The organism is Corallococcus sp. M7 (assembly GCF_054512695.1).
Map to the genome: position 1 here is coordinate 3290001 of NZ_CM137252.1, position 57671 is coordinate 3347671.

General features: G+C 68.8%; 46 protein-coding genes, 2 rRNA genes and 1 pseudogene (2 of these 49 cut by a window edge). 32 read left to right on the forward strand and 17 right to left on the reverse strand.

What is annotated here, in order from left to right; translation table 11 throughout:
* The 5 genes from ACX114_RS13380 to ACX114_RS13400 all read left to right on the forward strand — a co-directional run.
* Window positions 1-2374, forward strand: a 23S ribosomal RNA gene (locus ACX114_RS13380); it begins 593 nt to the left of the window's first position.
* Between the two features lie 181 nt (window positions 2375-2555).
* Window positions 2556-2672 (forward strand): 5S ribosomal RNA (rrf, locus tag ACX114_RS13385).
* Between the two features lie 367 nt (window positions 2673-3039).
* Window positions 3040-5802, forward strand: a complete 2763-nt coding sequence (locus tag ACX114_RS13390) for a protein kinase domain-containing protein (RefSeq protein WP_459298154.1) — start codon at window positions 3040-3042, stop codon at window positions 5800-5802.
* Between the two features lie 116 nt (window positions 5803-5918).
* Entirely contained in the window at window positions 5919-7289 is a 1371-nt protein-coding gene (locus tag ACX114_RS13395; protein ID WP_459298156.1) for a KamA family radical SAM protein, read from the forward strand.
* Window positions 7289-8524 carry a KamA family radical SAM protein gene (locus tag ACX114_RS13400; protein WP_459298158.1) on the forward strand — a complete coding sequence of 412 codons (1236 nt, stop codon included), beginning with the start codon at window positions 7289-7291 and terminating at the stop codon, window positions 8522-8524. The genes ACX114_RS13395 and ACX114_RS13400 overlap by 1 nt, the downstream gene beginning before the upstream one ends.
* A gap of 49 nt (window positions 8525-8573) precedes the next feature.
* Here ACX114_RS13400 and ACX114_RS13405 read toward each other — a convergent pair whose 3' ends face one another.
* From ACX114_RS13405 to ACX114_RS13415, 3 genes are all read right to left on the reverse strand, one after another.
* Window positions 8574-9155, reverse strand: coding sequence for a hypothetical protein (locus ACX114_RS13405; protein WP_459298160.1), 582 nt, complete (start codon window positions 9153-9155; stop codon window positions 8574-8576).
* A gap of 63 nt (window positions 9156-9218) precedes the next feature.
* Window positions 9219-9554 (reverse strand): hypothetical protein, encoded by a 336-nt coding sequence (locus tag ACX114_RS13410; RefSeq protein WP_459298162.1) that lies wholly within the window; start codon window positions 9552-9554, stop codon window positions 9219-9221.
* Window positions 9555-9592: 38 nt separating this feature from the next.
* The gene (locus ACX114_RS13415) at window positions 9593-10141 is read right to left on the reverse strand and encodes a hypothetical protein (protein ID WP_459298164.1); all 549 of its coding nucleotides are present in this window, start codon (window positions 10139-10141) and stop codon (window positions 9593-9595) included.
* 114 nt (window positions 10142-10255) lie between these two features.
* Here ACX114_RS13415 and ACX114_RS13420 point away from each other — a divergent pair, with 114 nt between their 5' ends.
* The 6 genes from ACX114_RS13420 (at window position 10256) to secF (ending at window position 17179) form a co-directional block, all read left to right on the forward strand.
* Window positions 10256-11362 carry a SpoIID/LytB domain-containing protein gene (locus ACX114_RS13420; protein ID WP_459298166.1) on the forward strand — a complete coding sequence of 369 codons (1107 nt, stop codon included), beginning with the start codon at window positions 10256-10258 and terminating at the stop codon, window positions 11360-11362.
* 52 nt (window positions 11363-11414) lie between these two features.
* A complete protein-coding gene (queA, locus tag ACX114_RS13425; RefSeq protein ID WP_459298168.1) occupies window positions 11415-12503 on the forward strand; it encodes a tRNA preQ1(34) S-adenosylmethionine ribosyltransferase-isomerase QueA in 1089 nt (362 codons plus the stop codon).
* Between the two features lie 5 nt (window positions 12504-12508).
* Window positions 12509-13705, forward strand: a complete 1197-nt coding sequence (gene tgt / locus ACX114_RS13430) for a tRNA guanosine(34) transglycosylase Tgt (protein WP_459298170.1) — start codon at window positions 12509-12511, stop codon at window positions 13703-13705.
* 148 nt (window positions 13706-13853) lie between these two features.
* Window positions 13854-14207 carry a preprotein translocase subunit YajC gene (yajC, locus tag ACX114_RS13435; RefSeq protein WP_459298172.1) on the forward strand — a complete coding sequence of 118 codons (354 nt, stop codon included), beginning with the start codon at window positions 13854-13856 and terminating at the stop codon, window positions 14205-14207.
* Complete coding sequence (gene secD / locus ACX114_RS13440) at window positions 14207-15979, forward strand: protein translocase subunit SecD (protein WP_459298174.1); 1773 nt, start codon at window positions 14207-14209, stop codon at window positions 15977-15979. Before yajC ends, secD begins: the two co-directional genes overlap by 1 nt.
* Window positions 15980-16009: 30 nt before the next feature.
* Window positions 16010-17179, forward strand: a complete 1170-nt coding sequence (gene secF / locus ACX114_RS13445) for a protein translocase subunit SecF (RefSeq protein ID WP_459298176.1) — start codon at window positions 16010-16012, stop codon at window positions 17177-17179.
* 66 nt (window positions 17180-17245) lie between these two features.
* Here secF and ACX114_RS13450 read toward each other — a convergent pair whose 3' ends face one another.
* Entirely contained in the window at window positions 17246-17830 is a 585-nt protein-coding gene (locus ACX114_RS13450) for an outer membrane beta-barrel protein (RefSeq protein WP_459298178.1), read from the reverse strand.
* 170 nt (window positions 17831-18000) lie between these two features.
* Between ACX114_RS13450 and recJ the strand changes: the two genes are divergently transcribed.
* Window positions 18001-19716: a single-stranded-DNA-specific exonuclease RecJ gene (recJ, locus tag ACX114_RS13455; RefSeq protein ID WP_459298180.1), complete on the forward strand. Its 1716-nt coding sequence runs from the start codon at window positions 18001-18003 to the stop codon at window positions 19714-19716.
* Between the two features lie 27 nt (window positions 19717-19743).
* Here recJ and ACX114_RS13460 read toward each other — a convergent pair whose 3' ends face one another.
* The 4 genes from ACX114_RS13460 to ACX114_RS13475 all read right to left on the reverse strand — a co-directional run bounded on the left by ACX114_RS13460 (window position 19744) and on the right by ACX114_RS13475 (window position 23085).
* Window positions 19744-19983 carry a YHS domain-containing protein gene (locus tag ACX114_RS13460; RefSeq protein ID WP_120597215.1) on the reverse strand — a complete coding sequence of 80 codons (240 nt, stop codon included), beginning with the start codon at window positions 19981-19983 and terminating at the stop codon, window positions 19744-19746.
* Window positions 19984-20185: 202 nt separating this feature from the next.
* A complete protein-coding gene (locus ACX114_RS13465; protein ID WP_459298182.1) occupies window positions 20186-20962 on the reverse strand; it encodes a hypothetical protein in 777 nt (258 codons plus the stop codon).
* 11 nt (window positions 20963-20973) lie between these two features.
* The gene (locus ACX114_RS13470) at window positions 20974-22269 is read right to left on the reverse strand and encodes a hypothetical protein (RefSeq protein ID WP_459298184.1); all 1296 of its coding nucleotides are present in this window, start codon (window positions 22267-22269) and stop codon (window positions 20974-20976) included.
* A 24-nt stretch (window positions 22270-22293) separates the two neighbouring features.
* Window positions 22294-23085, reverse strand: a complete 792-nt coding sequence (locus ACX114_RS13475; protein ID WP_459298186.1) for a hypothetical protein — start codon at window positions 23083-23085, stop codon at window positions 22294-22296.
* A 488-nt stretch (window positions 23086-23573) separates the two neighbouring features.
* Between ACX114_RS13475 and aspS the strand changes: the two genes are divergently transcribed.
* The 5 genes from aspS to ACX114_RS13500 all read left to right on the forward strand — a co-directional run bounded on the left by aspS (window position 23574) and on the right by ACX114_RS13500 (window position 30003).
* Entirely contained in the window at window positions 23574-25391 is a 1818-nt protein-coding gene (gene aspS, locus ACX114_RS13480; protein WP_459298188.1) for an aspartate--tRNA ligase, read from the forward strand.
* Between the two features lie 140 nt (window positions 25392-25531).
* Window positions 25532-26785, forward strand: coding sequence for a carbohydrate porin (locus ACX114_RS13485; protein ID WP_459298190.1), 1254 nt, complete (start codon window positions 25532-25534; stop codon window positions 26783-26785).
* A gap of 59 nt (window positions 26786-26844) precedes the next feature.
* On the forward strand, window positions 26845-27834 hold the full coding sequence (locus ACX114_RS13490) for a cupin-like domain-containing protein (RefSeq protein ID WP_459298192.1): 990 nt from the start codon (window positions 26845-26847) through the stop codon (window positions 27832-27834).
* A gap of 517 nt (window positions 27835-28351) precedes the next feature.
* On the forward strand, window positions 28352-29131 hold the full coding sequence (locus ACX114_RS13495) for a cupin-like domain-containing protein (protein ID WP_459300155.1): 780 nt from the start codon (window positions 28352-28354) through the stop codon (window positions 29129-29131).
* Window positions 29128-30003 (forward strand): hypothetical protein, encoded by an 876-nt coding sequence (locus tag ACX114_RS13500; protein WP_459298194.1) that lies wholly within the window; start codon window positions 29128-29130, stop codon window positions 30001-30003. Before ACX114_RS13495 ends, ACX114_RS13500 begins: the two co-directional genes overlap by 4 nt.
* Before the next feature lie 12 nt (window positions 30004-30015).
* On the opposite strand, the gene ACX114_RS13505 is transcribed toward ACX114_RS13500, so the two are convergent.
* Together ACX114_RS13505 and ACX114_RS13510 are read right to left on the reverse strand one after the other, a co-directional pair.
* On the reverse strand, window positions 30016-32796 hold the full coding sequence (locus tag ACX114_RS13505; RefSeq protein WP_459298196.1) for a CHAT domain-containing protein: 2781 nt from the start codon (window positions 32794-32796) through the stop codon (window positions 30016-30018).
* A gap of 117 nt (window positions 32797-32913) precedes the next feature.
* Window positions 32914-34578, reverse strand: a complete 1665-nt coding sequence (locus ACX114_RS13510; RefSeq protein ID WP_459298198.1) for a M14 family metallopeptidase — start codon at window positions 34576-34578, stop codon at window positions 32914-32916.
* Window positions 34579-34702: 124 nt separating this feature from the next.
* On the opposite strand from ACX114_RS13510, the gene ACX114_RS13515 reads away from it, so the two are divergent.
* Genes ACX114_RS13515 through ACX114_RS13535 form a run of 5 tightly spaced genes read left to right on the forward strand, consistent with a single transcriptional unit; the run spans window position 34703 to window position 39776 of the window.
* Window positions 34703-35731 carry a hypothetical protein gene (locus ACX114_RS13515; protein ID WP_459298200.1) on the forward strand — a complete coding sequence of 343 codons (1029 nt, stop codon included), beginning with the start codon at window positions 34703-34705 and terminating at the stop codon, window positions 35729-35731.
* A complete protein-coding gene (locus ACX114_RS13520) occupies window positions 35728-36765 on the forward strand; it encodes a hypothetical protein (protein ID WP_459298202.1) in 1038 nt (345 codons plus the stop codon). Before ACX114_RS13515 ends, ACX114_RS13520 begins: the two co-directional genes overlap by 4 nt.
* 27 nt (window positions 36766-36792) lie before the next feature.
* Window positions 36793-37728, forward strand: a complete 936-nt coding sequence (locus tag ACX114_RS13525) for a hypothetical protein (protein ID WP_459298204.1) — start codon at window positions 36793-36795, stop codon at window positions 37726-37728.
* Window positions 37715-38818: a hypothetical protein gene (locus ACX114_RS13530; RefSeq protein ID WP_459298206.1), complete on the forward strand. Its 1104-nt coding sequence runs from the start codon at window positions 37715-37717 to the stop codon at window positions 38816-38818. The genes ACX114_RS13525 and ACX114_RS13530 overlap by 14 nt, the downstream gene beginning before the upstream one ends.
* A complete protein-coding gene (locus tag ACX114_RS13535; protein ID WP_459298208.1) occupies window positions 38799-39776 on the forward strand; it encodes a DUF1152 domain-containing protein in 978 nt (325 codons plus the stop codon). The genes ACX114_RS13530 and ACX114_RS13535 overlap by 20 nt, the downstream gene beginning before the upstream one ends.
* Here the strand turns inward: ACX114_RS13535 and ACX114_RS13540 are convergent.
* Window positions 39773-40576: a hypothetical protein gene (locus ACX114_RS13540; RefSeq protein ID WP_459300157.1), complete on the reverse strand. Its 804-nt coding sequence runs from the start codon at window positions 40574-40576 to the stop codon at window positions 39773-39775. The genes ACX114_RS13535 and ACX114_RS13540 overlap by 4 nt on opposite strands.
* A 72-nt stretch (window positions 40577-40648) precedes the next feature.
* Between ACX114_RS13540 and ACX114_RS13545 the strand changes: the two genes are divergently transcribed.
* The 3 genes from ACX114_RS13545 (at window position 40649) to ACX114_RS13555 (ending at window position 43062) form a co-directional block, all read left to right on the forward strand.
* Entirely contained in the window at window positions 40649-41698 is a 1050-nt protein-coding gene (locus tag ACX114_RS13545) for an AraC family transcriptional regulator (protein WP_459298210.1), read from the forward strand.
* Between the two features lie 110 nt (window positions 41699-41808).
* A complete protein-coding gene (locus tag ACX114_RS13550; RefSeq protein WP_459298212.1) occupies window positions 41809-42159 on the forward strand; it encodes a hypothetical protein in 351 nt (116 codons plus the stop codon).
* 54 nt (window positions 42160-42213) lie between these two features.
* Window positions 42214-43062 (forward strand): hypothetical protein, encoded by an 849-nt coding sequence (locus ACX114_RS13555; RefSeq protein ID WP_459298214.1) that lies wholly within the window; start codon window positions 42214-42216, stop codon window positions 43060-43062.
* Between the two features lie 4 nt (window positions 43063-43066).
* Here ACX114_RS13555 and nth read toward each other — a convergent pair whose 3' ends face one another.
* From nth to ACX114_RS13570, 3 genes are read right to left on the reverse strand one after another with little or no spacing between them, the layout of a single operon-like run.
* Window positions 43067-43702: an endonuclease III gene (nth, locus tag ACX114_RS13560; RefSeq protein ID WP_459298216.1), complete on the reverse strand. Its 636-nt coding sequence runs from the start codon at window positions 43700-43702 to the stop codon at window positions 43067-43069.
* Between the two features lie 10 nt (window positions 43703-43712).
* The gene (locus tag ACX114_RS13565; protein WP_459298218.1) at window positions 43713-44879 is read right to left on the reverse strand and encodes an iron-containing alcohol dehydrogenase; all 1167 of its coding nucleotides are present in this window, start codon (window positions 44877-44879) and stop codon (window positions 43713-43715) included.
* Window position 44880: 1 nt separating this feature from the next.
* Window positions 44881-45198, reverse strand: coding sequence for a putative quinol monooxygenase (locus ACX114_RS13570; protein ID WP_459300159.1), 318 nt, complete (start codon window positions 45196-45198; stop codon window positions 44881-44883).
* 87 nt (window positions 45199-45285) lie between these two features.
* Here ACX114_RS13570 and ACX114_RS13575 point away from each other — a divergent pair, with 87 nt between their 5' ends.
* Entirely contained in the window at window positions 45286-46179 is an 894-nt protein-coding gene (locus tag ACX114_RS13575) for a 1,4-dihydroxy-2-naphthoyl-CoA synthase (protein WP_014395551.1), read from the forward strand.
* Between the two features lie 57 nt (window positions 46180-46236).
* Here the strand turns inward: ACX114_RS13575 and ACX114_RS13580 are convergent, their stop codons facing one another.
* Both ACX114_RS13580 and ACX114_RS13585 read right to left on the reverse strand, forming a co-directional pair.
* Entirely contained in the window at window positions 46237-47748 is a 1512-nt protein-coding gene (locus ACX114_RS13580) for an ABC transporter substrate-binding protein (RefSeq protein ID WP_459298220.1), read from the reverse strand.
* A 104-nt stretch (window positions 47749-47852) separates the two neighbouring features.
* Window positions 47853-49862 carry a lipoxygenase family protein gene (locus ACX114_RS13585; RefSeq protein WP_459298222.1) on the reverse strand — a complete coding sequence of 670 codons (2010 nt, stop codon included), beginning with the start codon at window positions 49860-49862 and terminating at the stop codon, window positions 47853-47855.
* A 339-nt stretch (window positions 49863-50201) separates the two neighbouring features.
* On the opposite strand from ACX114_RS13585, the gene ACX114_RS13590 reads away from it, so the two are divergent.
* The 6 genes from ACX114_RS13590 (at window position 50202) to ACX114_RS13615 (ending at window position 56504) form a co-directional block, all read left to right on the forward strand.
* Window positions 50202-52232, forward strand: a complete 2031-nt coding sequence (locus tag ACX114_RS13590; RefSeq protein ID WP_459298224.1) for a lipoxygenase family protein — start codon at window positions 50202-50204, stop codon at window positions 52230-52232.
* 21 nt (window positions 52233-52253) lie between these two features.
* A complete protein-coding gene (locus tag ACX114_RS13595) occupies window positions 52254-53669 on the forward strand; it encodes a cytochrome P450 (RefSeq protein ID WP_459298226.1) in 1416 nt (471 codons plus the stop codon).
* A 30-nt stretch (window positions 53670-53699) separates the two neighbouring features.
* Entirely contained in the window at window positions 53700-54632 is a 933-nt protein-coding gene (locus ACX114_RS13600; protein WP_459298228.1) for a DUF2381 family protein, read from the forward strand.
* A gap of 11 nt (window positions 54633-54643) precedes the next feature.
* Window positions 54644-55135, forward strand: a complete 492-nt coding sequence (locus ACX114_RS13605) for a serine/threonine protein kinase (RefSeq protein ID WP_427297219.1) — start codon at window positions 54644-54646, stop codon at window positions 55133-55135.
* Window positions 55136-55188: 53 nt separating this feature from the next.
* Window positions 55189-55557, forward strand: a complete 369-nt coding sequence (locus tag ACX114_RS13610; RefSeq protein ID WP_459298231.1) for a hypothetical protein — start codon at window positions 55189-55191, stop codon at window positions 55555-55557.
* 188 nt (window positions 55558-55745) lie between these two features.
* A complete protein-coding gene (locus ACX114_RS13615; RefSeq protein ID WP_459300161.1) occupies window positions 55746-56504 on the forward strand; it encodes a DUF5953 family protein in 759 nt (252 codons plus the stop codon).
* Window positions 56505-56738: 234 nt separating this feature from the next.
* Here ACX114_RS13615 and ACX114_RS13620 read toward each other — a convergent pair.
* Window positions 56739-57671 (reverse strand): annotated as a pseudogene (locus ACX114_RS13620) (DUF3103 domain-containing protein) (its annotated part continues 126 nt past the right edge of the window); the annotation flags it as partial.

Below are 57671 nucleotides of genomic sequence, written 5' to 3' on the forward strand. Positions count from 1 at the left end.
CAAGCCAGTGCGAGAGCGTACCTTTTGCATCATGATTCGGCGACTTAATATACGTAGCGAGGCTAAGCCGTTAGGTGGAGCCGGAGCGAAAGCGAGTCCGAATAGGGCGCTAAGTTGCGTGTATTATAACCCGAAGCGGGGTGATCTACACATGGCCAGGTTGAAGTGCGGGTAACACCGCATGGAGGACCGAACTCATGAAAGTTGAAAATTTCTGGGATGAGCTGTGTGTAGGGGTGAAAGGCCAATCAAACTCCGTGATAGCTGGTTCTCCCCGAAAGATATTTAGGTATCGGCTCGGGTAATTCAATGCCGGAGGTAGAGCACTGAAACGGCTAGGGGTCTCACCAGATTACCAAACCGTATCAAACTCCGAATGCCGGCAATTGTTATCCCGGGACGCAGTCAGTGGGTGATAACGTCCATTGGCAAGAGGGGAATAACCCAGACCGACAGCTAAGGCCCCCAAATCTAGTCTAAGTGAACACTAGAAAGGATGTGGCAGGTCATTGACAACCAGGAGGTTGGCTTAGAAGCAGCCATCCTTTAAAGAAAGCGTAATAGCTCACTGGTCAAGACAGGCCGCGCCGAAAATGTAACGGGGCTCAAGACTAGTGCCGAAGCTTCGGGTCATGCATGTTTGGCATGCATGGCGGTAGGGGAGCGTCCCAGTTGCAGCGAAGGTGGACCGAAAGGGCCGCTGGAGCGACTGGGAGTGCTGATGCCGAAATGAGTAGCGATAAAGGGGGTGAGAAACCCCCTCGCCGTAAACCCAAGGTTTCCTGGGTCAAGTTAATCTTCCCAGGGTTAGCCGGGTCCTAAGCCGAGGCCGAAAGGCGTAGGTGATGGCAAGCAGGTTAATATTCCTGCGCCATCTTGCAGACGTTGAACTGAGGGAGGACGGAGAAAGCTAGGCGAGCTGACCGGTGGTTGTGTCAGTCTAAAGGCGTAGGGGTGTCGCGTACGAATAAAGGCGCGGCAGTCATCCCCGAGACCCCATGGCGCCCCGCAAGGGGTAAGTCGCTGATGCTCGGCTTCCAAGAAAAGTCCCGCAGGGAGTCTGCAGGGTGTCCGTACCGCAAACCGACACAGGTGGGTGAGGAGAAAATCCTAAGGCGCTTGAGAGAACTCTCCTCCAAGGAACTAGGCAAATTTCCACCGTAACTTCGGAAGAAGGTGGGCCTCTGGTAGGTGTAGGCGTACAGCCGAAGCCGAGAGAGGTTGCAGAGAAATGGCGGTAGCGACTGTTTACCAAAAACACAGGACTCTGCGAAGGCGACAAGCCGACGTATAGGGTCTGACTCCTGCCCGGTGCTGGAAGGTTAAGGGGATTCGTCAGCCGCAAGGCGAAGCGATGATCCGAAGCCCCAGTAAACGGCGGCCGTAACTATAACGGTCCTAAGGTAGCGAAATTCCTTGTCGGGTAAGTTCCGACCTGCACGAATGGAGTAACGACTTCCGCACTGTCTCGGAGAGGGACTCAGCGAAATTGAAATAGCTGTGCCGATGCAGTTTACCCGCAGCAAGACGGAAAGACCCCGTGAACCTTTACTACAACTTGACAGTGACACTAGGGATTGACTGTGTAGGATAGGTGGGAGCCTTTGAAGCCGGGCCGCTAGGTTCGGTGGAGGCAACGGTGAAATACCACCCTGTTGATTTCTGGTGTCTAACCACGTCTCGTCAGCCGGGACTGGGACACTGTCTGGTGGGTAGTTTGACTGGGGCGGTCGCCTCCCAAAAAGTAACGGAGGCGCGCGATGGTTCCCTCAGCCCGATTGGAAACCGGGCGTCGAGTGCAATGGCATAAGGGAGCTTGACTGCGAGACCGACAGGTCGAGCAGGTGCGAAAGCAGGTCATAGTGATCCGGTGGTCCTGAATGGAAGGGCCATCGCTCAACGGATAAAAGGTACTCCGGGGATAACAGGCTTATCTCCCCCAAGAGTTCACATCGACGGGGAGGTTTGGCACCTCGATGTCGGCTCATCGCATCCTGGGGCTGGAGCAGGTCCCAAGGGTTTGGCTGTTCGCCAATTAAAGCGGTACGCGAGCTGGGTTCAAAACGTCGTGAGACAGTTTGGTCCCTATCTGCTGTGGGCGTAGGATACTTGAGAGGCTCTGACCTTAGTACGAGAGGACCGGGTTGGAGGCACCGCTGGTGTACCAGTTGTCTCGCCAGAGGCATCGCTGGGTAGCCATGTGCCGATTGGATAACCGCTGAAAGCATCTAAGCGGGAAACCGACCTCAAGACCAGGTATCCCGGGCGCAAGCCCCTGAAGACTCGTGGAAGACTACCACGTTGATAGGCTGGGTGTGTAAGCGCGGTAACGCGTTAAGCTAACCAGTACTAATAAGTCGAGCGGCTTACTTCCCCCATTCTCTTGCATGCCCCCTCAAGGGGAGTAAGGGACTCGGGGCCAAGGCCGAGGCCAGGACGTCATGCACGTCCGCCCGGAAGGCAGCTGTTTCAATTGCTTCTTCGACTTCTGTCCAAGAAGCTTCACTCAAGCGGAAGCTTGCAACTTACCCTTCGTATGCACCGTCATTCGTTTTTCCGGTGGCAATGTCGGAGGGGTCACACCCGTTCCCATCCCGAACACGGAAGTTAAGCCCTCCAGAGCCGATGGTACTCCGCGGGAAACCGCGTGGGAGAGTAGGTCGCTGCCGGATTCTTTTTGAAAGCCCCTGGTGCCGCAAGGCGCCAGGGGCTTTGTCTTTGCGGGCTTGTGACAGCCCCTCCGCAACCTGGCTTGAGCGCCGAAATGCGCTCGCCGGGGCTTCGGTGCCCGGAACCGTGGAGTGATTTCGCCCGGCGTACGCGGCGTCCTGCGCTCGCGGTAGGCCGCGCTGGGGCGACGTGGGCAGGCAGGTGGGTCAGTTTTGGGGCGAGGAGGCGCCAAGTTCTCGGATTCGTTGGGGAATCGCGTCGTCGTGGATGTTTGACCGCCGTTCCCACTGGATCTAGAGTCGCTGCTCCCCCCGGTTTGCGCACCGCCTGCCGCGGTCCGTACTCGCCGGCGCCGGGCAGCCCCGCGAGATGAAGAAGCCGACCTTCTTTGGGAAGTACCTGCTCCTCGAGCGCGTCAACGTCGGCGGTATGGCCGAGGTCTTCATCGCGAAGGCTTTTGGCGTCGAAGGCTTCGAGCGCATCCTGGCCATCAAGAAGATCCTTCCGACGATGGCGGAGGATGACGAGTTCATCACGATGTTCATCGATGAGGCGCGGATCAGCGTTCAGCTGAACCACGCCAACATCGTGCACATCCACGAACTCGGGAAGCACGAGGACACGTACTTCATCGCCATGGAGTACGTGGCGGGCCGTGACGTCCGCACGCTCCTGGAACGCTACCGTCGCCGCAAGGAGATCATGCCCACCGCACAGGCGGTGTTCATCGTCTCCAAGATGTGTGAGGGCCTGGACTACGCGCACCGCAAGAAGGACGCGCGCGGCCAGGACCTGCACATCATCCACCGCGACGTCTCTCCGCAGAACATCCTCGTCTCGTACGAAGGCGAGGTGAAGATCATCGACTTTGGCATCGCCAAGGCCGCCAACCGTTCGCAGAAGACGCAGGCCGGCATCCTCAAGGGGAAGTTCGGCTACATGAGCCCGGAGCAGGTCCGGGGCATGCCCATCGACCGGCGCAGCGACATCTTCGCCGTGGGCGTGCTGCTCTACGAAATGCTCACGGGCGAGAAGCTCTTCGTGGGCGAGTCTGACTTCTCCACGCTGGAGAAGGTGCGCAACGCGGACATCCCGCTGCCGCGTGAGTTCAACCCGAACATCTCCGCGGGTCTGGAGAAGGTCGTCCTCAAGGCGCTCGCGCGCGAGCCCGAGGACCGCTACCAGTGGGCGTCGGACCTCCAAGAGGACCTGATGCGCTTCCTCCTCGCGGGGGACGCCATCTACTCGTCGAAGCACCTGTCCGGTTTCATGAAGGAGGTCTTCGCCGAGGACATGCTCCGCGAGGCGGAGAAGATGGAGCGCTACGCCTCCGTCGAGCGCCCGGACCAGATCGAGCATTCGGGTGTGACGCTGCCGCCTCCGGTGGCCGCGCCCCCTCGTGCGACCGCGCAGAAGAAGTCGCCGGCACCGTCTGCCACCGGTTCTCCCGTGGGCCGCGCCTCCACGGCGCCCGCACAGCCCGCGCCTGGCTACATCCCTCCGCCCAGCGCTGAAGAGCTGGCGGAGATGGATGGCGCCGCAGACAAGACGCAGATCGTCGACTCCACGCACACGTTCCGCGCCCCGGAGACGCGCATCGCGGATAGCAGCGTCGTCGTGGACGACAGCATCACCGGCCGCTCGGAGAATCCCATCGACCGGGCCGGACACCACACGAGCGCCTCTCCCTACGCTCAGGACGAGGGACGAGGCGGCAAGGGCAAGAGCGGCCCCAAGTCCCAGGTCATCATCGGGGACGAGGGCGGCGAGGCCTACGCGGGCGCGACCATGATTGGTCCGGCTCCGACGGCGCCGCCTTCGCGCTCCCGCGGTGGCTCGGCGGCTCCCGTGCTGGAGGATCCCGAGGAAGAGGAGACCACGGGCAACATCACCGTCCCGGTGGGCTCCCGCCACAACGGTCTGCGCGCCCAGGCGGCCGAGGAGGACCCGGACGGCGCCTACGACGACCAGGGCGATGGGTACGAGGGCGACGGCCAGGACGACTACGGCGACGAAGGGCAGGACGCCGAGGAGCCGCCCTACGACGACGAGGCCGATGAGCCGGCGACCATCCCCCAGAAGGCTTCCAAGATGGCGAAGCCGGCTCCTGCCGCCAAGGTCGAGAAGGCCAAGGCGCCCGCGGGCCCGAAGAAGCCCCTGCCCAAGCCCGCCATCATCGGCATGGCCGCGGGCGCGGCGCTGCTCCTCCTTGTCGCGGTGATCTTCGTGGTCCGGGGTTCGTCCACGGGCTCCGTGAACTTCGTCGCGCCCGTGGGCGCCACCGTCCTCGTGGACGGTGAGGCCGTGAACGCCAATCAGGTCATCGAGCTGTCCGCGGGCATCCACAACGTGACCGCGTCGGCCCCGGGCTATCAGCCCGTGACGCAGCAGATTGAGGTCACCGCAGGCCAGGCGGCGGCCCCCATCCTGCTTAGCCTGAAGGCGGATGCGAAGCCTTCGGAGCCCAAGCCCCCAGAGCCCAAGGAGCCGCCGCCCACGGCGCCGCCGGTGGTGGAAAACACGCCGCCGCCCACGCCGCCGGAGACGCCTCCGGAGAAGCCCGTCGAGCCTGCCGCTCCGAAGACGTTCACCGCCCTGTTCGAGGGACAAGAGGGCGCGGAGATCTTCGTCGACGGCAAGTCCCTGGGCAAGCTGCCCGGCGCGAAGCACGGCGACCTGGAGATGGGCAAGAAGTACACGTTCACGGCGAAGCGCGCGGGCTTCAAGCCGTTCACCGGCGACTTCACGTCCAACGGGGACACCGAGGTTCGCGTCGCCGTGGACATGGTGGAGGAAGCGCCGCCGCCCGAGCCGAAGCCGAAGCCCCCGCCTCCGGAGCCCAAGCCCAAGCCTGCCGTGGTCGCGACCCCGAAGCCTCCTCCGGAGCCCAAGAGGCCCGCCGCCACGGTGATGGGCAAGTTCGCCTGCAGCACCGCTCCGACGGGCGCTCAAATCTGGGTGGATGGAAAGAACACGGGGCGCGTGACGCCCGTGACGCTGGGCAATCCGTTGTCGCTGCCGGTGGGCAAGCGGAAGGTCGTCTTCAAGCTCAACGGCAAGTCGACCAAGCCCCAGGTGGTCGTCGTCGAGGCAGAGGGCGTGGCCAAGCTCATCGGCGTCAAGGTGGAGTGAACGGACGCACTGCGCCATCGGGCATCTTGTGCCCCTGGCGATTGTTGAGCAGGGATGTCAGGGGGCAGGCTATGACGCCTCGCCCACGACGCTCCTTACGTTGAGGTGATGTGTTCATGAGCACGACGTCCACTCGAGGCAAGCCCGACGCTGGCCCCGCGCAGCAGCCTTTCACCTATCCCCTTCGCAAGGAGTTCGTGGAGCCCGACTGGCGGCGCATCCCGGGCTACAAGGACGTCACCGCGGCGGAGTGGGAGAGCTCGGTGTGGCAGCGCAAGCACACCGTGAAGAACCTGCGCGAGCTGCGGGCGACGCTCGGGGCGCTGCTGCCGGACGACCTGGCCGCGAGCATGGAGTTGGACCAGAAGGAGCGGGCGACGATGTCCATCCTCGTCCCGCCCCAGATGCTCAACACCATGGACCTGGACGACCTGTGGAACGACCCGGTCCGCAAGTACATGCTGCCGGCGCTCGCCGACCGCCGGACGGACTGGCCCAACCACCCGCGCGCCAGCCGTGACAGCCTCCACGAGGCGGACATGTGGGTCGTCGAGGGCCTGACGCACCGCTATCCGACGAAGGTGCTGGCGGAGATGCTGCCCACGTGCCCGCAGTACTGCGGCCACTGCACGCGCATGGACCTGGTGGGCAACGACGTCCCGCAGGTGTCCAAGCACAAGTTCGCGACGGGGCAGAAGGAGCGCTACGAGCAGATGCTGGACTACCTGCGCCGCACGCCGACCGTGCGCGACGTGGTGGTGTCCGGCGGCGACATCGCGAACCTGCCCATCCAGGCGCTGGAGCCGTTCGTCAGCGCGCTGATGGACATCCCGAACATCCGCGACATCCGCCTGGCGTCCAAGGGGCTCATGGCGCTGCCGCAGCACTTCCTCCAGGACAGCGTCCTGGCGGACCTGGACCGGCTGGCGAAGAAGGCCGTGGAGCGCGGCGTGGACCTGGCGCTGCACACGCACGTGAACCACGCGCAGCAGCTCACGCCGCTGGTGGGCAAGGCGGTGCGCAAGCTGCTGGACATGGGCTTCCGCGACGTGCGCAACCAGGGCGTGCTCCTGCGCGGCGTGAACGACAGCCCGAAGGCACTGCTGGACCTGTGCTTCACGCTGCTCGACCACGCGAAGATCCTGCCGTACTACTTCTACATGTGCGACATGATCCCCAACAGCGAGCACTGGCGGCTGTCGGTGGCGCAGGCACAGAAGCTCCAGCACGACATCATGGGCTACATGCCGGGCTTCGCCACGCCGCGCATCGTCTGTGACGTGCCGTTCGTGGGGAAGCGGTGGATCCACCAGGTGGCGGAGTACGACCGCGAGCGCGGCATCTCCTACTGGACCAAGAACTACCGCACGAGCGTGGAAGCGAACGACGCCGGCGCACTTGATCGCAAGTACGAGTACTACGATCCCATCGACACGCTGCCGGAGTCCGGCCAGGCGTGGTGGCGGGATCAGCCCAAGGCGGCGTGATGGATTCCTCCGTGGGCGCGACAGCGCCCCTGTCGTCTCCCCGTCCCTCGCTCAGTGCCGAGGGGCGGGCCCGGTTGTTTCCCTCCGCGACCGACGCGGAGTGGACGGACTGGCGCTGGCAGCAGCGTCATTCCGTGCGCAACCTGGAGCAGCTGGAGCGCTACGTGCGCCTGACCCCGGAGGAGCGTGCCGGGGTGCAGGAGACGTCCTCGCTGTTCCGCATCGGCATCAGCCCGTACTACCTGTCCCTCATCGACCCGGAGCACGCGTCGTGTCCGGTGCGCATGCAGTCCATTCCGGTGCGCGCGGAGGCCCGGGTGCGGCCCGGGGAGCTGGCGGATCCGCTCGGCGAGGACAAGACGCGCCCCGAGGAGTGCATCGTCCACAAGTATCCGGACCGGGTGCTGTTCCTGGCCCTGGATACGTGTTCGGTCTACTGCCGCCACTGCACGCGGCGGCGCATCACCAAGGGCGGTGAGGCGGAGCTCACCAAGGACCAGATGCGCCGGGGCATCGACTACGTGCGCAACCACCCCGAGGTGCGCGACGTGCTCATCTCCGGCGGAGACCCGTTCCTCCTCAGCGAGGAGCGGCTGGAGTCGCTGCTCGCGCCGCTGAGCGAGATTCCGCACGTGGAGATGATCCGCATCGGGACGCGGGTGCCGGTGGTGCTGCCCATGCGCGTCACCGACTCGCTGGCGCGCCTGCTGCGCCGCTACGCGCCCGTCTACGTCATCACCCACTTCAATCATCCGAAGGAAGTGACGCCGGAAGCGCGCGAGGCGTGCGAGCGGCTGGTGGACCATGGCGTGCCGGTGGAGAACCAGGCGGTGCTGATGCGGCAGCTCAACTCGGATGCGCGCATCATCAAGGAGCTGTCGCACATGCTCCTGCGCAGCCGCGTGCGGCCGTACTACCTGCACCAGATGGACGTCGCGGAAGGCTGCGAGCACCTACGCACGCCCATCGCCAAGGGGCTCGAAATCCTGGAGCAGCTTCGCGGGCACACCAGCGGGCTCGCGGTGCCGCACCTCGCGGTGGACCTGCCGGGTGGGGGAGGGAAGGTCACCCTCCAGCCTGACTACGTCATCGAGCGGGGCGAGCGGGAGACCCTGTTCCGCAACTACAAGGGCCAGACCTACGCGTACCCGGAGCCGGAGGAGACCGACTGCTCCTGCCCGTACGACGAGGTGTGGCAGGCGCGTTCGCGCGAGTTGGGCGTCCGAGGCCGCTGAGGGCTCCTGGGGCCGCTGAGGGCTCCGGAGTATGCCGGGCGCCGTGGGGCTACCTGCGGCGCCTGGAGGCCTTCTTGCTCATGCCCTTCGCCGTGCCGGCGGTGTCGCCAATCTCCACGGTCGGCGCACCTGCCGTGCTCGAGCTGTCCAGGCTGCCGTCGACGTCGACGGAGGGCTCCGCGCCGTCCGCGGACTCCAGCTCCACGGGGTCCGCGTCGCTGAAGCCCTGCTGGATGTGGACCTCGCCGTCGCCCTTGCGCTTCTTCGCCTCGGCTTCCTTCTCGGCCTTGGCCTTGTCCTCGAGCCGCTTGGCCTCGTTGGCGGCGCGCTGGTTGTCCTCGGGCGTCATCCGGGCCGTGAAGGTGGCGTAGTCCTTCGCGGAGACGCCGTGCTTCTCCAGGACCTTGGCGGCTTCCTTCTGCTGGGCGCGGATGGACTCGCCGCGCTCGGCGTTGCTCATCTCCGACGGCTTCCGGTTGCCGAACTCCTCGTTCACCTTTGCCTGGGCCGCGGCCTCATCGCGCTGGATGGCCGCCACCTTCTCCGGCGACAGGCCTTCCTCCTCCGCGAGGGCAGGGGTCGCCAGAACAAGCGACGAGGCAGCGAGCATCAACGAGAGACGGGTGGTCATGGGGAGGCTCCTCAATCCGACCCATCATAGGCACGGACTCAGCGCCCACGCATGGCGGGTTCTTCAGGGCGCCTGACACCGCGTGCAGCCGTCATTCGCTCCCGCGCACTGCTCGCGGGCCCTGGCGCAGCGCGGCGGGAGGTCGTCCCGGTCCGCCTGCTGCGCCACGAGGCCGCAGAGCTGCTCCGCCGTGGCGCACGTCCGCGTGGAGACGTCGCACTGTTCCGCGCAGGTCAGGTCGTCCCCCTGCTCGCGGGCGCGGAGCTCGTCGAGGCGCGCTTCGATGCCGTCGATGGCCGCGTCGTCGTCCCCGGCCACCCGGGTGTCCACGTGCTTCGCGCAGCCTGCCAGCGCGATTGCCGCGATGAAGAGGGCCAGCCATGACCGGGTCGCTCGCATGGGCCTACCCATATGCGCCCGCTCGTGGCCGCGTCCAGTCAGCGGCGTTCGGGGGAGCGCATGCGGCGCTCGGGGCGGGGCTCCGGCTCAGGGGGGCGGCTCCAGTAGAGCCAGGCCGTCAGCGCCAGGAGCGCGGCCACGGCCAGCCTCCGCAGCCATTCCTCACGCGCCCGTCCGGGGGAGTCCGCGTCGGCCTGGGCGGCCTTTTCCAGCGCGGCCTCCACTTCGGGCCCCAGCGCGTGCATCCGCCGGCACAGCCAGGCCACGGGCGCGAGCGGCACCGGCACGGGCGCGGTGTCCTTCTCCACGGCCATGGCCAGCATCCGCTCCCAGGCGGTGGCCTCCTCCGGGCTCTCCGGGTGCCTCGCGGGCTGGCCCAGTTGAAGGGCCAGGGCCACCGCGGAACGGAGCAGCAGCACCGAGAAGGCGTCGCTTGAGATCCCGTACCAGGCCGCGCACTCCGCCTGGGTGCGGCGCTCCACGAGCCGGCGCACCAACACGGCGGCCGTGCGGGGCTCCAGCGCGCGGAGGGCCTCGGAGAGGGCCTCGGGGGACAGGCGGGCGACGTCGGGGACGGAGGCGGTCACTGGGCTCCATTCTGCGGCATCCGGCCGGGGTTTTCGCGGGCTCCTACCAGGGGCATGTCCTGGCTTCCGGCCGATTTCTTGAGGCGGATCGCCCCGCCCCTAGACTGTTGGACCATGTTGCAACGTGTGGCACTGCTGCTGCTCCTGCTCGCGTCGTCGCGGGCGTTCGCCGTGGAGACGATGCGCATTGCCATGGACGACCCGGGCGACGAGGTCCGCGTGAGCGGCCGGGGCCTGGGCTTCGGCCCCGATGCCGAGGATGGCGCCTATGTCGCCGTCCCCTCCGGACAGGCCACCGTGCGCCGCCGCAACGGCAAGCTGGAGGTCAACGGGGCTCCTGTCCTCGAGGACTCCATCCGCTTTCGTGGCGGACTGGAGGCCACCGACGCGGGCGGCCCCGGCAACGAGCCCCTGAAGGCGGGCAGCGCGCAGGTGCGCGGCGACGTCGTCGTGCGCCTGTTCAAGAACAGCCTCCAGCTCATCAACGTCATCCCCCTGGAGGACTACCTCGCGGCGGTGCTCGGCAGCGAGATGCCCGTGTCCTTCCCGCTGGAGGCCCTCAAGGCCCAGGCCGTGGCCGCGCGGACGTACGCGCTGCAGAAGAAGCTGGACGCGTATGGCGCCGCCTTCCACATGGGCAGCAGCGTGCTCCACCAGGTGTACGGCGGCGTGAACCGCGAGGACGCCAAGACGCGCGCCGCCGTGGAGGCCACCCGGGGCGAGGTGCTCACGTACGACCTGGCCCCCATCGAGGCGTACTTCCATGCCTCCTGTGGCGGGCGCACCGAGTCCGGCCAGGACGCCCTCCAGCGGAACCTGCCGTACCTGCAGCCCGTCGACTGTCCCTGCGGCAAGCTGCCCGCCAGCCGCTGGTCCGCGACCCTCTCCGAGGCGGAGCTGCGCGGCGCGCTGAAGTCCTCGCCGGGCGGCATGCGCGTCACCGGCCGCACGCCCACGCACCGGGTGACCCGCGTGACGCTGTCGGATGGCACCGGGGTGGACGGCGTGACGTTCCGCCGCAAGCTGGGCTACACGCGCCTCAAGAGCCTGGACTTCGACGTGGAAGCGTCCGGCAAGAACTACGTGTTCACCGGACGTGGCTTCGGCCATGGGGCGGGGCTGTGCCAGTGGGGCGCCAAGGCCCTCGCCGACCAGGGCAAGACGTACCGGGAAATCCTTTCCCACTACTACCCGGGCGCCGAGTTCCAGCAGCTCTACTGACGCCCTCGGCGGTTTCCGTGAGGGCGCGGGGGCTGCTACAAGCGCCAACCCCGTGTCGTCCCTCCTCTCCGACTACGATTTCGAGCTCCCCGAGGCGCAGATCGCCCAGGCCCCGCTGCCCAACCGGGACGCGTCGCGCCTGATGGTCGTCAGCCGCGCCACCGGCGCCTGGAGCCACCAGCACTTCACCGACCTCGCGGACCTGCTGCGCGAGGGTGACCTGCTCGTCCTCAACGACGCTCGCGTCATCCCCGCGCGCCTGCTGGGCCAGAAGAGCGGCACCGGCGGCCGGGTGGAGCTGCTGGTCGTCCGGCCCGCCGCCGCGGCCACGCTGACCTCCGCGGCGCTCGGGGGCGCCCCTGAGTCGCTGGAGTGGGTCTGCCTGGGGCAGGCGTCCAAGGGGCTCAAGCCCGGCCAGTCCGTCACCTTCGCCGGGGGCCTGTCCGCCGAAATCCTGGAGGCCCTGGGGGGAGGGGAGTACCGGGTGCGCTTCCATGCCGCGCCGGGCACCTCGCTCGCCAGCCTCCTGGACGCTGCGGGCCGGCTGCCCCTGCCTCCTTACATCACCCGCGAGCCCGAGGCCGCGGACGCCGAGCGCTACCAGACCGTGTATGCCCGCGCGTCCGGCGCCGTGGCCGCGCCCACCGCCGGCCTGCACTTCACGCAGGAGGTCTTCGCGAAGCTCGCGGCGAAGGGCGTCCGGCGCGCGGAGGTGACGCTCGACGTGGGGCCCGGCACCTTCCTCCCCGTGCGCGAGGAGGTGCTGGACAAGCACCACATGCACCCGGAGCGCTTCACCGTGCCCCAGGCCACCGCTGACGCCGTGAACGCCGCGAAGGCGGAAGGCCGCCGCGTGGTCGCCGTGGGCACCACCGTAGTGCGCACGCTGGAGTCCGCCACCGACCCGGACACGGGCAGGCTGCGCGCAGGCCCCGGCGAGACGGCGATGTTCATCCGGCCCGGCTATGTCTTCCGCCAGGTGGACGTGCTCCTCACGAACTTCCACCTGCCGCGCTCCACGCTGGTGATGCTGGTGAGCGCGCTCCTGGGCCGTGAGCGCACGCTCGCCGCGTACCAAGAGGCCGTGCGCGCGGGCTACCGGTTCTTCAGTTACGGCGATGCCATGTTGGTGAAGGAGTGAGTGCCGTGGTCGACGAGCAGGGCAGGGAAAAGGGCGAGAAGGGCGATACCCGCGTGCCCCCGGGGCTGGTGCGCTTCGAGCTGTTGCACGAGGACCAGAGCGGCACCAAGGCGCGCCGCGGCCGGCTGAACACGCCGCACGGTCCCATCGAGACGCCCATCTTCATGCCCGTGGGCACCGTGGGCAGCGTCAAGGGCGTGGGCCCGGACGACCTGAAGACCCTGGACGCGCAGATCATCCTGGGCAACACCTACCACCTGATGCTGCGCCCCACGGACGCGCTCGTCGGTGAGATGGGCGGCCTGCACCGGTTCATCTCCTGGGACCGGCCCATGCTCACCGACAGCGGCGGCTTCCAGGTGTTCAGCCTGTCGGAGAAGCGGAAGATCACCGAGGAGGGCGCCGCGTTCCAGTCGCACCTGGACGGCTCGCGGCACTTCCTGTCGCCGGAGCGCTCCATCGAAATCCAGGAGACGCTGGGCGCGGACGTCATCATGGCGTTCGACGAGTGCCCTCCGTCCACCGAGGACCGCGCCTACCTGGAGAAGTCCCTGGCGCGCACCACGCGCTGGCTGCACCGGTGCGTGAAGGCGTGGAGCCGCGAGCGCTCGTCGCTCTTCGGCATCGTGCAGGGCGGCCTGCACGACGACCTTCGCAAGCGCCATGCAGAGGAGGTGTGCGCGGTGGACCTGCCCGGCTACGCGCTGGGCGGCTACTCCGTGGGCGAGGCGCCCGAGGCCATGCACGCGGGCGTGGCCTACTCGGCGCCGCTGCTGCCCCGGGACAAGCCCCGCTACCTGATGGGCGTGGGCACGCCGCTGGACCTGGTCACGTGCGTGGAGCACGGCGTGGACATGTTCGACTGCGTGCTGCCCACGCGGTGTGCTCGCAACGGCCTGCTCTTCACCTCGGAGGGCAAGCTGGTCATCCGCAACGCGGCCTACGCCAAGGACCCCCGGCCGGTGGACCCGGCGTGCTCCTGCTACACCTGCCGCAACTTCAGCCGGTCCTACCTGCGGCACCTGTTCGCGGCGGGAGAAATCCTGGCGATGCGGCTCAACACCCTGCACAACCTCCACTACTTCCTGGACCTGATGGCCCAGGTGCGCCGCGCCATCGCCGAGGACCGCTTCGCCGCGTTCGCTCGCGACTTCCGGGCCAAGGCCGTGGCGCAGGAGGCCGAACGCAAAAGCGGCCGGTGAGCGGGCAACGGGTTTGCCGCGCTTCCGGCGTTCACTTGCTCACATGGGGCGCCCTTGCTAAGAGGCCACCCTTTCGGATGTTTTGACCCCACCCGTACGCCGGGTCGGGGCCTTTCCGAGTCCTTCCTCCCAAACGACGAGGCAGTACGTGGCTGACAGTTTCCTGATTCTCGCGCAGGCCGGGGCTGGCGGTTCCCCCCTGGGGACCTTCGGCTTCCTCGCCGTGCTGGTGGCCATCATGTACTTCGTGATGATCCGCCCCCAGCAGAAGCAGCTCAAGGAGCACCGCAACCTGCTCGCGGGGCTGAAGAAGGGCGATGACGTCGTGACGTCCGGCGGCATCCTCGGGCGCATCCACCAGGTGGACGAGTCCACCGTGACGCTGGAGATCGCCAGCGGGGTGCGCGTGCGCGTGCTCAAGACGGCTGTCAGTGCGAAGGGAACCGTTCCGGTGGCGGGCGCCCCGGCGGCGGCCCCCGCTGAGAAGAAGGAGGAGAAGTAATGGACCGCGGCTGGTGGTGGAAGTTCGGAATGATCGTCGCGGTGACGCTGGGAACGATCTGGTTCCTCGTCCCGACGTACTACTCGCTGGTGGTCCTGGACCGCAACGAGCGCAACAACATCGCCGTGCTGGAGCAGCGGCTGCCGGCGTGGGCGCCCCCCGCGAAGTACCGCCTCAACCTGGGGCTGGACCTGCAGGGCGGCATCCACATGGTGATGCGGGTGGACACCAAGACGGCCCTGCAGAAGCGCACCGAGCGCCGCGGCCAGCAGATCGCCACCTACGTCAACGACAAGAAGCTGGGTGAGGTGACGGCGGACACGGATCCGGAGCGGCTGCAGCTGGTGCTGACCGCGAAGGACCCGGGCACCATGGACGCCATCCAGAAGGAGGTCCTGGCCACCTTCACCGACTTCACCGTGGAGTCCCGCAACGGCGGCACGCTGGTGCTCAAGCCGGACGAGGGCCAGGTGAACCGCTTCCGCGACGAGGCCGTGGACCAGGCGATGCTCGTCATCCGCCGCCGCATCGACAAGTGGGGCGTGGCGGAAGTGGACGTGCGCAAGCTGGGCACGGACTCCATCCAGATTTCGCTGCCCGGCCGCAGCAACCCGGAGCAGGCCAAGGAGCTGGTGGGCACCACCGCGCAGCTGGAGTTCCGGATGGTGGACGACACCAACCCCCAGGTATTCGCGCAGATGTACGAGCAGCACCCGCCCCCGGCCGAGAGCAAGATCACCCTGGTGGAGGACGAGGGCTTCCCGCAGCTGTCCTCGCCCAACCGCGAGGCCCTGCTGGCGTACGCGAAGGACAAGACGCCGGAAGGCCGCGACGTCGTCACCGAGTGCGTGGCGAACCCGGTGAAGAAGAACGACTGCATCGCGTACCGCAGCTACCTGCTGGACAAGAACGTTCCGCTCACGGGTGAGAGCCTGGCGGGCGCGGACGCGTCCGTCAGCCAGATGAACGAGCCGGAGGTGAACATCGCCTTCGACCCGGCCGGTTCGCGTGAGTTCGAGAAGCTGACCGAGGCCGCGGTGGGCCGCCGGATGGCCATCGTGCTGGACGACAACGTGCACACCGCCCCGCGCATCAACGAGAAGATCGGCGGCGGTCGCGCGCGCATCACCATGGGCCGCGCCAGCGGGCGCAGCTTCGAGGAGTGGCTGGGCGAGGCGCAGACGCTGGCGCTGGTGCTCAAGGCGGGCGCGCTGCCCGCGCCGGTGACGGTGGGCGAAATCCGTCAGGTGGGCGCGACGCTGGGTGACGAGCTCATCAAGAAGGGCAGCCTGGCCGCGCTGGTGGGCCTGGCGCTCGTCGTGGTCTTCATGGCGGTCTACTACCGCAAGTCCGGCCTCATCGCGGACGTGGCGCTCTTGCTCAACGGCCTGCTCATCCTGGCGGGCCTGGCGTTCTTCAACGCCACGCTGACCCTGCCGGGCATCGCGGGCTTCGTGCTCACGCTGGGCATCGCGGTGGACGCGAACGTGCTCATCAACGAGCGCATCCGCGAGGAGCTGTCCCACGGCAAGTCCGCGCGCGCCGCGGTGGACCAGGGCTACGACCGCGCCTTCTGGACCATCTTCGACGCGCACGTGACGACGCTCATCGCGGGCTTCATCCTGTTCTTCACGGGAACGGGTCCGGTCCGCGGCTTCGCCACCACGCTCATCGTGGGCCTGCTGGCGTCGCTGTTCACGTCCATCGTCGTGACGCGCGTCATCACGACCTACTTCGTCCACGGCCGCAACGCGCAGTCGGTGTCCGTCTAACGGGCCTCCAGCGCCTTCGGGAAATCCGCCATGCAGATTCTCAAGCACAAGACGAACATCGACTTCATCAGCAAGCGCAAGCCGGCGCTCTTCATCTCCACGCTCATCAACCTGGCCATCATCGTCGGCATCGCCGCGGTGGGGTTCAACTTCGGCGTGGACTTCGCCGGCGGCACGGTGGTGGAGCTGAAGTACAACACGCCCACCACGGCCGAGCAGGTCCGTGAGAAGGCCCAGGCCGGCGGGCTGCACGACGTCAGCGTCCAGGGCGTGGGCGCGGCCGAGGAGAACTCCTTCCTCCTGCGCATGGGCGGCGTCACGCAGCTCACCGAGGAGAACGCCGAGCGCGCGAAGACGGCCATCCAGGGCCTGGGCGAGACGCGCAACGTCTACGCCGACATGGCCAACGGCATCGTGAACTTCCGCTCCGCGCAGCCCATGTCCGTGGAGGCCGTGAAGAAGGCGGTGCAGGACGGCGCGGGCATCGGTGTGCAGGAGGTGCGTGACCTGGGCGCGAACCAGGGCGGCACCGGCTACGACTACCAGGTCGTCGCGAGCGGCATGGCGGACAAGGTGTTCGCCGCGCTGAGCGCGGGCTCCGACAAGCCGAACTTCGAGCAGCGCCGCGTGGACTACGTGGGCCCGCAGGTGGGCAAGCAACTGCGCAACCGCGGCATCATGGCGCTGGTGTACTCGATGATCGCCATCCTCATCTACGTGGCGTTCCGCTTCGACTTCAAGTTCGGCCCGGGCGCGCTGCTCGCCATGGTCCACGACGTCATCATGGTGGCGGGCTACTACCTGGTGAGCCGGCGCGAGTTCAACCTGACGTCCATCGCCGCGCTGCTCACCATCGTGGGCTACTCGGTGAACGACACCATCGTCATCTACGACCGCATCCGCGAGGACATGGTGAAGTACAAGGGCAAGGCGCTGCCGGAGATCATCAACATCGCCGTCAACGACACGCTGGGCCGCACCATCCTCACCTCCGGCGTGACGGCGCTGTCGCTCATCGGTCTGCTCATCTTCGGCGTGGGCGAAATCTTCGACTTCGCCATGGCGATGCTCGTGGGCATCCTCGTGGGTACGTACTCGTCCGTGTACATCGCCAGCCCGCTGGTCATCTGGCTGGACGAGCGCGCGCACGCCCGCGAGGGCCACTCCGGTGGCGCCAAGCAGGAGCCGAAGACGGCCTGAGCTGTCTGACGGCTTGAAGTGACGAGGGCCCTCCTCCCCACGCGGGAGCGAGGGCCCTTCGCTTTTTCAGAAGCGCGCGCCCAGCGTGAGCGACGCGTCCATCAGACCGCCGCCGTTGTCGTCCGTGCTGGTGACGTTCGCGAAGTCCTGGTCGATGAGGAGGCGGTAGGTGCCTCGCACGCCGGCGGTGAGGCCTCCGGTGTTGAACTCCAGGCCCACCGCGAGGGGCACCTCCTCCATCAAGTCGGAGTCGTAGAGCCCCGCGCCCGCGCCGCGCACGTCCACGTAGGACAGGCCCAGGCCCACGCCCGCGAAGGGGCGCACCGCGGTGAGGAAGGGCGGCGACACCTTCACCAGCGCGCTGCCGCCGTTTCGCACCAACGACGGCGTGTCGAAGAGGCGGTTGTCGCTCACCTTGTTCTGCGAGCCCTCGTAGCCGACCTCGAAGCCGAGGAAGGTGGTGGGCTGGAGGTTGAGCGTCAGGCCCCACAGCGGACCGGTGCTGGCCAGGTCGCCCAGGTCTCCCGTGTAGTCGCCAATGCCGCCGCGCAGGAAGACGTTCACGTCTCCCTGCTTCTTCTGCGCGAGCGCGGGACCCGCGCACAACACGACGGCCGTCAGGGCACCGCCCTGGAGAAACCTGTGAAGCATGCGGACCTCCCTGTCCACGGGTGTGCACTCAAGCTGGGCACCGCGCACCCGCCGTGCAGGTTGGGGGCAGGAAGGCAGGCGAGCGCACGTCTGAACAAGCGTGCAGGAGGGTGGTGTGAGTGGGCGGGTTGGACTGCCTTGGTCGGACGTCTGAGGTACTGTGCTTTTCCATGCGGTGGTTGCTTCCAGATGTCGTCGAGCAGGAGGTCGGTTCGCTCGCGGGTGAGCTGTCGCTGCACCCGTTGGCGGCGAGGGTGTTGCTCCACCGTGGCTACCGGACGCCGGAGGCGGCGTCGGCCTTCCTGTCGGACCGGTTGGCGGACCTGCCGGACCCGTTCCGGATGAAGGGCATGGGCCCGGCGGTGGAGCGCGTGCTGCGCGCGGTGCGGCTCAAGGAGAAGGTGACGCTCTACGGGGACTACGACGTGGACGGCGTGTCCTCCACGTCGCTCATGTACCTGTTCCTCAAGGAGCTGGGCGTGGCCCCCGCCACGTACATCCCGCACCGCCTGGATGAGGGCTACGGCCTCAACCTGGGCGCGGTGGAGCGCATCGCGCAGGACGGCACGCGCCTCCTGGTGACGCTGGATTGCGGCATCACCTCCGTGGCGGAGATTGCTCGCGCGAAGGAGCTGGACCTGGACGTCGTGGTGGTGGACCACCACACGGTGCCGCCCACGCTGCCGCCCGCCACCGCGGTGCTCAACCCGCATCAGCCCGGCTGCGAGTACCCCACGAAGGTGCTGTGCGCCGCGGGCGTGGCCTTCAACCTCTGCATGGGCCTTCGCAAGCGGCTGCGCGACGACGGCTTCTTCGCCACGCGCAAGGAGCCCAACCTCAAGGCGCTGATGGACCTGGTGGCGCTGGCCACCGTGGCGGACGTGGTGCCGCTCACGGGCGCCAACCGCATCCTCGTGGCGCACGGCCTCCAGGAGCTGTCCCAGGGCCGCCGCCCCGGCATCCGCGCGCTGAAGGAGGTGGCCGGCCTGGAGCCGGACGCCTCCGTCACCGCGGGGCAGGTGGGCTTCCGGCTGGGGCCCCGCATCAACGCCGCGGGCCGCCTGCATGACGCGTCGCTGGGCCTGCAGCTGCTCTGCGCGGACTCCGTGGAGACGGCGCGCTCGCTGGCGCAGGTGCTGGACCGCGCGAACGCGGAGCGGCAGGGAATCGAGAGCAGCATCCTCACGCAGGCGCTGGCGCAGGCGGAGGAGCACAAGGACTCGCGCGGGCTGGTGCTCTTCGACGAGGGCTGGCACCCGGGCGTCATCGGCATCGTCGCGTCGCGCGTGGTGGAGCGCTATCACCGGCCCACGGTGATGGTGGGCGTGAAGGACGGGGTGGGGAAGGGCTCGGCGCGCAGCATCGAGGCGTTCCACCTGTACGACGCGCTCACCGGGTGCTCGGACCTGCTCATGCGCTACGGCGGGCACAAGCACGCCGCGGGCCTCACCATCGACGCGAAGCAGTTGCCCGCCTTCCGCGAGGCCTTCGCGAAGATCGCCCTCCAGCGCCTGACGCCGGAGGACATGATTCCGCGCTGCCGCGTGGACGCGGTGGTGAACCCGGGCGACCTGGACGCGACGGCGGTGGAGTCGCTGCAGAAGCTGGGGCCCTTCGGTCAGGGCAACCCGGAGCCGGTGCTGGTGCTGCGCGGCCAGCAGGCCCGGCCCCGCGTGCTGCCCGCGAAGTCCGGGGCGCCTGGCGCGGGGCACCTGAAGCTGGCGCTCGTGGACGCTCCGGAGCTGGATGCCATTGGCTTCGGCATGGCGGACCGCGTGTCGCTGGTGGAGGGGCCGGTGGACCTGGCCTTCCAGGCCGGCTTCGACACCTTCCGCGGCCAGCGCAAGCTGTCCCTGCGCCTCAAGGACGTGCGTCAGGCCGCCTGACGTCCGTCCGAGGCTTGTGGGCCCGCGCTACGCGAGCCCCCAGCGCACCCGGCCTGGCGACATCAGCGCGCCGGCCCGCGCCAGCTCGTTGAGACGGAAGCGCTCCGCCTGACGCTCGAAGGCGGTGCGGCAGCCCTCCGAGCAGAAGAAGTACCGGCGCTTCTTGTACTCCGACGAGGGATGGCCCTCCGGGGCCTCCAGATGCCTGCCGCACACCGGATCCCAGTGCCGCGTGTTGCCCTGTCCGTGTTCCTGTTCGCCGTTCATCATCCACCTCCAGCCCGACGCCCCCGACTCCCCTGACTGGCGCGAATGTAAGCAGGGGGCATGCCAGGGGTCCATCTCCTTGGAATGCCAAGCAGAGGGGCGCTTCCGGGACGCGAAGGAGGGGAAAAAGTTCAGCCCCCGCCGCCGCTTCCCGGGTGGGGAAGGGCGCGGGGGCCGAAGGGACGTCAACCGGAGTGCGGTGTCAGAAGCCGACGCCGGCGCTGCCACCCAGGAAGAAGTCGTTGGCGTAGCCGCGCCGCAGGCCCATGGCCTCGACGCGGAAGGTGAGGTGCAGCGTGCGCGACAGGGCGGGCCGGCCGCGGATGCCCAGGCCGTACTGCACGACGGGCTTGAGGCCGTTCACCTTGGTCTCTTCCTCGCCCACGGTGATGCCGGTGTTCTGGTACGCGAGTCCACCGCCGGCCTGAAGGAACAGACCGAAGGGCGAGTCGCCGAAGCGGAACAGCCAGGCCGGCGCGAGCGTGAAGTAGTGAAGCCGCGTGTCCCCCTTGATGAATTCCGTGCCGTCACTGAGGCTGCCGTAGAGCCAGCGCAGGTCCGCGAAGAGGGCCTCGCGCAGGGTGGCGTTCTCCGTGAAGAACGTGCGGCCGAACTCCCAGGTGGCGCGCACGCCCAGGCCGGGCTTGTTGTCGGAGAAGTCGCCGCGGGCGCTGTCGATCATCAGCAGGCCGCCCGTCAGCTCCACCGCGACGCCCAGGTTGGGGTCGTCCAGGCGGGACATGCCGCGGAAGCCGTCGTCGTTGGTGGCCTCGGCGGCCTCGCGGAACTCGTCCGTTTCGTCCACCAGCCGGCGGCGGCGCTCGTAGGCGTCGTCGTCCTCCTTGCGCGCCTTCTCCTGGGCGCGGTCGGCCTCCTCCTCCGGGTAGGCGTAGGGGTCGTCGTCATCCGCGCTCTGGGCGAACGCGACAGGGGTGAAGAGCAGGCTGCCGGCGAGGCAGGCCTTGAGCCAGGTGTTCAAGGGAGCGGGCCTCACTGGAAGATGCTGGGGCAGGTGGTGCCGCCCGCGGCGCTGGGCGGGCAGAGGTTGTCGCCGATGAGGTCTTCGCGCGGGATCTGCAGGTGGTCCATGAACTCGTTGCAGACGGCCTTGCGCAGCTCCAGGTCGGAGATGTGCGAGATGATGGCGGCGGCGGGGACGGCCAGCGAGAACTGGGACTGATCGCCCAGCACCAGCTGGGTGTACTGGTAGATGCCCGGCTTGGCGGGGTCCGTGTCGTAGTACGCGGAGACGATGTCGCGCTGCAGCTGGGCCTCCTGGCCGGTGGAGCGGCCCGCCTGGTAGAGCGCGGTCGCCAGCAGCGTGCCCACCGTGTACTCGGAGCCGTCGGCGGAGAAGGTGTTCACGTCCTGCTGCTGCACGCGGGCGTACAGCAGCGCGCTCATGCAGCGGTCCCCGCGCGACAGGTCGCGCGCGTCCGTTACCCCGGCGAAGGGGCCGCCGTCGAAGGAGGTCGACATGAAGCGGGGGTCACACCCGCTGACGCTGCGGCAGGTGGCGCCGTAGGCGTGGTAGTCCGCCAGTCCCTCGTCGAAGGACTTGAGCACGTTGGCGCCCTGGCTGGGGACCTCCGAGGACCAGATGGACAGCGCCAGGGGCAGGGACTGGCCGGCGTACGCCAGCCGGTTGAACACCAGGTGGCCGTACTCGTGCGCCATCACCGCCGCGTTGAGGGGCAGCGGGGCGCGCTGGATCTTGTCGAACGGCAGCACCATGAACGACTGGAGCACCGGGTAGAAGATGGCGTTGTCGCGCGCCGGCTCCTTGCTCACCTGCGCCTGGATGAACTCCGGGAAGTAGTAGAGCGTCGGCGCGGGCTCGAAGGACGCGACCTTCACGTTGGCGACGGTGCGGAAGTACTCGTTGGCGCGCTCGAGGTTGTAATACGAGGTCACCATGTTCCAGGAGTGGAAGTCCGCGGGCCAGAGGACGTCCTCGCCCGTCTTCGCGTCCTTCTGGCTGATGTAGCTGGCCTTCACGTCGTGGCCGGACTTCTTGAGCAGCACGTCCGCGACGTTGTCCGCGGTGGCGTTCTGGAGCGCGGGGTCGTTCACGTCGATGACGATGCGCGCGCCACCCTGGAGGTCGCCGACGGTGCCCTTCAGGCCGACGACGTCCTCGATGGTGGTGAGTTCGACCTGCGTGGGGACGTACTGGCCATTGCTGGAGCGGGACAGGACGGAGACCTTCACGGGGGCCTCGCTGTCCGGCGCGCAGCCCGTGGCCAGGGCCAGCCCGACGGCGGCGGTGGTGACTGTTCGGAGCATGACGCCCGTTTTACTCCGGACCGCTCAGAACGTGTATTCCCCTCCGAGTGTGAGCAGGCCGGAGGTCTCCGGAGGCAGGCCTTCCGGCACGTCCCGCTGGAGGGCCACGGAGGCCCACAGCCGCACCGCGTCGCCCGGGCGCACCGTCCACCGGGTGGCCACCACGTGGGCCACGCCCTCTCCCGCCACGTACCGGGTGAAGGCGTAGGACAGCTGGCCCCGGAGGGCCGGGGTGAGGCGCCAGGAGAGGGACGGCTTCACGTCCCAGCGGACCGGGGCGGAGGGAAAGCCGGTGGTGGCGTTGACCTCGCCCAGGCGCCGGGCCACGGCCGCGCCCAGGTCGCGCAGCTGGCGGCGGCGCAGGAGCGCCAGGGCCCGGCGGGCGGCCACCCGGCTTTCGAGCTGGGCCTCCAGCTGGTCCGCCTCCGCGTCGGTGAACTGGCCCGCGGTGAGCGGGTCCTCGCTGTAGAAGGCATACCCCCCGCGCAGCCCCAGCTCCCACTGGCCCTTCCAGAGCAGCCGCGCGCCCAGCGTGGGGCGGGCCGACCAGAGGAGGTCCTCCCGGGCGTAGCGCTCCGTGGAGGCGCCGTCGGAGACGGTGAGCAGCTGGCGGCGCAGCGGGTTGCGGCTGACGCCCACGCCCGCGTCCAGGCCGTACTCCCAGGTGCCGAAGCCCGCCGAGTCCCAGGCCGCGCCCAGCTGCACCGCCTGGCTGCCGGAGCCCGTCCGGGCGGTGAGGCCGGGGATGTCGAGGCGGGGGCGCTCCTGGGTCAGCTCCGTGTCCGGAGGCCTTGGACAGCCCCAGGCTGACGGCACCGGACAGGAGCCAGTGCTCGCCCGCGAGGTGGTCCAGGCCCACGGAGAGCTGGTGGGTGGCCGCGGTGCCGGACTCCGGACGCACGCCGGTGTAGCCCAGCGTGACGAAGGTCGCCTCCCCCACGCCCACGTCGCCCAGCAGGCTCCAGAGGGCGTAGCCGTGGCCGCCGCTCGCCTCGAGCGTGACGGAGCTGTCCGCGGCCTCCGCCTGAGCGGAGCTCGCCCCCAACAGCGCCAGCAGCACCAGTCCGGCGCACCCGCCTCCGGGCCGGCGGCGGGTTTCCAGGTCCCCCTGCATGGAGGCATCAACCCCGGATCCGGTTCCGGGTTGCGGGGACGTGCGCGCCTGCCTGCTCATGCGCCCATCTTCCGAGGGAGATGGCGGTGAAAACACGGGGGCGCTCGGGCCATGGATTCCTTGACGCGTCGTTTCCACGATCCGCTATGGTGCCCGGCCTTCCTTCCCGAACCAAACGCAGGCGGTCTCCATGGCGGTCCCGTTCATTTCCGAGGTCAAGCGTACCCACACCTGCGGTCAGCTCACGGCCGCGAACGTTGGCGAAGAAGTGGTCCTCTTCGGCTGGGTACACAACCGCCGCGACCACGGCGGCGCGGTGTTCATCGACCTGCGGGACCGCGAAGGGCTCACCCAGGTGGTGTTCGAGCCGGACAGCAAGGAGGCCCATGAGACGGCCGGCCACCTGCGTCTGGAGTACTGCATCGGCATCAAGGGCAAGGTGCTGTCGCGCGGCAAGAACGTGAACCCGAAGATGAAGACGGGGGAGATCGAGGTGAAGGCCTCGGACCTGACCATCTTCAACCGCTCGGAGCCCACGCCGTTCCTCATCGAGGACAACGTGGAGACGTCCGAGGAGAAGCGCCTGGCGCACCGCTACCTGGACCTGCGCCGCGGGCCGCTCCAGAAGACGCTGATGACGCGCTCGAAGATGAACACGCTCGCGCGCTCGTACATGGCGGGCAACGGCTTCCTGGAGCTGGAGACGCCCTTCATGGGCAAGTACACGCCGGGCGGCGCTCGTAACTTCCTGGTCCCCAGCCGCCTGAACCCGGGCAAGTTCTACGCGCTGGCGGAGAGTCCGCAGCTCTACAAGCAGCTCTTCATGGTCGCGGGCTTCGACCGGTACTTCCAGATCGTGAAGTGCTTCCGTGATGAAGACCTGCGCCTGGACCGGCAGCCGGAGTTCACGCAGATCGACGTGGAGATGAGCTTCGTCACCCAGGACGACATCTTCACCATCATCGAGGGCCTGCTGAAGAAGCTGTGGAGCGAGGTGCTGGGCATCGACATCCCGACGCCCTTCATGCGCATGGACTTCTACGAGTCCATGGCGAAGTACGGCAACGACAAGCCGGACCTGCGCTTCGGGCTGGAGCACGTGGTGCTCACGGACGTCATCCGCGAGCACGGCGCCGCGGGCGGCGTGCCCATGATGTGGGAGGCGGTGCAGGACAAGGGCATCGTCAAGGCGATGGTCGTCCCGGCGGAGAAGGCGCTGTCCCGCGCGGAGAGCGACAAGCTGGAGGACTTCGCGAAGCAGGCGGGCGCCAAGGGCCTGGCGCGCGCGAAGGTGGGCGAGGGCGGTGAGTGGACCCAGTCCCCGCTGTCCAAGACGATCACGCCGGCGCTGCGGCAGGCCATCAACCAGGCCGTGAACGCGAAGACGGGCGACCTCATCCTGTTCCAGTTCGGCCGCGAGTCGCTGGTGCACACGGTGATGGCGAACCTGCGCGTGCACGTGGCGAAGAAGCTGGGCCTCATCCCCGAGTACGGCAGCGGCGGCCAGTGGAAGTTCCTCTGGGTGGTGAACCCGCCCCTCTTCGAGTTCGACGAGGAGACCAACACCTGGGCGGCGGCGCACCACGCCTTCACCCGTCCGCACGACGAGGACGTGCAGTACCTGGGGACCGACCCGGGCCGCGTGAAGTGCCACCGCTACGACGTGGTGCTCAACGGCTTCGAGATTGGCGGCGGCTCCATCCGCCTGCATGACCCGAAGGTGCAGAGCGAGGTCTTCAAGGCGCTGGGCATCCAGGAGGAGGAGGCGCGCGTGAAGTTCGGCTTCCTGCTGGACGCGCTCAAGTTCGGCGCGCCCCCGCACGGCGGCATCGCGCTGGGCATGGACCGCCTGGTGATGCTGCTGACCGGCGCGGAGTCCCTGCGCGACGTGATTCCGTTCCCCAAGACGAAGACGGGCACGGACACGATGACGGGCGCCCCCGGCGACGTGGACGAGAAGCAGCTGCGCGAGCTGCACGTGCGCTCGGTGCCGCTGCCCCAGAAGTAGCTTTCGTTGCTCGCCGCACCCCGGGCCGGTCGAAAGGCCCGGGGAAGTGGCTGGAAGCCGACGGACAGCCCCTCGGAACGGCTGGACATCCCGGTGGCCATGGCCATTGAGGACCGGTGGCGTGCGAGGGGGCGGGTGTGATGCGGGGACGGGCTTTCGGGGCGTGGGTGCTGGCGTGCGCGCTGCTGTGCGCGGGGCCGGCCTTCGCGGCCGAGACGAAGATGCCCCCGGGCCTCACCGGTGGCTGGGGCGGGATGCGCGGGTTTCTCTACGAGCTGGGCGTGGGGATCCAGCTCCGCTACGTGACGGAGCTCGCCTTCAACGCGCGCGGTGGCAAGGGCCATGCGCTGCGGCAGGCGGGCCAGTTCAACGCGGGGCTGGGCCTGGACCTGGAGAAGCTGGCGGGCTTGAAGGGCGGCACCTTCCAGTTCTCGTTCACGCACCGCAACGGCAACAACCTCAACGCGGACATGGCGCTGGGGAACCTCCAACTGGTGCAGGAGGTGTACGGGCGCGGCAACGTGGGGCGCCTCACGCAGCTCTGGTGGGATCAGCTCTTCTTCGATGAGCAGGTGCACCTGAAGCTGGGGCGCATGACGGTGGGCGAGGACACCGCGGACTTCCCCTGCGACTTCCAGAACCTGTCCTTCTGCGGCGCGCAGCCCGGCAACATCGTGGGCAACTACTGGTTCAACTGGCCGGTGAGCCAGTGGGCCACGCGGTTGCGCGTGGACCTGGCGAGGGTGGCCTACGTGCAGGTGGCCGCGTACGAGGTGAACCCGCGCAACCTGGAGGAGGCCTTCTATCTGGGGCGCTTCAGCGGGGCGACGGGCGTGATGCTGCCCCTGGAGCTGGCCTGGAACCCGAAGTTCCACGGCGACCGGCTGGAGGGGCTCTACAAAGTCGGCGTCTGGTACGACACGTCCAACGCGCCGGATGTGTTGCTGGATGGCGTGGAGAGGGAAGGGCGATACGGCATCTACTTCGTCGCGCGTCAGCAGCTCACGCACGTGGCGGGCTCGGAGAACGCGGCGCAGGGGCTCAACGTCTTCGTCCGCCTGGCGCGCACGGACCTGGACACCTCCACGCAGGATGGCCAGTACACGCTGGGCCTGGGCTACACGGGCGTCTTCGGCCGGGCGGATGACGACGTGGGCTTCGCGCTGGGCGCCACGCACTCCAACGGGCGCTACGTCACCGCGCAGCGGCGGAAGCAGGCGCTGGACCCCGACACGCTGATCCCGCGCACGGAGTACCTGGGCGAGCTGTACTACAGCCTCCATGCGACGCCGTGGCTCGTGCTGCGGCCCAACCTCCAATACATCCGCCCCGGCGGTGACGAGGACGCGCGCAACATCCTCGTCCTAGGGCTCAAGGGGGCACTCACCCTGTAGGGCATGTGGGGAGAGGGCCCCCTTTCCGTGCCACTTCGCGGGTGGCCTAGAGTGGGGCCATGGCCTTGTCACCCTCGTGGGATGCGTGGCTGTCGGAGAACCTGCTGCGGGGCGTGCCTGAGGAGGCGCTGGCCCGCGCACTGGTCGCCGGAGGGGTGGAGCCGGAAGAGGCGCACGCGGAGGTGGCTCGTGCGCGGCGGCACCCGGCGGTGGAGGCCGGTGGCTCGCGCGGGGCGCTGGGGGCGGAGGTGGTGTCGCTCCTGGACGTGCGCGCGTCGCTGCATGCGCAGTCCCGCCGGACGGTGGAGCGGCGGCGGGGCGTGTCCGCGGAGGAGTTCCAGGCCCGCTACTACCGCGCGCACCGGCCTGTGGTCCTGGAGGACTTCATGGAGGGCTGGCCGCTCTTGGAGCGCTGGCGGCCGGAGGTGCTCGCGCGGGACTACGGCGACGTGGAGGTGGAGGTCATGGCGGGCCGCGAAGCCCGCGCGGACCATGACGTGTCACCGGACGCGTGCCGCACGGTGATGAAGCTCTCGGACTTCCTCCACCGGCTGGAGCACGGCGGGCCCACCAACGACCTGTACCTCACCGCGCGCAACTTCGCGCTGGAGCGGCCGGAGCTGCGAGCGCTGCTGGACGACCTGCGGCCGGCCCCGGGCTTCGTGTACCCGAAGCGGCAGCACGGGAGCCTCAAGCTGTGGGTGGGGCCGGCGGGCACGCACACGGCGCTGCACCATGACGTGGACTCGGTGCTGTTCTGCCAGGTCCACGGGCGCAAACGCTTCTGGCTGGTGCCGTCTTTCGAGACGCCCCGCCTGTACAACCGCGAGCACGTATGGAGCCCGGTGGACGCGGCGGCGCCGGACCTGGAGCGCTTCCCGGACTTCGCCCGCGCGCATGTTCACGAGGTGGTGGTGGGCCCGGGGGAGATGCTCTTCATCCCCGTGGGCTGGTGGCATCAGGTGCTCGCGCTGGACGTGAGCGTGTCGCTGACGTTCCAGTCGCTGGAGGTGCCGGGTGGAAACGCGCGGTGGCACACCTTCGGTTGAGGTGTGCCCGCCGCTTCAATGGCTTGCGTCAGCCGTTGAGGTTTTCGTCCTTCGGCGTTTCAGGAAGGGGCGGTGTGGACGGCGGCGGCGTGGGCGGCGGGGTTTCAGGTGTCCGCTTCCGGCTGAGGTCCTCCTGCGCGGGGTCACACGGGGGATTGGGGTTCGGGACGATCTTGTATGAGTTCTCGGGAGGAGTCATGGAGTCCGCTCGGGGTGGATGTAGACGGCCCAAAAGGTTCAGCCCGATTCAAGGGGTCTGGCGATGACGTCTTCCTTTCCCCTCGAATGGAAAACGTGGCTCGCGGAGAACCTTGTGCGTGGGGTGCCCGCGGAGCGGCTCGCGGCCCGTCTGGAGACGGCTGGCGTCACACCAGAGGTTGTCTGGGAAACGATTCGGGCCGCGGAGATCCATCCGGCGGTGATGCTGGCGCGTGAATTCACGAAACGTCTGGGATTGCTTGAATCACTGCTGGAGGCGCGGTCGGTGTCGCGACGACAGGCTTTGCCCTCGCCGCGTGTGGAGCGGCGGTCCCGGCTGGCTCCGGCGGAATTCTTCCGTGAGTATTACCGGCGCAACCGGCCGGTTGTCATTGAGGGCTTGATGGAGGACTGGCCGGCGCGGACGCGGTGGACGCCCGCGTGGATGGCGGAGCGTTTCGGTGACGAGACGGTGGAGGTGATGGCGGGGCGCGATGCCCAGGAGATGCCGGACCTGCATGCGGACCGCCTGCGCCGGGACGTGCCGCTGCGGGAATTGCTGGCGCGGTTCGACGGTGCGCCTGCGAACGACATGTATCTGGTGGCTCGAAACAGCCTGCTCTTGCGTGACGCGTTCCGGCCGCTCTTGGAGGACCTGCGTGCGCCGGAGGGATACATCCAGCCGGACCTGCGCGAGCCCGACCGCGTGCATCTGTGGCTGGGGCCGGCGGGGACGCTGTCCAACCTGCATCATGATCACCTCAACGTCCTGTTCTGCCAGGTGTGGGGACGCAAGCAGGTGTGGCTGGCGCCGTCATGGGAGACGCCATGGATGTCCAACGTGCGCGGCTTCTACAGCGCGGTGGACGTGCTGGCGCCGGACCTGGAGCGCTTCCCGGACTTCGCCCGGGTGGCGTTGCACACGGTGGAGGTGGGGCCGGGGGACACGCTCTTCATCCCGGTGGGGTGGTGGCACGCGCTGCGGGCCTTGGAGCCGAGCCTGTCGGTGACGTTCGTGAGCTTCGAAGAGACACCTGGGATGAACACCTGCTGGCGGGAGGGCTGGCTGGGCGCCACGCCTCCGGAGGAGCACCGATGAGAGCTTCGCGTGAAGTGGAGGCGGGGACCTCGCCGCTGACACCCGAGTGGCGGCGGTGGCTGGTGGAGAACCTGGTGCGCGGGGCGTCGCCGAAGGAGTTGGTGGCGTCGCTGGAGAAGGCCGGGGTGCCGGCGGAGCAGGCGCGGCGGGCGGTGGAGGTGGAGCAGCAGGAGCCCTTCGTCGCGGGCGCGCTGCGGGCGGTGGGCATGCAGCGGAAGCTGGAGGGGCTGCTGGACGTGTACGCGGAGCTGTTCCAGCAGACGGAAGGGCCGCCGCGCGTGGACCGGCATGACGCGCTGACTCCTGAGGTTTTCTTCGAGCGCTACTACTTCGACAACCTGCCCGTGGTGCTGCGGACGGAGTGGAGCAAGTCGCTGGAGCCGGAGGCCTGGAGCCCCGGGAACGTGGCCGCGCTGTTGGGAGAGGCGCGACACGCGTGCTGCGTGCCCCTGTTCGAGGACTCGCGACTGGAACCGCTGGCCCGGGGGCTGGCGCCGCTTCAGGGCTTCACGGTGGAGGATGCTCGTGTGTGCGAGCCCCGCCTGTGGTGGGAGCCGCCCGGTGCGGAAGTGCCCTTGCGCGCGGCACGGCGCAATGTGCTGCTGGCGCAGGTGCATGGGGAGCGGCGGCTCCAACTCGTTCCAGCGTTCGAGTTGCGGCGCGTGACGGGGTCTGGCGATGCACCCCTGCGCCTGGACGTGACGCTGTCGCCGGGAGAGTGCGTGCTGCTGCCAGTGGGGTGGTGGTACGGCTTCAGCGCGCCCGAAGGCGGCGTCGCCGTGTCGTTCGAGGCCTTCGCGCTGCCGGAGCCGAACGTGACGTGGGTCGCCGACGCGGAGCCCCAGCCGTCGCCGCTGCCTCCGCGTGACTGAGGGACGCGGGCGCTACTGATACAGCAGGACCTTGTCCACCCAGCGCATGTTGGGTTGCTTCTTGTGCCAGTCGAGGCGCTCGGCTCGCAGGGCCTGGGAGGGCTCCTCGCCGGACTGGATGCGCTCGCGCACGGCGCGGAAGAAGGCGCCCGCGTCGTTGGGGATCTCCGCCGTGGCGGCGAAGACGGCCCGCGCTCCGGAGGCGACGAACGCCTGCGGCAGTGATGACGTCTCATGCAGGATGGGCGGCAGGCGGGCCGCGCTGCATGCTCCCAGCACCACCAGCGGGGCTCCGTGCAGATGCCGGCGGCGAAGCTCCTCCGCGGTCAGCGCATAGCGGCCGTCCTGCTGCGGCGACAGCGCGATGACCGTGGCGTCCGACAGCGCGCGGTCCACCACTCCGTGCGCGTGGATGTCGATGTCCGTGGCCTGCTCCATCGCCTCCAGCACGCGCTCGGGCGTGGCCTGCGCGCCCTTGAGCCGCAAGAGCCGCTGCGCTCCCGCCAGGTCCACGTCCGCCGCCGCGGGCAGCCGCGCCAGCTTCAACGTCAGGGGCGGCTCCACGTCCGACACCACGACGTGCAGGGGCGGCTTCGCGGGTGACGTCGCGGGGACGCCCGTGCCGACCCGGTAGCTCCAGGCCATGTCCGCCGGCAGGAGGCCCGCGCGGCTGTCCAGGGGCGGCGCGGCCAGCACCGCCACGCGAGGACAGTCGCGCAGCAGCTCCACCTGCTCGCCGGGCACCAGCCCGGTCAGGTCATCGCGCAGGGGCACCGTGCGCGAGGCGTCATAGTGGCCCTGCACCTGTCCTTGCGGACCGCGCACCACCGTCACCGTGCGCTCCGCCTCCACCGCCGCCGCCAGCACGCAGCCCTCCGGCACGGGCACCTGGAGGCTCTCGGCCACCACGTCCATGGCCTCGCGGAAGGCTCCGGCGTGGCCCGCGCTCACCGCGAGCGTCTGGTAGGCCACCGCCCGCGCGTCGCGCGCATCCGCGTTCACCCGCAGCAGCGGCTCCGCCTCCGCGATGGTCTGCCGCAGCACGCGCTGGCCCTCGCGCCAGTCGCGGTCCACCGCGAAGCGTCCCCGGATGAGCGTGGCCAGCACGCGCCGCCCCGCGTTCTCCCGAAGCGGGTTCACCCGTGCGAGCTCCGCCATCAGGCGTGCCTCGTCGGACGGACGGGGCGCCAGCCGCGCCAGATCCGCGAGGATCCACGCGCCCTGGAGCCCGGGCGTCTGGCCGCATGCCAGCGATTCCTCCAACTCCTGCCGCGCCTCCTGTGCGCGGAAGCGCATCAGCGCCAGCGACGCCAGGTTGCGGTGCGCCTGCGTGCGCGCCAGACAGTCGTCGGGCTGACGGGCCAGGGACTCGGTGAGATAGGCGCGTGAGAGCGCCACCCGGACCTGGAAGCGCGTCGCGTTGGCCAGCATCACCAGCGCCTGTCCCTCGCGGTCCCATTCGCCCAGCGCGGCGGCCTCCTGCCACGCGGCCCTCGCGGACTCCTCGCCCTCCACCAGCCGGTTCGACGCGGTCGCGCGGCTGCTCAACCGGATGAGCAGATCCACGCAGCGCAGGGGCAGCGTCTTCGCACGGCACTCGCCCAGCGCCTCCCGCAGGCTGTCTCCGGCCTGCGTCCCCTGTCCCGACAGGTCGTCCAGCCGCGCGCCCTCCTGCGCCACGCGCGAGAGGACCCAGGGGTCCGTCTCGCCCACCGTCAGGGCGCGAAGCTCCTCGTGCGTGCGCGCCACGCCCGGCGTGCGCAAGAGCGCGCCCAGCAGCAGGTCCTTCGCCGTGGGCTCCTGGCGCAGCCGTTCGATGAGGCTCGCGGGGGTGGGGTGCGCGTCCTGGACCAGCTTCGCGTACTCGCGCGCGAGCGGAGCCCGGCGCGCGAAGTCCTGCCCCGCCATCCGCCGCACGGTGTCCCGCAGCACGCTGCCTCCGCCGGCCGCGTGGTCCAGCACCCCCGCGAGCGGCAGCAGGGCCTCCACCTGTTCAGCGCTCTCCGCGGTCGCCATCAGCTCGTAGAACCACTCGCGCGCCAGGCCCGGGAAGCGGGCCGCGCCCTCCACCGGCAGGGGCGCCTGGGGCGAGCGCAGCCGGGCGTGGAAGGCCTCACTCGTGGCCTTCCATGCGTCCGCCCGGGCCTGGAACCGGGCGCGCAGCGTCCGCGCCTGCTCGCGCGCCTCATCGCTCCAGCCGGGCTCGTTCTTCGCGGCCACCGCCTCGAACGACATGGCCGCGAGGAGCGTCAGCCCCAATTCGCGCGCCACCACGGCGCGGTTCCATCGCGCCTGCGGGTGCTCGGGCATGGCCTCCAGCGTGGCGTCCAGCAGGGTCAGGGCTTCATCGGAGTGGCCGCGCAGGATGGCGACGGCGGCCAGGTCGCTGTCGCGGTCCAGCGAGGGCGACGCGCGCCGGAGGTACGCGAGCGCCTGCTCCGTGTCGCCATGCAGCAGGTAGCTGACGCCCACGCCGTGCGCGTCGCCGCGCTCCTCCAGGCGGGACAGCGCGCCCAGCGGCACCGGCGGAGCCAGCGCGTCCCGTTGGGGCGGCGCATGGGGACGGTACACGTCCGCGGCGGGGAGGCTCAGCCTCACCTCCAGGGGACGGTGGGGCGCGTCCGAGAGCCACAGCGCCGGTGTCTCCGGCCCGTCGCCCCGCTGCTTCCAGAAGCGCACGGCGACGAAGCCCAAGGCCATGCAGAGCGCCAGGGCCACGAGTCCCCAGACGCGCGCCACGCCTGTGCGCCCCGGAAGGCGCGTGCCTCGGGGCGTTTGCCACATGCCAGCCATCCGGGGCCTCCCGCGTGCCCCCGCACCATCTCCGCGGGTCCTGCGGGCTCCAGTCTAGGGCCAATGCCCCCGGGCAGGACAGACCCGGGGGCAAGGAGACGTCCGGAGATGTAAGGCCTACTCCACCTTCTGGGGGGCCCGCGTGGCCTCCACCAGTCGGTGGATGGGGTACAGCTCTCCCACCTTCAGGCTGCCATCCAGGAACTGCCAGCGGCAGAAGCCGTCATCCGAGTGCGGCTCCAGCAGGTAGGTGATGAGCGTGCCCGTGCGCTGGTCGGTGCCGACCAGGAGGGTGCCGGCGGGGAAGTCCTGCTCGGAGCGCTCGGGGGCCACGGTGAGGATGGTCTCGAAGCGCACCGGCTTGGGCTTCTGGCTCAAGGGGACCTCGTCCTGGCCCGGGGGCGGCACGTTGGCGGCGACGTCCGGGCTGAAGGTCTCCTCCTTGCGGGCGATGCGGTAGCTGTCCACCTGGAAGCGCTGCGCCTTGGCCAGCTTCTCGTAGCGGATGCCGTGGCCGTCCAGCCGCGCGGCGAGCGACGCGGGCACCAGGTAGCCGGCCGGCGTGCTCACGGCCTGCGTGGGCACGAAGGTGCGGTGGTGCGGCGTCTTGTAGACCTTCTTGCGCTTACCCGGGTAGCGGCGGTCCTGGATGCTCGCCTCGTCGAAGGAGTTGATGACGGCGGTGTCGTTCTCCTTCACGTAGGCCGGGTAGTCGAACACCAGCGCCCCGTCCGTGGCGCGCTGGGCGACGCCGTAGTTGATGCCCACCCACTCCCGCACGTTGGGGTTCTGGCCGCGCGCGATGATGGCGGCCTCCTCGAACTCGGTGACGCGGCGGTACTCCTTCGCGTAGCGGGCCGCGTCGCGGATGAGCTCCAGCACCCACGCGCGGATGACGGCGCAGCGGCGCGGGAAGTCGATGTAGCTGTACGTCTCCAGCAGCACGTCCAGCCGGCCCAGGAGGCCGCGGTAGTGGCTGCCGAAGCGGGGCAGGGCGGGGTAGGTGTGCCAGCCGGAGCGCGGGTCGCCCTCCTTGCGGAAGTTGCCGTACCAGAAGCTGTCGAAGCCGTGCTTCGTCTTCACCGCGGCGGACACGCGCTCGGCCAGCTCGCGGTTGTAGTCGCGCGAGGTGTGCAGCAGCTCCGCGTTGCCGTGCGGGATGTCGAAGGTGAGGTCGAAGCCGTGGATGCTGCCGTCCGTGGTGTGGCAGTCCACGAAGAGGTGCGGCCACCACGACTGGTACAGCTTCGCCAGGGCGCGCGTCTCCGGCGCCTCCTGCTTCATGTTGTCGCGGTTGAGGTTCCAGCCCTCGCCCGTGTAGCGCATGCCCACGCCACCGGGCGGGTTCACCTGGCCCTCCAGGTTCTTCAAATCCAGCGCGCGGTTGCCCTTGCTGATGCGGTCGTTGCCGTCCGGGTTGAAGTTGGGGACGAAGACGATGCACAGGCGGTCCAGCAGCTTCTTGCCCAGGGACGTGAGCGTGAGGTCGCGCGCGAGCGCCTGGAGGGTCTCCTTGCCCTCCACCTCACCGGCGTGGATGTTGGCCTCCACCATCACGATGAGCTTCTTCTGCTTCTTCGCCAGCTCCGGCGTGAAGCAGTTGCGGTCGCTCAGGATGAGCGACATGAGCGGCTGGCCTTCACCGCTCTGGCCGAAGTCCACGCGCTTCGCGAGCTTGGTCTGGGCACACAGGGCGTCGACGAAGGCGACGACGTCGGCGCTGCGGGACGTTTCCTGGTAGTCGGTGGCTTCCGCGCGGGTGAGCAGCTTGGGAGTGGGCATAGGTGCGGCGCATCCGAGCGCTCCGGCCCTGCCGCGTCAAGCACGCGCGATAGGGGGCTGCCTTGCCGCGCCGTGGCGGTGTCCCATATGAAACCCCGACAGAGAGTGCAGTGGAGGGGGCTTCATGATGCGTGGTGATCAGCGGCGAAGGCACGCGTGGGGCGTGCTGTTCCTGGGGCTCGCGGTGGCGTGGGCCACGGGGTGCAAGCAGGAGCCGCCCGTGGAAGCGGCCGTGCCGGTGGACGCGGGCGTGGCGCCCGTGGCCGTGGTGGACGCGGGCACCCGGCGTGTGGACGCGGGGACGGTGGCGAAGGTGGTGAAGCCGCTGCGGTTCTCGGACGTGGTGATTGCGCGCCAGGGCTTCCGCGTGGACGTGACCTACACGCTCGCCAATCCGGGGACGGTGCAGGGGCGCGGCGTCGCGTGCATGACGCTGCTCGATGAGCAGGGGCAGACCATCGAGGTGGTGCGGCTGGGTGGCATCGCCGTGAAGGGCGGGTTGGAGGACACGTTCGAGGACCACGTGACCGTGGCCGACTTGCGGTGGAACCAGACCCGCTCCGTGCTGCTCTTCACGCTGCCCTACCGCGACGCCTGTGGCTACAGCAGCCACCCGCCGACCAGCGAGCCCCTGCGGATGCTGCCGTCAGGCAAACCCGCGCCGGCGGACCTGCCCGTTCCCGCGCCAGCGAAGGAGACGAAGCCGGAGGACTTCGCGGTGTCCGACATCGAGTTGACCCAGGAGGGGACCCTGCCTTTCTACGCCATCCGCTTCACGGTGAAGAACGTGAGTGACCACCGGGCTTCGGGGCGCGGGTGTCTGCGGGGCTACGTGCGCCGGGACTCTCGCGCGCTGGAGGAGTCCCTCGCGGGGTCCTTCGACCTGGCTTCGGGCGCATCCGTGACCCTCACGGAATCTGTCGTCTTCCAGGATGACATGCACTGGGACGAGGTCACGGTGCTGCGCTTCTTCGCGAGCCCCCATGGCTGCGGAAACAAGGAGGGGACGGAGAATCCGGGCGTCCTGTTCGACAAGCCAGAGGGGGTCCGTTCGCCCGTGGAGGAGGCGGCGGACGTCGAGGCGGATGACGACGCGAGCGACGATGCCCCGGCGCCGGACGACGCGGCTCCGGCTGACGAGGTGACGGAATGATGCGCGATGGCGGGTGGAGGCGGAGCCTGGGCGTGCTGCTCGTGGGCTGCGCGGCGGTGTGGGGCGCGGGGTGCAGGAAGGAGCAGCCCCAGGCGGTCGCGCCCGTGGACGCGGGGGCGGTGGCTGCCTCCGTGGCCGACGCGGGTGTTCCAGACGCGGGTCCGGTGGCGAAGCTGGCGAAGCCGCTGCGCTTCTCGGACGTGGTGTTCAAGCGGGACGAGACCCGTCTGGACGTCACGTACACGCTCACCAACCCGGGGACGGCCCAGGGGCGTGGGGACGTGTGCCTGGCACTGCTCGACGAGAAGGGCGTCCTCGTCCACGCGCGGGTGATGGGCTACATCACCGTGAAGGGCGGCACGGACGACGTGTTCCAGGATTACGTCTACATGCCCGAAACAGCCTGGCCGCAGGCCCGGTCCATGCTGCTGTACACGGCCGCCGAAGGTCTCTGTGACAGCGCCGACTTCGGGGCGTCCAGCGAACCCTTGCGCCTGCTCCTCACGGGACAGCCCGCGCCCACGGGGGCTCCCGTGCCCACGCGGCCGAAACCGCTGGCGGCGGGGGAACTCACGCTGTCCAACGCGAAGCTGGAGCAGCCCGGTGGCGGCACGCGCTACGAGCTCACGTACACGTTGAAGAACCTGAGTGCCCGGCGCATCAATGGCAGCCTCTGCCTCCACGGGTACGAAGCGGGCAAGGAGGACTCCCTGTTCTCCGCCTCGCTGGATGATTTCAGCCTGGCGCCCGGCGCGACGCGAACGCTGACCGAGGAGGTCACCGACGTGGACGGCGAGGACTGGGACACGGTGTCCACGCTGGACCTCTTCGTGGAAGAGCAGATGTGTGTGCTGGCCCAGTCGAAGGAAGCGCTTACCCGCCTCGAGTTCAAGAAGCCCGACGACGTCCACGCTCCCGATGAGAGCGTGACCGACATGGATTCGAGCGATGACTACGAACCCGAACCGGCGTTCCCTCAGGAGCCGCCTTCCTCGGACGATGATGATGTGTCGCCGGAGTCCCCAGGGAACTGATGCCGGGGTGGCACCAAGGAAGACATCATGATGCGGAGTGATCAGCGGCACGTGCCGGGCCGGGTGTGGGTAGCCCTCGCGGCGGTGTGGGTCGCCGGGTGCAGGAAGGAGCAGCCCGCGGCGAGCGCACCCGTGGACGCGGGTGTGGCGCACGTGGCCGTGGTGGACGCGGGCATGCCGGACGTGGCGAAGGTTTCGAAGCCCCTGCGCTTCTCGAACGTGGGGCTCCGGCGCGTGGCGGACGGCGACGTGACCGTGACCTACACGCTCACCAACCCGGGCACGGCGCAGGCGCGCGGGAAGATGTGCCTGATGCTGCTCGACGCGCAGGACCTGGCCATCGAGGTCCGGTGGCTGGGGAGCATCACCGTGAAGGGCGGGTTGGAGGACACGTTCGAGGACGAGACGAACGTGGACGACCTGCAGTGGAACCAGGTCCGCTCCTTGAGGCTCTTCACGACGGCGTCCGACGACTACTGCTCCGACACTCCTCCCAAGTCGGCCAGTGAGCCCTTCCGGATGCTCCCGACGGGAGCCCCCGCGCCCGCGAAACTTCCGCTGCCAGATCCGCCGCCGGTTTCGACGCCGGAGGACTTCGAGGTGTCCGGCCTCCATCTGGGCCAGGCCGGGACTCCGGAGGGCCCCTCCCTCACCTTCACGGTGAAGAACGTGAGTGACCACCGGGCCTCGGGGTCGGGGTGCCTGCGGGCCTATGCGAAAGAGGGCTCACGCGCTTTGGAGGAGATCGATGTCGGGGTGTTCGACCTGGCCCCGAAGGCTGCGTCGACCCAGACGGTCGCCGTCGAATTTCATCGCGCCAGACATTGGGAGGAGGCGACGGTGCTGCGCTACTTCGTGGGCCCCTATGGCTGCGCGTTGTCGGAAGGCGCGGGCGGCCCGGGCCATCCCGTCAACCTCCCGGCGAAGGCCGGTGGTGAAGAGGCTCAGCATGATGCGGAGTGACTGGCGGGTGCGGACCCTGTGCGCGTGGCTCGTGGGGAGCGCGGCGCTGTGGGGCGTGGGCTGCAAGAAGGAGCAGTCCCAAGCGAATGCCCTGCCCGACGCGGGCGTGAGGGACATGGCCCAGGTGGGTGTCCCCGCCGCGAAGCCGGTGGCGAAGCCGCTGAGGTTCTCCGGCGTGAGACTCAAGCGGGATCCGTACTTCGTGAACGTCACGTACACGCTCACCAACCCTGGGACGGTGCAGGCGCGTGGGGAATCCTGCCTGGCGCTGCTCGACGAGATGGGCTTCGTCACCCATGAGCGGAACCTGGGAAGCATCACCGTGAAGGGCGGCACGGACGACGTCTTCAACGACAGAATCTACCTGCCGGAGGAGAGCTGGGATTCGGCCCTGACGGTGCTGTTGTTCACGGTCAAGGGAGGGCGCTGCGAAGGGGCTGACTTCCAGGCGGCCAGCGAGCCGTTGCGACTGCGTGCCACGGGAGAGCCTGCCGCCGCGGACGCGCCGACACCCAAACGGCCAGGAAAGCTGGCGCCGGGAGAAATCGAGCTGTCCGGAGTCTCGCTGCGACAGGGCGCCGAAGCCGACGAGTACGTCCTCGAATACACGCTGAAGAACGTGAGCCGACGGCGCATCAATGCCCAGGCTTGCATCCAGGCGTATGGAGAGGACGAGGACGTGAGCGAGGACAGGGCCTCCGTGTTGGCGGACGACCTGAGCATGCGCAGCCTGGCGGCCGGGGCGACGAAGACCTTCACCGACAAGGTCGAGCTCGTGGACAGCCTGCGCTGGGACGAGGTGGTTGCGCTGGACGTGTTCCTCGATGCGCGGGGCTGCGAGTCGAAGCCGGCGGCGGCGCCGGTCCGTGTGCGGTTCGACAAGCCCGCGAACGTCCACGCCCCTCGCGACGGATGGCCACCGCTGGACGAGCGCGATGCCTTCGACCCGGAAGAGGAGACGACGGAGGAGGAGGACGAACCTGCCGCAGAGCCTGCCGAGGATGTGACGGATATGGACGAGAGCGACGCCTACGACCCCGAGGTGGAGTTCCCGCAGGAACCGTCGTCGGATGAAGAGACGGCGGACTGACATCGCCATGGACCTGGCCACCTCACCGCTGTTCGAACGGCTCCAGCGCGCGGACCACGTGCTGCTCGCGGGCGCGGGCGGCGGCTTCGACATCTACTGCGGCCTGCCGCTGTATTTCCGGCTGCGTGAGATGGGCAAGCGCGTGTCGCTGGCGAACCTGAGCTTCACGGTCCTGGAGCGTGTGGACGGACGCGTCGTGGCTCCGGGGCTGATGGAGGTCCGCGCGGAGACGCAGGGGCCTGCGCACTACTTCCCGGAGGGCGTGCTCGCCCGGTGGTTCCAGGCGCGAGGTGAGTCCGTCTCCATCTACTGCTTCGACAAGGTCGGGGTCGCGCCGTTGAGCGCGGCCTGGGCTGCGTTGCAGGCGGAGCTGGGCTTCGACACGGTGGTGCTGGTGGATGGTGGCACGGACATCCTCATGCGCGGGGACGAGGCCGGGTTGGGCACGCCGGAGGAGGACGTCTCCAGCCTGGCGGCGGTGGATTCGCTGACGCTGCGGGAAAAGCTGATCGTCTGCCTGGGCTTCGGCGTGGATGCGTTCCACGGCATCTGTCACGCGCACTACCTGGAAGCCGTCGCGGACCTGAGCCGGCGTGGGGCCTACCTGGGCGTCACCGCGCTGCTGCCGGGGATGCCGGAGGTGGACCGCTACCGCGAGGCGGTCATGTTCTCCTCCGAGGAGATGGCCCGGCGCCCGAGCATCGTGTCCCTGTCCGTGGTGGGGGCCATCGACGGCGACTATGGCGACCAGCACCGCACGTCGCGCACGCAGGGCAGCAAGCTGTTCATCAACCCGCTGATGAGCATGTACTGGGCGTTCGACCTGGACGCGGTCGCCAGGCGCTGTCTGTATCTGGACGAGCTGCGCGACACGACCACGAGCTGGGAGGTGGGCGCACGCATCGAGGCCTTCCGTGCCCGGCACCCCTCGAAGCCCTGGGCGGACATCCCCGTCTAGCGCACGGGCATCCCGAGCACGTAGGTGACGGCGCCCTTGCCCTTCTCGCGCAACTCGCCCACCTCCCACGTGTAGCCGGGACGCTGGAGGCTCTGCGTCAGGGCCTTCAGCTCCTCTGGCCGGTGGGCCCGCAGCGTGGACACCAGCCCGTCCCATGCGAGCGCCAGTGGCGCCACCGGCACCGCGTAGGTGAGCAGCAGGCGCAGGGGCGTCAGCGGCCGGATGAACGGCGTGAAGAGCAGCACCAGCAGCGGCACGAACAGCGTGCCCAGCACCCCGCCCGGCGTGCGGTGCACGACCTCGAAGGCCGCGAAGGCTTCACCCTGCCGCTGCGCGTCCTCCATCACCTCGCGCACCTCCTCCGGCCGGAAGTGGTGCAGGGCGTTGAAGAGCGTCCGCATGCCGCGCAGGTCCTCCGGAACCTGCCGCGCATCCACGGGCCGGGTGAGGTACGTGGCGCCCTCCGCCCGTGCGCGCTCGGCGGCCTCCGCGTTGGGGTACAGGTCCGTGAGCACCGCCCGCGTCTTCAGTCCGTGACGCGCTTCCAGCAGCCGCTGGAGATGGGGCACGGGCCCCTGGCCGCCGGAGCCCAGGTCCACCAGCGTGTCCGTGCCGGACGCCTGGAGCCCCTTCGCGAGCACGTCCGCCGCCGCGTCGAACAACCCCATCCGCGTGGACACCGTGTGCAGGTAGTCCGTGGACAGGTTGCGCGCCGCGCGGGGATACCAGGGCTGATCAATCAGCTCGAAGAGGTGCAGGCGGGGCAGCAGGGCGGGGTGCTCGGGGGCGGTGGAGTCCATGCGGGACAAGGTGCCGCCAGCGTGCGTGGGGTGCACTGACCGCTGGCGCCAGAACGGCTTGCCGCTCGCGCCATGCGGTCGCTAGCGTCCCTGCCCGTGGCGTCCTCCGCTCCTCCTTCGCTCTCCGCCCGCCTGGCCCGGCAGGGGCTGCTCGCGGCGGCGAAGCGGGGCGTGCCCGCCGAACGGCTCTGCGAGGAGATGGGGCTGCGCTGGGCGGACCTGGGCGACCCGGAAGCGCGCATCCCCTACGCCGTGCTGGACGACATCCTGGAGCGGGCCGTGGCGCTCACCGGGGATGGCAACCTGGGGCTGCACATGGCGGGCCTGGACGTGATGGACGCGGACGACCCCGCGTCGCTCGTCATCCTCACCAGCGCCAACCTCCGCGAGGCCATGGTGCGCGGCTGCCGCTACCAGCGCGTCTGGGGCGACGGCGAGCGCTTCGCCGTGGAGGACACGCCGCGCGGCGTGCGCATGCGCTTCACTCCCGTGGGCCCCTCGTGGCGGCCCGCCCACCGGCACCTGTCGGAGCTGGCGCTGGTGCAACTGGCCACGGGCATCCGCGTCTTCACCGGCGTGGACGTGCGGCCCCTGCGCGCGCGCTTCGTCCATGCGGCGCCCGGGGACCCGCGCGAACACGAGGCCCTCTTCGGCTGTCCGCTGGAGTTCAACGCTCCCGCCAACGACCTGGAGTTCTCCGCCGGGGACGCGGACCGGCCCTTCGTCCACGCGGACGCGCTGCTCAACGCCGTGTTCGAGCATCACGCCCGCCGCGCCCTGGAGCGGCTGCCCGCCGTGGACATCCTGTCGGACCGGGTCCGGGAACAGGTGCGGCGGACGCTGGCGGGAGGCGACTTCTCCTTCGCCTCGGTGGCGAGGGCCCTGCGCGTTCCAACGCGTACCTTGCAGCGTCAATTGGCGGCGGAGGGCCGCACCTACGCGGGCATCGTGGAGGCGCTGCGGCGTGAGCTGTCCCAGGGCTACCTCCAGCGGCGCATGTCCATCGCGGAGGTGTCCTTCCTGCTGGGGTACGCGGATCCGGTCGCCTTCCACCGCGCCTTCAAGCGCTGGTGGGGCACGTCCCCGGAGGCCTTCCGCAAGGCCCGGGCGGCCGGGGGCTGACAGGCAAGCGGCGCCCCGAGCCCTTCCGGGAGGGAGGCCGGGCCTTCGTTGGGGAGCAGGCGTGCCTACGTTTCACCCCAGAGGGCCGGGACCCTCGGGGAGACACCACCATGTGGACACGCACCTTCAATGGGCTCGTCGTGCTGGGTGTGATTGGGACCGTGAGCTTCGCGGCCGGCTGCAATGACCGTCAGCAGCAGGCCGTCAACGAGAACGCCCGACAGGCCGGCCAGGAGGTAGGCGAGGCCGCCAGGGACGTCCAGCACGGTGCCAGCCGGGCCGCGGAGAGCCTCCGCGAGTCCAGCCGCGAGGCCGCCGACGGCTTCCGGGAAGGCGTGGGCGGCTCGGGGAACACGACTTCCGAGGAGCAGAAGGCCGATGAACGCAGCGGGGACGGGCCGGACATCGGCCGCAACCCGGGCGTCATCCACGACGGGGAAGGGCCGCTGGAAGAACGCTGAAAGACGCAACGTGCCAGACCCGCCGCGGCCCGGCGGTGTGTTTGAATGTGGACCATGGTTGCGGCCCCAGCCCTCCGTGGTCCTCATGCGTCCTCCAGCCGGTGGCTGTGCCTCTTGCCGTGCCTGCTGACGGTGGCGTGCGTGACGACGCGTGAGGTGGAGACGCGCGTCCCCACGTTGGAGGAGAAGTGCCAGGGTGGCAGCGCCTGGGCCTGTGAGACCTGGGGACAGCAGCTCCAGGTGGATGGCCGCACGGAGGAGGCGGACCGGGCCTTCGGGCTCGCGTGCGCGATGGGCTCCACGTCCGCGTGCCTGACGCAGGGCAAGGACCGGCTGTCGCGGGGGGACCTGGACGGCGCGGAGCCGCCGCTGCGCAAGGTGTACGAAGAGGAGTCAGAAGAAGCCACGCTGGCGCTCGCGGACATCCAGGACGCGCGCGGGGACACAGTGGGGGCGGCGCACTTCCGTTACGAGGCGCTGGCCATCGACAAGTCGACGACGGAGTTCGCGCTGGGCTGGCGCGTCCCGTTCGACGGCGGCATGGGCATGGCGCTGGACGTGAACGTGCAGCCCATGGGGCTCAAGGCCCGGCGGCTGACGCTGGGCGCCAACATGGGCCTGGGCCCGGACCAGCTGTCGCTGAACGCCACCGTGGGCTACCAGCACTTCGTGACGAACTGGTTCGCCCCCTATGGCCGGGCCCTGGTGGGCCCGTACCTGGACAACGCGTCCTCCCGGCGCATCCCCATCAACGTGGGGGCCGAGCTGGGCATGAAGTTCTTCGCCGGGCCCATCGGCCACCTGGGCACCGGCTTTGGCACCTCGCTGGACGGCTCCACGTACTACTTCCTTGAAGCCGGCCTGGACTGGCTGCTGACGCTGGCGGTGCTCGCGCACCTGTGACGGCTCAGGCGACGCCGAGCTTCGGACACACGTCGTTGAGCAGGCACTCCGCGCACTTGGGCTTCTTGGCCACGCAGGTGTAGCGGCCGTGCAGCACCACGGCGGGGCCGAAGAAGGTCCAGTCGTCCTTGGGCACCAGCTTCATCAGGTCCGTCTCGATGGCCTCCGCCTTCTCCTGCTTGGTCAGGCCCAGGCGCTGGCTGACGCGGGCCACGTGCGTGTCCACGATGACGCCGGAGGCCTGGTTGAAGGCGGTGTTGAGCACGACGTTGGCCGTCTTGCGCGCCACGCCGGGCAGCTCCACCAGGTCCTCCATGCGGTCGGGCACCTCGCCCTGGTGATTGTCCAGCAGCGCACGGCTCACGGCCTGCACCGTCTTGGTCTTCTGCTTGAAGAAGCCGGTGGGCTTGAGGTCCTCCTCCAGCTCCGCGGTGTCCGCGTCCGCGAGCGCCTGGGGGCCGTCGTACTTCTTCCACAGCTCGGCGGTGACGCGGTTGACGCGCTCGTCGGTGCACTGCGCGGCGAGGATGGTGGCCACGAGCAGTTCGAAGGGCGTGTTCCAGTTCAGCTCGTACTTCGCGTCGGGGTACTTCTCGCGGAGGCGTTCGAGCACCACGGGGACGAGGGCGGCGGGTTTCATGGGTGGGTCCTCACATCGACCGTTCGACGAGCGCCGTCAACTCCGCGTCCGTGAGCGGGAGCGGATTGCCCTTCATGCTGCTGGCGGCGCGGGCCTTGGTGACGAGCTCCGGGATGGCCGCGTCGGTGAGGCCCATGTCGCGCAGGCCCCGGATGCGCACGGCGTGCACCAGGTCCTTCACCCAGGTGATGCCGTCCTCGGCGCGGGCGTTGGACTGGCCGGTGAGCAGCACCGCCAGCTCGCGGAAGCGGGGCAGGGCGGGGTGGTCCGGAGCGCGCGAGCGCAGGGCCTCCAGGTTCAGCTCCAGCGTGGCCCCCAGCAGCGCGGCGCACAGCGCCCCATGGGCCGCGCCGAGCATCCCGCCCAGCGGTGCCGCGAAGCCATGCACCGCGCCCAGGCCTGCGTTGGCGAGGCACAGGCCGCCGAAGAGGCTGGCGATGGCCAGGTCCTCGCGCTCCGCCGGGCCGGGGCCGTGCAGCACCGCCTTGCGCAGCGAACGCGCCGAGCGCTGCATGCCTTCGCGCGCGAGCGCGTCCGTGAGCGGCTGGGCGCGGATGGACAGGAACGGTTCGATGAGCTGCGACAGCGCGTCCAGGCCGCCCGCCGCGAGCACCTCCGCGGGCGCATGCTCCAGCAGGTCCGGGTCCACCAGGGCGACGCGGGGGAGCATCATCGGGCTGCGCAGGCTGGCCTTCACGCCGGCCTCCTTCGAGCCCAGCACCGCGTTGCGCGTCACCTCCGAGCCGGTGCCCGCCGTGGTCGGCACGGCGACGAATGGCAGTGACGGCTTCGTCAGCGCCTGTCCCCGGCCAATGACCTCCAGGTAGTCCAGCGGGTCGCCCCCGTTGGCGGCGAGCGCGGCGATGGCCTTGCCCGCGTCGAGCGCGCTGCCTCCGCCGATGGCGACCACCGCGTCACAGCCGGAGTCCACGGCGGCGGAGGTGCCTTCACGCGCGAGCTCGACGGTGGGCTCGCCCGGCACGCGGAAGGAGGCGCAAGGGATGCCCAGCCGTTCGAGCCCCGCGCGGACGGGTTCGGCGCGGGCGGGGTTGGTGCCGGTGACGAGCAGGACCTTCCGCCCGCCGAGTCCCCTCACGAGGTCGGGGACTTCCTGGAGGCGGCCCGGGCCGAAGAGGACGCGGGTGGCGGTGGCGAACTCGAAGGGGGCGGTGGGCATGTCACCAGGCCGCGTCGTCGGGGAATCGGTTGGTGTAGCGGCGGGGGACGCGGGGCTCGGCCATCATGGGGGTGACGGTGTCACGCCACGTGAGGTAGTGGGCGGTCTCCTTGTGCGCGGCGGGAGCGTCCGGCGTGCGGTAGGCCTCCACGAGGACGAAGCGGGTGGGGTCTTCGTTGTCCTGGCAGACATCGAAGCGCGCGATGCCGGGCTCCTTCACGCTCTCGCGGGCGTTGGCGAGGGTGGCCTGGAGGAAGGCGTCGACGTGCTGGGGCAGCACGTGCACGTGGACATGGACGACGAGCAGGCTCGTGGACATGGCGCGCACGGTAGCGCGGGCGTCCCCGAGCGGAAACCGCTAGGGTTCCGGGCCGTTCACTCTCCCCAATTCGGAGCAAGACAGCGCATGGTCTCGGACCTCTTTGACGCGTCCCGCTGGCAACCGGTGGAAGGCCACAAGTTCAAGGACATCACGTTCCACCGCGCGGTGGATCAGGGCACGGTGCGCATCGCGTTCAACCGGCCGGAGGTGCGCAACGCGTTCCGTCCGAAGACGGTGGACGAGCTGGCCCGGGCGCTGGAGGCCACGCGCTTCATGACGGACGTGGGCGTGGTGCTGCTCACGGGCAACGGGCCGTCGCCGAAGGACGGCGGGTGGGCGTTCTGCTCCGGAGGCGACCAGCGCATCCGCGGCAAGGACGGCTACAAGTACGAGCCCGGCGAGGACGCGGCGGACCCCGCGCGCCTGGGACGCCTGCACATCCTGGAAGTGCAGCGGCAGATCCGCTTTCTGCCGAAGGTCGTCATCGCCGTGGTGCCGGGCTGGACGGCGGGCGGCGGGCACAGCCTGCACGTCGTGTGCGACATGACCATCGCCAGCAAGGAACATGGGATGTTCAAGCAGACGGACGCGGACGTGGCCAGCTACGACGCGGGCTACGGCAGCGCGCTGCTGGCGCGGCAGGTGGGGCAGAAGCGGGCGCGCGAAATCTTCTTCCTGGGCCAGGCCTACACGGCGGACGAGGCGTTCCAGATGAACGCCATCAACAAGGCCGTGCCGCACAAGGACCTGGAGAAGGTGGCGCTGGAGTGGGCGGCGGAGATCAACACCAAGAGCCCCACGGCCATCAAGATGCTGAAGTATGCCTTCAACCTCCCGGATGACGGGCTCGTGGGCCAGCAGCTCTTCGCCGGTGAGGCCACGCGTCTGGGGTACGGGACGGAGGAAGCGCAGGAAGGCCGCGACGCGTTCGTGCAGAAGCGCAAGCGCGACTTCAAGCGCTTCCCCTGGACGTACTGAGGCGCGTGTGGGGGAAGAAAGGGAGCGGGCTCCCTTCCTTCCCCGGCGCTTCAGCGGCTACGGGCTGAACGTGCCCGTGAGCACGCTGGCGCGGGCACGGGGCAGCGAGCGCATGAACGGGCTCGTCGCCAGGTCCGAGCCGGGCTGGTACCAGCTCTGGATTTCCGCGAAGTACGTCTGGCCCGCCTGGAGCACGCCCGGGGGCAGGTACACGCTCTGGAGGTCCGTGTGCAGCGACGTCACGCGCGTCACGGTGGTGGCGCCGTTGCTCGTGCCCAGCCGGTAGATGTTCACCACGTAGTTCGTGGCCGTGCCGACCAGCGGCTTCGACCAGCGCAGCGAGGCGTCAGTCCCCACGCCCGTGAGGTTCTGGAACGCGCCGCGCGTGTTCACCAAAGGCGCCTGCACCGGCCCGACGAGGGGCTGCACGGGCGCGGCGGCGAACGCGCTCGCCTCCTGATCCACGCGGATGTCCACGCCCATGGTGTAGGGCGTCGCGCTCCCCAGCGCGTAGCTCTTCGTGAAGCCCGCGGCGGCGAGCGCCACCTTCTGCCAGTTCGCCGGGAGCGGGTTGTTGTACGTCATGCTCCCCGTGACGAGGTCGGTCTTCTGCGCGTCAGGATTGAGCTTCACGAGCAGGGGCTGCCCGCTGATGGACGCGACCGCCGAGCCCAGCGCGGCCGGCCGGGCGGACATCCAGATCTCGCTGTATGTGCTGACCGCGCCCGGGTTCACCTGGGTGCGCATCGCTTCGAAGGCCGAGCGCCTCCAGTCCACCGAGAAGGTGCCGGTCGCGGCGGGCTGGGTGAAGGTTCCGCTGACGGTGACGGGCTGTCCCTCCACCTGCGTCACGCTCGCGTCGAGCACCTTGTGCATCGCGCGGTAGGGCACGCCATTCGCGGTCGTCTGCCACCGCATCTGCGCCAGCGTGAACACGTCCCCGAGGCCGCTGTCGAGCAGCACCGGGTTGAGCATGTCGGCGTAATTGAAGCTCAGCCCGGAGAGCGACGTGGCGCCCGCCAGGGGGAACCCCGTGACGCCGGTGTTGACGTAGCCGAAAGCGCCCGGGTTCAACGAATACACCTCCAGGTAGTCTCCCGGGTGCCAGGGAGACAGGCCGGTGGCGGACACCGTCACGGGAGTGTACAGCGAGACGAAGGTGCCATCGCGGCCCCACTCCGTGGAGCCCAGGTTGAACGTGCGGCCGGTGCTCACCAGGTAGCGCGAGCCCAGCTTCAGGTAGATGCGGCCGGAAGGGACGTTCGGCACGGAGATGGTGCCGTCCGCGGCGCCCGTGCCCGGATAGGCCGTGAACGTCCCGGTCGTTGAATCCCGCGTGTAGGCCACCACCGACGTGGCGGACTGGTCGTAGGTCTTCGTCTCGTTGCCAGACGTGGCGACGAAGGTGACCGGGCTGGTGCCGGTGACCTGGGTGATCAGGCCCTGGGTGACCTGGGAGGTCGCGTCCATCGACGCGGAGGAATCCACCGCCTCAGCCTCGTCGAGACCCGCGCAGCCGGCCCCCGTCATGCCGACCAGAAGCCCGAGAGAGATCAATGACTTGTGCATTGTGAAGGCAGCCCTTTCGGCGACGCCTTGAATGGCGCCGCGCAGGAATGTTCATACCCCGTCGGTCTGACATTTCCGGGGCCGCCTCGATTCCTGTTTTCTCTCTAGATGTTGATGCGCGAGCTGACCGTCCGGACATCCAGACCCAGGGCCGCGAAGTCCGCGGCATGGGCCCGGAGCAGCTCCAGCAGCCGGGGATGCACGTCCTCTTCTTCGTTGGACAGGATGAAGCCGTAGTTCGTATTGGACAGCATCCAGGAGATCCACAGCATCTCCGTCGCCTCGTCCGGCGTCGGCGCGACGTCCAGGTCCTCCTCCGTGGACAGCGCGCCGCCCTTGCCCCAGCGCAATCCCAGACACGAGTACAGGACCTCTCCCGCGTCCTCCCACTGGAGGTTGTTCGCCCAGGCGTGCCGGAACGTCGCGAAGAAGATGACGTAGCGGCAGAGGTGCTTCAGCGCCTCCACCTCACCGGGCTGGGGCGTCTCCGTCCACGTCACCGCGCTCACCGCCTTGGGACGTGGCTCCATGGCCTTCACGTCCAGGTCCATGCGCTCCGAGCGCACGAACCACGGCGCGTCCTTCCCCGGCACCTTCGCCCGCAGATAGCGGCACACGAAGGCTGGCGCTGAGTGCGCGACCAGGTCGTCGGAGAACCTGCGCACCTCCTGCCATTGCGCCTCCACCTCCGCGCCATGCTCCGCGAAGAACGCGTCGATGTGCTCCCCGAGCAGCTTCCAGAAGAGCTGTCCCGCGTGCGCGTAGCGGTGCCCCTCGCAGACTGGCGTCGCGGGCGCGAAGCCCTTCCAGTCATAGCTGCCCAGCAGGTGCTCCAGCCGCTGGTTGACGCTCTGTTCCGTCAAGGCACTGGCCCGCGAGATGTATCCCGTGGGGCCCACCAGGAAGCCGTTGGCGGCGTGGTTGATCAACACCACCTCGCGCAGGTGCGGCATGAGCAGCCAGCGCAGGGGATTGCGCCGCAGGTTTCGGTGCGCGGCGATGGCGTACTGCTCCACGTTGAAGTGGCACTGGCCCAGGTGATTGCCCAGCTCCACGTCCAGCGTCGCGCTCACCCGCGCCATCCGCTTCGCCGCCTCCCAGGCCGCGCCATCCGCGGGCGTGTACGTGCGGCGGGTCACAGGTGAGCCCGGCGCCGTCGCACCGGGCTCCCGCATCCCCAGGATGATCCGCTGGGGCATCAGCTTCCCGTCCACCAGCCGCAGGCGGAGGTCCACGTCCGGCAGGCAATGCACGCCGTCCTGCTCATAGGCATTCCACGGCAGGTACAGCCGGAAGGCCTGGTCGTCCCCGGGCACCTCCGGGTCGCGGTCCAGGATGCTGGAGAACATCCCGTTGAGCAGCCGCTCCCCGAACCACGCATCGCTCCGCGAGGAGCCCGGAGACTCGCGCTCCATCCGGACCGTCGTCGTCTCCGGGTAGTCCGCCTGGATCTTCGCCAGGCTCGGCGCCTGTCCCAGCCGGATCTGCATCTGGTGCTGCCGCTTCACCAGCTCGATGGGCGCGACGGCCTTGAGCATCGCCAGCGCGCGGCCGGGCGCGTACGCCGTGGGCGGAGTGCCTTCCTCCACCACCAGCAGCCGCGCCAGCGGCGTCGCCGGGTCGTACTCCCAGTAGGGCAGCCGCAGCGTCCCGAAGTCGTACTCCCGCCCGGCGTGGTCGTCCGGTCCCCGCTCCGAACCGATGCGCTTCCAGGTCTCCACCACGCGACCGTCCTGGCGGAACGTGTGCTGCGGCTCGAAGAAGCGCAGCTCCAGGTCCGGCAGGTCTCCTTCACCCGCGTCCGCCGGGTCGTAGCGGATGGCGAACGAGCCATCCACGGCCGTGAAGCCCTCGCCCAGGAAGTCGTCCGGCGTGCCGAAGTCCCGGTCCCACAGCTCGACCTTGATGTGGTGCAGGGGGATGGGCCCCTGGGGCCCGTCGTGCTCGAACATCAGCCTGCCGGTGACGACGGCGGGGAGGGCGGACGCATCCCGGAGTGCGCGCGGCGCACGCACCTGCTTGACCAGGTTGCGGCTGACCGCCAGCCGCTCCTTCAGGCCCAGCCCCGCGTACCACCGGGCCAGCTCCTCCGCCTCCAGGAGGGGCGGTTCCACGGCCTTCGAGGAGAACCCCAAGGAGGTCAACAGCCGGCGCCACGCGGTCCGCATCAGCGCCGGGCCTCAATCCCAGTCGTGGTCGGAGACGACCCTCGATAGGTCCTGCGGGAACCCTCTACAGCGGTAGGACGGCGCGAAGCGGGCTTCATCGCGCGGGAAGGTACCATGCCCCCGGCAATCCCAGACGCGCACCGTCGCCCCCGAGGGCAGGCGGCTATCGGATCCACGGCAGGCAGCTCGGGTCACCTGCTCCGCGTGAGCCGCGACGCCGTTCGCACATTGTCCGCCCTGATTCCACCGGCGTACCTTCCGCGTCCTGCGGTAGTAGGAGACTCCATGACCGTCGATTACACGCTGACGATTCGCACCAGCTCGAAGCTGGGCGCGGGCACGAACGCGGCCATCTCCGTGGTCCTGGTGGGCACGAAGGGCGAGAGCCCTCCGCAGCCCCTGGACAAGCGCTTCCACAACGACTTCGAGGCCGGCGCGGTGGACGCCTATGTCGTCAAGGCCGAGGACCTGGGCGACCTGCTGCTCTTGCGCTTCTCCAACGCGGGCGGCGGGGTGGGCGGCGACTGGCTGCTGGACTCGGTGACCGTCACCACGACGGGGAAGCACTGGTTCTTCCCGTACTACCGCTGGGTCCTGGCCAAAACGACCGCGGACGTGCTGGAGGGCACCGCGCGGCTGCCCCAGCACATCCAGCACGAGCGGGAGCAGGCCGCCCGGCAGGAGCTGCTCCAGGCGCGCCAGCGCATGTACCCATGGCGCCCCGCGGAAGCGACCGCGGGCCTGCCCGGCGCGCTCGACATCTCGGAGGCGCGCCCGCTCCCCAAGGACGAGCTCTACCGGGGGCTCGTGGAAGGCAGCTACGAGGTCGTCATCGCGAAGACGCTGGCGGCCATCAAGCTGCACATGCCCGTGCTCACCAAGGCGTGGAACGGCCTGGTGGACATCTTCGACTTCTTCAAGGGCCTGGAGCTGCCCAAGCTCGCCCAGCGCTGGCAGGACGACCACGAGTTCGCCCGCCAGGCCGTCCAGGGCATCAGCCCCGTCCACATCGAGTCCATCACCGCGCTGCCGGACGGCATGCCGGTGCCGGAGGACGCGGTGAAGGGGCAGTTGTCGCCGGGCATGACGCTCGCGCAGGCGCTGGCGGGCAAGCGCGTGTTCCTGCTCGACTTCGAGATCCTGGGCGACGTGCCCATGTTCAAGAAGACGGACAAGGAAGGCGTCGAGGAGCGCCGGTGGGCGCCCGCGTCCCGGTGCCTGCTGTATCTGGATGACACGCAGCAGCTGCGGCCCATCGCCATCCAGCTCGGGCGGGATCCGGAGCTGGACCCGGTGTTCACGCCCAATGACAGCCCGCACGACTGGCTGGCCGCGAAGATCTACGTGCGATGCAGCGAGGGCAACGCGCACCAGATGGTGGGCCACGCGCTGCGCACCCACTTCGTGGCGGAGCCGTTCGTCATGGCGACGATGCGCAACCTCCCGGACCCGCACCCGGTCTACAAGCTGCTGCGGCGCCACTTCCGCTACACGCTCGCCATCAACGATGGCGCGCGAAAGGGCCTGCTCGCGGAGGGCGGCGTGTTCGACGACCTCATCGCCACCGGCGGCCCCGACCAGGGCCACCTGTTCCTGGGCAAGAAGGGGTACCGGGCCTGGAAGCTCGCGGACAACAAGCCGCGCCCGGACATCGAGCGGCGCGGCGTGCTCGACCCGGCGGTGCTCCCGCACTACCCGTACCGCGACGACGCGCTGCTCCTGTGGGACGCGCTCGAAGAGTACGTGGGCGGCGTGCTGGGGCACTTCTACCGGTCCGACGAGGACCTGGTGCGCGACACCGACATGCAGCGCTGGTGGAGGGACCTGACCGAGCACGGCCTGCCCGTGGAGAAGCTGCCCTGCGCGGAGCTGAAGCGCGTCTCCGACCTCGCGGACATCCTCACCACGGTGCTCTTCACGGTGAGCGTCCAGCACGCGGCGGTGAACTACCTCCAGTACGAGCACTACGCGTTCGTGCCCAACGCGCCACTGTGCATGCGTCAGGCTCCGCCGCGCAAGAAGGGCGTCCTGGGGGAGAAGGACATCGACGCGATGATTCCCTCCAAGACGCAGATGCTCTGGCAGGTGGCCGTCGGCCGCGCGCTGTCCAGCTTCGGGGACGACGAGGAGTACCTGCTCCACGAGGGCGGCTGGCGCGAGGACTACTTCCAGGAGCCGGAGCTCATCGCCATCCGCGACCGCTTCCACGCCCGCCTGCGCGAGCAGAGCGAGGCCGTGAAGGCGCGCAACGCGAAGAGCGCGGTGCCCTACACCGTCCTGCAGGCCGACCGCATCCCCTGCGGCATCACCGTCTAGCGCCGTCAGGAGACTCCGCCCGTGCCCAACGCCCTCTCTCGCGGCATCTTCAACCTCTTCTTCGGCGCGAAGCGAAAGCCATTCGCGTCGCTGCCCGGCCCCCAGCCGGGAATCCTCGGCACCGCCGGTGACTTCCTGGGGGCTTCACCCTGGGATGTCTGCGCGCGCTATGGCCGCGAGTACGGAGGCGTCACGCTCATCTGGATGGGGCCCAATCCCGGGCTGGTGCTCAACGACCCGGCGCTCATCGCGGAGGTCTACGAGTCCCCGCGCCGGATGGAGTTCGAGAAGGGGAACATCAGCGAGCAGATCCGCCCGTCCACGACGGACGACACGGCCTTCACGGCGGAGCTGCGTGGGGACTGGGTCCAGAAGCGTGCGCTGGAGCCGTCCGCGCAGACGTGGGCTCCCGAGGCGCTTGCGGACCTGGTGGGCCCCATGCAGGCGTCCATCTCCGAGTCATTGGATGCGCTGCTGAAGCAGGAGCGCATCGACGACCTCGCGTCCGTGCTGCGGCGGCTGACGTTCGACGCGTTCTCGGTGGCTCAGGTGGGGGAGAAGCTGCCGGACCAGGTGTTCGAGGACTTCATGCTGCTCGCGAGGGCGGCGGACGCGCGCATCCAGTCGAAGCTGCCGCTGAAGTTCGTGAAGCCGCCCAAGGACTTCGAGGCGGTGAAGGCGCGCTTCTACGGGCACTTCGTGGACCGCATCCGCGAGGCCCGCAAGCGCCAGGCCCCGGGTGCCATGGACCTCATGTCCCGCTACCTGCGGGCGACACCGGGCATCGATGATCAGGTGCTGGCGCACATGCTCGGGGGCACCTACTTCGGCGGGGCGTTCTCCTCCAGCGTCACGCTGGTGGGGGCGTTCCACCAGCTCAACAAGTACCCCGAGGCCGACGCGCGTCTGGCCGCCGAGGCGGCTGCTTTGGTGTCGGACGGGCCGCTGACGTTCCAGAAGCTGGAGACCGCGAAGTGGGCGGAGGCGGTGGCGTATGAGGCGCTGCGAATCCTGCCGGCGGTCCGGGTGATGACGCGCACGCCGTCGAAGGACGCGCGGCTGGCCGGGGTCACGTTGCCGGCCGGTTCGATGATCATGATCACGAACCAGCACCTGCACCGGGACCCGGCGCACTGGCCGGACCCGGACACGTTCAAGCCGGAGCGCTGGCTGGACGGAGGCACGACGCGAGACCCGCTGGGGAGCGGCTACTTCTTCCCCTTCGGGAGGGGACCACGCGCGTGCGTGGGCGCGGACTTCGCGATGGTGTTCCTGAAGACGGCGCTGACGACGATTGCCGCGCGCGTGAAGGTCCAGCTCGATTCGACGGAGCCCTTCGAGGAGGGCTTCTTCTTCGGCGTGGTGCTGCCAAAGGGCGTCACCGGGAAGCTCGTCGCGCGGACGGCCCAGGCATCACTCACAGCCAGGGTTGGATGAACTGTACCTGTCCTGGTAGGTTGGGCGTTCATGCGCGCCCTCCCTCTTCTCAGGTATGGCCTCCTGCTTGTCCTGATTGCTTCGCCCTCCCTGGCGAGGGAGGTGTCGGACAAGCTCACAATCCGGACGCTCAAGGTCCCAGCCCATCCAGCCCAGGAGGCGCCGTCCATCTATGTCTCCTGGCAGGTGGTGACGGCGCTTCGATTCGAGGCGGAAGTTGATCCGGCCCGGACGAAGTTCCTCGGGTGGGAAGGACGGTTCGAAGCGCCGCTGATCGGCGGCAAGAAGGTCATCCTCGAACCGCTTCGTGAACTCGATAGCGGCGAAGCGTTACCCCTGCTGGTGACACTCGTTGATGGAACAGAGTTCACGTTCCTCGTGAGGGCCAGGAGCCAGGAGAACTGGGGCTGGATCGACTATCAGGTCAACGTGTTCAAGGACCCCGACAGTTACAATGCGGTCCTCTCGTCGCTTTATGACTCGCTTGGCCGCGAGCGCAGGCTGAGCGAGGAGAATGAGCGCTTCAAGAAGGAAGAGAACTCGGTTGACCACGCCTACGCGACGCTTCTCGCGAACGGGCAGGTCAAGAAGACGCCGTTTCGGCGTGCGAAGTTCTGGCGCTCGAAGAACGAAGACATGGACATGGTCGTGGAGGTCTTCTCAGGGCCAGAAAAGGCAGCGGCGGTGATTCACCTGACGAACACCTACCATGGCCAGACCTGGAGGTTCGACGGGGCCTATCTCACTCGCGATTTCTCCAGCCACACCGCTCGTCCGTTCGCGCTTCGCATGAACCGTTCCGTCCTCGTCTCGGGGCAATCGGGAAGGATCGCCGTCGTTGTCGACAAGAGCGCCTTTGAGGACAAGGACGGGCAACTGGCTGATCTGGCCCTTCAGATCTTCCGGGACGATGGACTCCTCCAGGTGTTCGTCGCGATGGATCACACCCTGCTTCGGCAGTAGAAGTGGCGCACATGCGCATGCCCAAGGCCCTGTTGCTCGGCTCCGTTCTCCTGCTTGGCGCCCCTTCTGGCTGCACTACGGCTGGCGGTGTGTCTCTACGCCCCGACGGCACCCCAGGACCGCAGGAGTGCCCGGAGAAAGCGCTCGAAGTCATGCGGTATCTGAGGCTGCGCGTAGGGGACGCCGCGCTGGCGGATCTCGATGCCAACCAGATCGACGCACGCCGCATCTCGCTCTACGACGGACCCATTGAGAGCATCCTCAAGGACGACATGGGCACCCTTGAGGCGACGACACGCTTGTATGGGCGGGTCTGGACGAGCGGGCCGCAGGTCGTCATTCGCTGGTACGAGGCCCACCCGCCAGACGGCGACAAGGTTCCCATCTGCGCCGTGGCTCGGCTCAGTCGGGATCAGATGCGGAAGCTGCCTGAGTCAAAGCCCGGAATGGCGATTCTCGACGGCTCCGTCGCGGCTGCCTACATCGTCGATTCATTTCGCTGACATCTGGCCTTGGGCGCTGCTGGAGCTTTGCGCTTGGCTCTGTAGAAGGACCCATGGCCTACAACCCCAATTTCGACGTCGATGCCGTGATGGGCGTCCTTGGGACCATCGGAGAGCGGTTTCAGGATGGAACGCTCGAAGACGAAGCTCTTCGAATCGCCGCAGTGGCGCTGCTCTATGTCCGTGAGAAGGGGGCGCTTGAGGATTACCGGGAGTACTTCCGGAGGTTCTTCATCCCCGCTTCGGAGTCCATTGTCGTGGTCCAGTCGTTCTCCACGACGGAAGAATCTGACGCGTGGCTCGCGCAGGACCTGGGGCGGGAGGGCGACCTGGTTCGTATCGCGGGCGAGGGTTTCCGGGTCGTTCCTCATAGGAAGGGGGGGGCTGATGTTTCTCCGCACGCCACTTCCCGAAGAAATTGAGTCCTGAGCCCTACCCCGCGACCTGCTCACTTCATCAGCGCGACATTGAAGCGTAGCCGTCCACGTAACCGACCGAGGGGGCGTATTGGTCCAGGTGCGCGCGAACCGGGCCGGGTAGAGCGGAATCCAGGGCGCTGGCCGAGCCCTGGACCGCTCCCTCAATGTCGTCGTCATGGATTGGTGTTGAGATGGTAATCACGAAAAAACACCTCCGCCTTGCCGTCTACGCCCCCGCGCTCGTCGGCGACGATGGCCGTCCTCTTGCCATTGTTCACGGACTGGAAAGAGCTGTTCCCGGCCTGCGGCTGGGATGGACGAGTTCCGAGACGGAGGACCTCGTTCCATTGCCCCATCGTGATGAGTGGGTCGCGTCCAGCAATACAGACGGCGGTTTGCCGTTCCTGTGCAACGATGATGAGAATCACTTGGTGACGGTGGCCGGGTGGGAAAGCCCAGGGCGGCTTGCCCCCGGAAGCCGGCCACGCTTTGAGGTCCATGCAGACTGGCTTCTCGATGAAGCCGGTATCGCAGCGGCGGTAGAGGTGTTGGCCATAACGGGCGACAGCGCTCGCGCGTTCTGGGGGTACGTGGATCCGGAGGGCGTCGCCGCGACAGTGGCTCAGCAATTTCGCTATCCCGGGGATGAGTCGCCCGCTCCGCCCCACGGTCTACCCTTCCTCAAACTCCCAGAGGAACTTCGTTCCGATGAGACTCCGCATTTCCTCGGGTGGCTGAACTACTGGTCTGACGCTGCCGCACGGGCCATCGGGTTCCCGGACCCGACTCGCGATGCCGAGCTTCTTTCACGGGCACGGCGCACGGTGACGGGTGGCTGGGTCGTGCAGCTCACCGATGCGCCGCTCGACTTGGACAACCCCGCCCACCTGGACACGCTCAAGCGGACCTACGAACGGTTCCCCGAGATTGGCGGACGCGCAGTTCCTTGACCTGAGCCTCCCGGGGTTTGACGTGGGGTGGGGGCGTGACCTGCTTCGTGTCGCGGGAAAAGGCTTCCGGGGCATTCCTCGGCGGAACGGCGGCGGATGGATGTTTCTCCGCACGCCGCTGCCCGAAGAAATGGAGCACGTGGGGGCCGAGCCGGCTACTGGCTCGCGAGCTCGTAGATGTCTGAGCGACACCACCGCGTTGCCGCGTGCTCCGCTGTAGTTGGTGTAGCCGTGGTTCTTTTCCAACGTGTAGAACGAATCGACGTAGTCGTCGTCGTTGGTGAACCATTCACCGGGCATGCGATCCACCAGCCCGCTGCCCAGGGCCACCAGGGCGCCGATCTCCGGCTGGCCGATGGCCGTCAGGATCTGGCTCGCGACATTGAACAGGTAGCTCACCAGCTCCTGGTAGCTGGTGTTGTCGTCGTGCTCCATGAGGATGACGTTCGCCGCCGCCCAGCGGTAACGCTCCCAGAAGATCAGGACCTGGTTCGGGGTGTAAACCCTCCCGTCCGTGTCCAGATAGGGCATGTCGACGATGTCCACCTGCGGCGCGTCACGGCTGGGGTCGACACCGTTGACGATGGCGTAGACCTCCGCGTTGCCGGAGATCCAGGGCTCCTCGTCGTCGTTCAGGTAGATGCGATCGAGGATCGTCACCGGCGTGCTGCTCGCCGCGGCGGCCGTGTCCAGGACGGGCAGGGGACGTTGCCCGAGGGCCACGAGGCGCTCGCGCATCAGCTTGATGCCGGCGGCCAGGTCCCTGCGCGCGTCGAGGTCCACCACCAACACCGGCTGTTCGGGCATGCGGTGCACGTCGAGGTGGTGCACGTGGCCCAGGCCATCGAAGGCCTCGATGAACTGCCACTGGGAGTCATTGCCGTCCGGTTCGTATGCGTAGAGGGGCTCAACGCCTTGCTGCAATGCCGCCAGCATGGATGCGCTGGCCAAACGCAGCCGCAGCAGGCTGTCGAGCTCACGATCGATGCCCTTGAGCCGGCGGATGTTCAGGTCCGCTCGCTCCGCCACGCCCATGACGGAGGACGGGGCCGACACGGCGCCCAGCCACTGCTTCAGATCCACCGCGAGCTGCTCGCTGCTCAAGCGGGAAGCGAGTGCCTTTCGCAGCACCGTGTCCTGCTTCGCCAGGGTCAGCGCCACCTCGCG

Bases quoted from the DNA above. Each gene is read 5' to 3' on its own strand.
- ACX114_RS13530 (WP_459298206.1), top strand. From the start codon at position 37,715: ATGATGCGGAGTGACTGGCGGGTGCGGACCCTGTGCGCGTGGCTCGTG.
- ACX114_RS13545 (WP_459298210.1), top strand. From the start codon at position 40,649: ATGCGGTCGCTAGCGTCCCTGCCCGTGGCGTCCTCCGCTCCTCCTTCG.
- ACX114_RS13410 (WP_459298162.1), bottom strand. From the start codon at position 9,554: ATGCGAGCGACCCGGTCATGGCTGGCCCTCTTCATCGCGGCAATCGCG.
- ACX114_RS13395 (WP_459298156.1), top strand. From the start codon at position 5,919: ATGAGCACGACGTCCACTCGAGGCAAGCCCGACGCTGGCCCCGCGCAG.
- ACX114_RS13505 (WP_459298196.1), bottom strand. From the start codon at position 32,796: ATGGCTGGCATGTGGCAAACGCCCCGAGGCACGCGCCTTCCGGGGCGC.
- ACX114_RS13575 (WP_014395551.1), top strand. From the start codon at position 45,286: ATGGTCTCGGACCTCTTTGACGCGTCCCGCTGGCAACCGGTGGAAGGC.
- ACX114_RS13580 (WP_459298220.1), bottom strand. From the start codon at position 47,748: ATGCACAAGTCATTGATCTCTCTCGGGCTTCTGGTCGGCATGACGGGG.
- ACX114_RS13610 (WP_459298231.1), top strand. From the start codon at position 55,189: ATGGCCTACAACCCCAATTTCGACGTCGATGCCGTGATGGGCGTCCTT.
- ACX114_RS13605 (WP_427297219.1), top strand. From the start codon at position 54,644: ATGCGCATGCCCAAGGCCCTGTTGCTCGGCTCCGTTCTCCTGCTTGGC.
- ACX114_RS13400 (WP_459298158.1), top strand. From the start codon at position 7,289: ATGGATTCCTCCGTGGGCGCGACAGCGCCCCTGTCGTCTCCCCGTCCC.
- ACX114_RS13535 (WP_459298208.1), top strand. From the start codon at position 38,799: ATGAAGAGACGGCGGACTGACATCGCCATGGACCTGGCCACCTCACCG.
- ACX114_RS13555 (WP_459298214.1), top strand. From the start codon at position 42,214: ATGGTTGCGGCCCCAGCCCTCCGTGGTCCTCATGCGTCCTCCAGCCGG.
- ACX114_RS13570 (WP_459300159.1), bottom strand. From the start codon at position 45,198: ATGTCCACGAGCCTGCTCGTCGTCCATGTCCACGTGCACGTGCTGCCC.
- ACX114_RS13515 (WP_459298200.1), top strand. From the start codon at position 34,703: ATGATGCGTGGTGATCAGCGGCGAAGGCACGCGTGGGGCGTGCTGTTC.
- ACX114_RS13390 (WP_459298154.1), top strand. From the start codon at position 3,040: ATGAAGAAGCCGACCTTCTTTGGGAAGTACCTGCTCCTCGAGCGCGTC.
- ACX114_RS13460 (WP_120597215.1), bottom strand. From the start codon at position 19,983: ATGAACGGCGAACAGGAACACGGACAGGGCAACACGCGGCACTGGGAT.
- ACX114_RS13490 (WP_459298192.1), top strand. From the start codon at position 26,845: ATGGCCTTGTCACCCTCGTGGGATGCGTGGCTGTCGGAGAACCTGCTG.
- nth (WP_459298216.1), bottom strand. From the start codon at position 43,702: ATGAAACCCGCCGCCCTCGTCCCCGTGGTGCTCGAACGCCTCCGCGAG.
- ACX114_RS13405 (WP_459298160.1), bottom strand. From the start codon at position 9,155: ATGACCACCCGTCTCTCGTTGATGCTCGCTGCCTCGTCGCTTGTTCTG.
- secF (WP_459298176.1), top strand. From the start codon at position 16,010: ATGCAGATTCTCAAGCACAAGACGAACATCGACTTCATCAGCAAGCGC.
- recJ (WP_459298180.1), top strand. From the start codon at position 18,001: ATGCGGTGGTTGCTTCCAGATGTCGTCGAGCAGGAGGTCGGTTCGCTC.
- aspS (WP_459298188.1), top strand. From the start codon at position 23,574: ATGGCGGTCCCGTTCATTTCCGAGGTCAAGCGTACCCACACCTGCGGT.
- ACX114_RS13525 (WP_459298204.1), top strand. From the start codon at position 36,793: ATGATGCGGAGTGATCAGCGGCACGTGCCGGGCCGGGTGTGGGTAGCC.
- ACX114_RS13540 (WP_459300157.1), bottom strand. From the start codon at position 40,576: ATGGACTCCACCGCCCCCGAGCACCCCGCCCTGCTGCCCCGCCTGCAC.
- ACX114_RS13510 (WP_459298198.1), bottom strand. From the start codon at position 34,578: ATGCCCACTCCCAAGCTGCTCACCCGCGCGGAAGCCACCGACTACCAG.
- ACX114_RS13485 (WP_459298190.1), top strand. From the start codon at position 25,532: ATGCGGGGACGGGCTTTCGGGGCGTGGGTGCTGGCGTGCGCGCTGCTG.
- ACX114_RS13600 (WP_459298228.1), top strand. From the start codon at position 53,700: ATGCGCGCCCTCCCTCTTCTCAGGTATGGCCTCCTGCTTGTCCTGATT.
- ACX114_RS13500 (WP_459298194.1), top strand. From the start codon at position 29,128: ATGAGAGCTTCGCGTGAAGTGGAGGCGGGGACCTCGCCGCTGACACCC.
- ACX114_RS13565 (WP_459298218.1), bottom strand. From the start codon at position 44,879: ATGCCCACCGCCCCCTTCGAGTTCGCCACCGCCACCCGCGTCCTCTTC.
- secD (WP_459298174.1), top strand. From the start codon at position 14,207: ATGGACCGCGGCTGGTGGTGGAAGTTCGGAATGATCGTCGCGGTGACG.
- ACX114_RS13590 (WP_459298224.1), top strand. From the start codon at position 50,202: ATGACCGTCGATTACACGCTGACGATTCGCACCAGCTCGAAGCTGGGC.
- ACX114_RS13520 (WP_459298202.1), top strand. From the start codon at position 35,728: ATGATGCGCGATGGCGGGTGGAGGCGGAGCCTGGGCGTGCTGCTCGTG.
- ACX114_RS13470 (WP_459298184.1), bottom strand. From the start codon at position 22,269: ATGCTCCGAACAGTCACCACCGCCGCCGTCGGGCTGGCCCTGGCCACG.
- ACX114_RS13550 (WP_459298212.1), top strand. From the start codon at position 41,809: ATGTGGACACGCACCTTCAATGGGCTCGTCGTGCTGGGTGTGATTGGG.
- ACX114_RS13420 (WP_459298166.1), top strand. From the start codon at position 10,256: ATGTTGCAACGTGTGGCACTGCTGCTGCTCCTGCTCGCGTCGTCGCGG.
- ACX114_RS13450 (WP_459298178.1), bottom strand. From the start codon at position 17,830: ATGCTTCACAGGTTTCTCCAGGGCGGTGCCCTGACGGCCGTCGTGTTG.
- ACX114_RS13615 (WP_459300161.1), top strand. From the start codon at position 55,746: ATGGTAATCACGAAAAAACACCTCCGCCTTGCCGTCTACGCCCCCGCG.